Origin of the sequence: Cryobacterium sp. M96 (genome assembly GCF_002929845.1) — a bacterium.
Taxonomy (GTDB): Bacteria; Actinomycetota; Actinomycetes; order Actinomycetales; family Microbacteriaceae; genus Cryobacterium; species Cryobacterium sandaracinum.
The window spans coordinates 1-57,671 of record NZ_PJJS01000048.1 but is presented as its reverse complement, the minus strand read 5'-3'; the positions used below and the strand labels follow the sequence as shown (position 1 = coordinate 57,671).

Annotated in this window: 47 protein-coding genes and 1 tRNA gene (1 of these 48 running past the window's edge); 11 read left to right on the top strand and 37 right to left on the bottom strand. The window is 67.9% G+C overall.

The window, feature by feature from the left end; all coding sequences use genetic code 11:
• From CXY79_RS09210 to CXY79_RS09180, 7 genes are all read right to left on the bottom strand, one after another.
• Positions 1 to 382 carry the beginning of an NAD(P)/FAD-dependent oxidoreductase gene (locus CXY79_RS09210; protein WP_104100836.1) on the bottom strand. It extends 1,151 nt beyond the left edge of the window, so the window shows 382 of its 1,533 coding nt (coding positions 1-382); the start codon lies at positions 380 to 382; its stop codon lies beyond the left edge, outside the window.
• 38 nt (positions 383 to 420) lie between these two features.
• Positions 421 to 1,701 carry a S8 family serine peptidase gene (locus CXY79_RS09205; RefSeq protein WP_369827965.1) on the bottom strand — a complete coding sequence of 427 codons (1,281 nt, stop codon included), beginning with the start codon at positions 1,699 to 1,701 and terminating at the stop codon, positions 421 to 423.
• The gene (locus CXY79_RS09200; protein ID WP_104100835.1) at positions 1,698 to 2,219 is read right to left on the bottom strand and encodes a DUF501 domain-containing protein; all 522 of its coding nucleotides are present in this window, start codon (positions 2,217 to 2,219) and stop codon (positions 1,698 to 1,700) included. The genes CXY79_RS09205 and CXY79_RS09200 overlap by 4 nt, the downstream gene beginning before the upstream one ends.
• Positions 2,216 to 2,692, bottom strand: coding sequence for a septum formation initiator family protein (locus tag CXY79_RS09195; RefSeq protein ID WP_134343481.1), 477 nt, complete (start codon positions 2,690 to 2,692; stop codon positions 2,216 to 2,218). Before CXY79_RS09195 ends, CXY79_RS09200 begins: the two co-directional genes overlap by 4 nt.
• A 124-nt stretch (positions 2,693 to 2,816) precedes the next feature.
• Positions 2,817 to 4,097, bottom strand: a complete 1,281-nt coding sequence (eno, locus tag CXY79_RS09190; RefSeq protein ID WP_104100833.1) for a phosphopyruvate hydratase — start codon at positions 4,095 to 4,097, stop codon at positions 2,817 to 2,819.
• Positions 4,098 to 4,203: 106 nt separating this feature from the next.
• A complete protein-coding gene (gene hisS / locus CXY79_RS09185) occupies positions 4,204 to 5,460 on the bottom strand; it encodes a histidine--tRNA ligase (protein WP_104100832.1) in 1,257 nt (418 codons plus the stop codon).
• A 403-nt stretch (positions 5,461 to 5,863) separates the two neighbouring features.
• Positions 5,864 to 6,619 carry a MazG family protein gene (locus CXY79_RS09180; protein WP_104100831.1) on the bottom strand — a complete coding sequence of 252 codons (756 nt, stop codon included), beginning with the start codon at positions 6,617 to 6,619 and terminating at the stop codon, positions 5,864 to 5,866.
• An 88-nt stretch (positions 6,620 to 6,707) separates the two neighbouring features.
• Here CXY79_RS09180 and CXY79_RS15975 point away from each other — a divergent pair, with 88 nt between their 5' ends.
• Complete coding sequence (locus tag CXY79_RS15975) at positions 6,708 to 6,878, top strand: hypothetical protein (protein WP_158250261.1); 171 nt, start codon at positions 6,708 to 6,710, stop codon at positions 6,876 to 6,878.
• A gap of 183 nt (positions 6,879 to 7,061) precedes the next feature.
• On the opposite strand, the gene mfd is transcribed toward CXY79_RS15975, so the two are convergent.
• The 3 genes from mfd to CXY79_RS09165 are packed head-to-tail and all read right to left on the bottom strand — an operon-like array spanning position 7,062 to position 11,972.
• Positions 7,062 to 10,688 (bottom strand): transcription-repair coupling factor, encoded by a 3,627-nt coding sequence (gene mfd, locus CXY79_RS09175; RefSeq protein ID WP_104100830.1) that lies wholly within the window; start codon positions 10,686 to 10,688, stop codon positions 7,062 to 7,064.
• Positions 10,689 to 10,740: 52 nt separating this feature from the next.
• On the bottom strand, positions 10,741 to 11,322 hold the full coding sequence (pth, locus tag CXY79_RS09170; RefSeq protein ID WP_104100829.1) for an aminoacyl-tRNA hydrolase: 582 nt from the start codon (positions 11,320 to 11,322) through the stop codon (positions 10,741 to 10,743).
• 38 nt (positions 11,323 to 11,360) lie between these two features.
• On the bottom strand, positions 11,361 to 11,972 hold the full coding sequence (locus CXY79_RS09165) for a 50S ribosomal protein L25/general stress protein Ctc (protein ID WP_104100828.1): 612 nt from the start codon (positions 11,970 to 11,972) through the stop codon (positions 11,361 to 11,363).
• 393 nt (positions 11,973 to 12,365) lie between these two features.
• On the opposite strand from CXY79_RS09165, the gene gndA reads away from it, so the two are divergent.
• Together gndA and CXY79_RS09150 are read left to right on the top strand one after the other, a co-directional pair.
• Entirely contained in the window at positions 12,366 to 13,769 is a 1,404-nt protein-coding gene (gndA, locus tag CXY79_RS09160) for an NADP-dependent phosphogluconate dehydrogenase (RefSeq protein WP_233191394.1), read from the top strand.
• A gap of 1,305 nt (positions 13,770 to 15,074) precedes the next feature.
• On the top strand, positions 15,075 to 15,443 hold the full coding sequence (locus CXY79_RS09150; protein WP_104100825.1) for a hypothetical protein: 369 nt from the start codon (positions 15,075 to 15,077) through the stop codon (positions 15,441 to 15,443).
• A gap of 97 nt (positions 15,444 to 15,540) precedes the next feature.
• On the opposite strand, the gene CXY79_RS09145 is transcribed toward CXY79_RS09150, so the two are convergent.
• The 3 genes from CXY79_RS09145 to CXY79_RS09135 all read right to left on the bottom strand — a co-directional run bounded on the left by CXY79_RS09145 (position 15,541) and on the right by CXY79_RS09135 (position 18,077).
• Positions 15,541 to 16,518 carry a ribose-phosphate diphosphokinase gene (locus tag CXY79_RS09145; protein ID WP_104100824.1) on the bottom strand — a complete coding sequence of 326 codons (978 nt, stop codon included), beginning with the start codon at positions 16,516 to 16,518 and terminating at the stop codon, positions 15,541 to 15,543.
• The gene (glmU, locus tag CXY79_RS09140) at positions 16,519 to 17,943 is read right to left on the bottom strand and encodes a bifunctional UDP-N-acetylglucosamine diphosphorylase/glucosamine-1-phosphate N-acetyltransferase GlmU (protein ID WP_104100823.1); all 1,425 of its coding nucleotides are present in this window, start codon (positions 17,941 to 17,943) and stop codon (positions 16,519 to 16,521) included.
• A gap of 62 nt (positions 17,944 to 18,005) precedes the next feature.
• Positions 18,006 to 18,077 (bottom strand) — tRNA-Gln (locus CXY79_RS09135).
• Positions 18,078 to 18,200: 123 nt separating this feature from the next.
• Here CXY79_RS09135 and CXY79_RS09130 point away from each other — a divergent pair.
• Positions 18,201 to 18,692: a MarR family winged helix-turn-helix transcriptional regulator gene (locus tag CXY79_RS09130; RefSeq protein ID WP_104100822.1), complete on the top strand. Its 492-nt coding sequence runs from the start codon at positions 18,201 to 18,203 to the stop codon at positions 18,690 to 18,692.
• 1 nt (position 18,693) lies between these two features.
• Here the strand turns inward: CXY79_RS09130 and CXY79_RS09125 are convergent, their stop codons facing one another.
• From CXY79_RS09125 to rsmI, 21 genes are all read right to left on the bottom strand, one after another.
• Complete coding sequence (locus CXY79_RS09125) at positions 18,694 to 20,214, bottom strand: CYTH and CHAD domain-containing protein (protein WP_104100821.1); 1,521 nt, start codon at positions 20,212 to 20,214, stop codon at positions 18,694 to 18,696.
• An 87-nt stretch (positions 20,215 to 20,301) separates the two neighbouring features.
• On the bottom strand, positions 20,302 to 21,075 hold the full coding sequence (locus tag CXY79_RS09120) for a phosphate ABC transporter ATP-binding protein (protein WP_199186752.1): 774 nt from the start codon (positions 21,073 to 21,075) through the stop codon (positions 20,302 to 20,304).
• Positions 21,076 to 21,299: 224 nt separating this feature from the next.
• On the bottom strand, positions 21,300 to 22,178 hold the full coding sequence (locus tag CXY79_RS09115) for a sortase (RefSeq protein ID WP_104100820.1): 879 nt from the start codon (positions 22,176 to 22,178) through the stop codon (positions 21,300 to 21,302).
• A 50-nt stretch (positions 22,179 to 22,228) separates the two neighbouring features.
• Positions 22,229 to 22,822, bottom strand: a complete 594-nt coding sequence (locus tag CXY79_RS09110; RefSeq protein ID WP_134401716.1) for a hypothetical protein — start codon at positions 22,820 to 22,822, stop codon at positions 22,229 to 22,231.
• Positions 22,823 to 23,032: 210 nt separating this feature from the next.
• The gene (locus CXY79_RS09105; protein ID WP_104100818.1) at positions 23,033 to 23,905 is read right to left on the bottom strand and encodes an LPXTG cell wall anchor domain-containing protein; all 873 of its coding nucleotides are present in this window, start codon (positions 23,903 to 23,905) and stop codon (positions 23,033 to 23,035) included.
• Between the two features lie 29 nt (positions 23,906 to 23,934).
• Entirely contained in the window at positions 23,935 to 25,026 is a 1,092-nt protein-coding gene (locus tag CXY79_RS09100) for a hypothetical protein (RefSeq protein ID WP_104100817.1), read from the bottom strand.
• Positions 25,027 to 25,136: 110 nt separating this feature from the next.
• Positions 25,137 to 27,803 (bottom strand): hypothetical protein, encoded by a 2,667-nt coding sequence (locus tag CXY79_RS09095; RefSeq protein ID WP_104100816.1) that lies wholly within the window; start codon positions 27,801 to 27,803, stop codon positions 25,137 to 25,139.
• The gene (gene pstS / locus CXY79_RS09090) at positions 27,800 to 29,479 is read right to left on the bottom strand and encodes a phosphate ABC transporter substrate-binding protein PstS (RefSeq protein ID WP_233191386.1); all 1,680 of its coding nucleotides are present in this window, start codon (positions 29,477 to 29,479) and stop codon (positions 27,800 to 27,802) included. Before pstS ends, CXY79_RS09095 begins: the two co-directional genes overlap by 4 nt.
• Positions 29,476 to 30,777 carry a phosphate ABC transporter permease PstA gene (gene pstA / locus CXY79_RS09085; protein ID WP_104100815.1) on the bottom strand — a complete coding sequence of 434 codons (1,302 nt, stop codon included), beginning with the start codon at positions 30,775 to 30,777 and terminating at the stop codon, positions 29,476 to 29,478. Before pstA ends, pstS begins: the two co-directional genes overlap by 4 nt.
• Positions 30,777 to 31,817: a phosphate ABC transporter permease subunit PstC gene (pstC, locus tag CXY79_RS09080; protein ID WP_104100814.1), complete on the bottom strand. Its 1,041-nt coding sequence runs from the start codon at positions 31,815 to 31,817 to the stop codon at positions 30,777 to 30,779. Before pstC ends, pstA begins: the two co-directional genes overlap by 1 nt.
• 302 nt (positions 31,818 to 32,119) lie before the next feature.
• Entirely contained in the window at positions 32,120 to 32,923 is an 804-nt protein-coding gene (locus CXY79_RS09075; RefSeq protein ID WP_104100813.1) for a lytic transglycosylase domain-containing protein, read from the bottom strand.
• Entirely contained in the window at positions 32,920 to 33,390 is a 471-nt protein-coding gene (locus tag CXY79_RS09070; protein WP_104100812.1) for a hypothetical protein, read from the bottom strand. The genes CXY79_RS09075 and CXY79_RS09070 overlap by 4 nt, the downstream gene beginning before the upstream one ends.
• A 261-nt stretch (positions 33,391 to 33,651) precedes the next feature.
• On the bottom strand, positions 33,652 to 34,311 hold the full coding sequence (locus CXY79_RS09065) for a methionine ABC transporter permease (RefSeq protein ID WP_104100811.1): 660 nt from the start codon (positions 34,309 to 34,311) through the stop codon (positions 33,652 to 33,654).
• 1 nt (position 34,312) lies between these two features.
• Complete coding sequence (locus tag CXY79_RS09060; RefSeq protein WP_104100810.1) at positions 34,313 to 35,374, bottom strand: methionine ABC transporter ATP-binding protein; 1,062 nt, start codon at positions 35,372 to 35,374, stop codon at positions 34,313 to 34,315.
• 66 nt (positions 35,375 to 35,440) lie between these two features.
• Positions 35,441 to 36,310 carry a MetQ/NlpA family ABC transporter substrate-binding protein gene (locus CXY79_RS09055; protein ID WP_104100809.1) on the bottom strand — a complete coding sequence of 290 codons (870 nt, stop codon included), beginning with the start codon at positions 36,308 to 36,310 and terminating at the stop codon, positions 35,441 to 35,443.
• Positions 36,311 to 36,505: 195 nt separating this feature from the next.
• Entirely contained in the window at positions 36,506 to 38,311 is a 1,806-nt protein-coding gene (locus CXY79_RS09050; RefSeq protein ID WP_104100808.1) for an ABC-F family ATP-binding cassette domain-containing protein, read from the bottom strand.
• A gap of 146 nt (positions 38,312 to 38,457) precedes the next feature.
• The gene (locus tag CXY79_RS09045; protein WP_104100807.1) at positions 38,458 to 39,393 is read right to left on the bottom strand and encodes a 4-(cytidine 5'-diphospho)-2-C-methyl-D-erythritol kinase; all 936 of its coding nucleotides are present in this window, start codon (positions 39,391 to 39,393) and stop codon (positions 38,458 to 38,460) included.
• Between the two features lie 52 nt (positions 39,394 to 39,445).
• Positions 39,446 to 40,246, bottom strand: a complete 801-nt coding sequence (gene rsmA / locus CXY79_RS09040; RefSeq protein ID WP_233191393.1) for a 16S rRNA (adenine(1518)-N(6)/adenine(1519)-N(6))-dimethyltransferase RsmA — start codon at positions 40,244 to 40,246, stop codon at positions 39,446 to 39,448.
• Between the two features lie 236 nt (positions 40,247 to 40,482).
• Positions 40,483 to 41,436: a TatD family hydrolase gene (locus tag CXY79_RS09035; RefSeq protein ID WP_233191385.1), complete on the bottom strand. Its 954-nt coding sequence runs from the start codon at positions 41,434 to 41,436 to the stop codon at positions 40,483 to 40,485.
• Positions 41,429 to 42,991, bottom strand: coding sequence for a methionine--tRNA ligase (gene metG / locus CXY79_RS09030; RefSeq protein ID WP_104100804.1), 1,563 nt, complete (start codon positions 42,989 to 42,991; stop codon positions 41,429 to 41,431). The genes CXY79_RS09035 and metG overlap by 8 nt, the downstream gene beginning before the upstream one ends.
• 243 nt (positions 42,992 to 43,234) lie before the next feature.
• On the bottom strand, positions 43,235 to 44,101 hold the full coding sequence (gene rsmI, locus CXY79_RS09020; protein ID WP_104100887.1) for a 16S rRNA (cytidine(1402)-2'-O)-methyltransferase: 867 nt from the start codon (positions 44,099 to 44,101) through the stop codon (positions 43,235 to 43,237).
• Between the two features lie 39 nt (positions 44,102 to 44,140).
• On the opposite strand from rsmI, the gene CXY79_RS09015 reads away from it, so the two are divergent.
• The 3 genes from CXY79_RS09015 to CXY79_RS09005 all read left to right on the top strand — a co-directional run bounded on the left by CXY79_RS09015 (position 44,141) and on the right by CXY79_RS09005 (position 48,031).
• Positions 44,141 to 45,628, top strand: a complete 1,488-nt coding sequence (locus CXY79_RS09015) for a dolichyl-phosphate-mannose--protein mannosyltransferase (RefSeq protein ID WP_104100802.1) — start codon at positions 44,141 to 44,143, stop codon at positions 45,626 to 45,628.
• Positions 45,629 to 45,810: 182 nt separating this feature from the next.
• A complete protein-coding gene (locus CXY79_RS09010) occupies positions 45,811 to 46,911 on the top strand; it encodes an acyl-CoA desaturase (protein ID WP_104100801.1) in 1,101 nt (366 codons plus the stop codon).
• Between the two features lie 127 nt (positions 46,912 to 47,038).
• Positions 47,039 to 48,031 (top strand): YeiH family protein, encoded by a 993-nt coding sequence (locus CXY79_RS09005; RefSeq protein WP_104100800.1) that lies wholly within the window; start codon positions 47,039 to 47,041, stop codon positions 48,029 to 48,031.
• Positions 48,032 to 48,173: 142 nt separating this feature from the next.
• Here CXY79_RS09005 and CXY79_RS09000 read toward each other — a convergent pair whose 3' ends face one another.
• Complete coding sequence (locus CXY79_RS09000; protein WP_104100799.1) at positions 48,174 to 49,349, bottom strand: FAD-dependent oxidoreductase; 1,176 nt, start codon at positions 49,347 to 49,349, stop codon at positions 48,174 to 48,176.
• Positions 49,350 to 49,470: 121 nt separating this feature from the next.
• On the opposite strand from CXY79_RS09000, the gene CXY79_RS08995 reads away from it, so the two are divergent.
• From CXY79_RS08995 to CXY79_RS08980, 4 genes are all read left to right on the top strand, one after another.
• A complete protein-coding gene (locus tag CXY79_RS08995) occupies positions 49,471 to 50,763 on the top strand; it encodes an O-acetylhomoserine aminocarboxypropyltransferase/cysteine synthase family protein (RefSeq protein WP_104100798.1) in 1,293 nt (430 codons plus the stop codon).
• 134 nt (positions 50,764 to 50,897) lie between these two features.
• Complete coding sequence (locus CXY79_RS08990; protein ID WP_233191392.1) at positions 50,898 to 51,389, top strand: CoA-binding protein; 492 nt, start codon at positions 50,898 to 50,900, stop codon at positions 51,387 to 51,389.
• 42 nt (positions 51,390 to 51,431) lie between these two features.
• On the top strand, positions 51,432 to 52,805 hold the full coding sequence (locus CXY79_RS08985) for an L-serine ammonia-lyase (RefSeq protein ID WP_104100797.1): 1,374 nt from the start codon (positions 51,432 to 51,434) through the stop codon (positions 52,803 to 52,805).
• Positions 52,806 to 52,880: 75 nt separating this feature from the next.
• Positions 52,881 to 53,366: a LysM domain-containing protein gene (locus CXY79_RS08980; RefSeq protein WP_104100796.1), complete on the top strand. Its 486-nt coding sequence runs from the start codon at positions 52,881 to 52,883 to the stop codon at positions 53,364 to 53,366.
• A 415-nt stretch (positions 53,367 to 53,781) separates the two neighbouring features.
• Here CXY79_RS08980 and CXY79_RS08975 read toward each other — a convergent pair whose 3' ends face one another.
• A complete protein-coding gene (locus CXY79_RS08975; RefSeq protein ID WP_104100795.1) occupies positions 53,782 to 54,831 on the bottom strand; it encodes a Gfo/Idh/MocA family oxidoreductase in 1,050 nt (349 codons plus the stop codon).
• Positions 54,832 to 54,870: 39 nt separating this feature from the next.
• Positions 54,871 to 57,390 (bottom strand): RNA helicase, encoded by a 2,520-nt coding sequence (locus tag CXY79_RS08970; protein ID WP_233191384.1) that lies wholly within the window; start codon positions 57,388 to 57,390, stop codon positions 54,871 to 54,873.
• Positions 57,391 to 57,671 lie beyond the last annotated feature (281 nt).

Genomic DNA, 57,671 nt, shown 5'->3' with positions numbered 1-57,671 from the left:
TCAGACCGATGGCCTGGTCCGCGACGCCCGGGATCGGGAACGTGCGCGACACGGCGCCGGCCGTCACCGCGACGACGTCATAGACGAATTCGTAGGGCTCGCCAATGGGCGGGGTGATGGTCGCGGTTTTCGTGGCGTGGTCGATGTGGGTGACCTTGGCCGTCACGACGTTGGTCTTCTTGAGGTGACGACGGTGCGCGACTGCGGCGTGGCGACCCTCGATGGAGCCGGCTGCGACCTCCGGCAGGAACGGCTGGTAGGTCATATACGGCAGAGGGTCGACCATGGTGACCTCGGCCTCGCCGGCGCGAAGCCATTTCTCCAGCTTCCACGCGGTGTAGAACCCGGCGTAGCCGCCACCGACAATAAGAATTTTGGGCACTATGAAAGTCCTCCTACATGATTTGGCTGCACGAAAACTTACCGTTTTGACCGGATTCGCTTGATGTGCCGAGTGGCCCCGGTGCCGAGCAGCGTTACCAGAGTACCAAACCCGACCAGGACGAGGAGCGGCACTGTGACATACGTCAGCGTGAGCGGGCTGGGCAACCATGCCGCGACGACGCTGGGGGCAGGCAACGCCGGGTCTTCCTGCGGCGCGACCGGCACCTGCGTGGCGGTCTGCGGCGTGGGCTCGACCTCGGTGTCCGCCCGCCGGTGTACCCGGATCCACTCCTCCAGCAGGGCGGCCGGTTCCGGGCTCGTGGATGCCGGCACGGCCGCAGTGACCGCCGCCGCGGCATCGATCAGACCGTTGCCGTAGATCGGGCTGGGCACGACCCGCCCGTTCGGGTCGGCAGTTTCGATGACCCGGTTCATCACCTCCGCAGCATCGAGGCGGGGATAGGCGGCGCGCACCAGGGCGACCAGGCCCGACACGATGGGCGCGGCCGCGCTGGTGCCGTTCCACTGCACGTAGCCGCCGCCCGGAACGACGCCCACGAGTTGCTCGCTGGGCGCGGCCACCGAGATCGTGATGCCCTGCGAGGACGCGTCGAAGCTGGCGCCCTTGTTGCGGTCGACACCGGCGACCGTGAGCACCCCAGGGATGGTGGCCGGGGCTCCGACCTCGGTGGTGCCGCTGCCTCGGTTCCCGGCGGCGGCGACGACCACGACGTCGTTCTCGAACGCGTAGAGGAAGGCGTCGTCCCAGCTCGGCGGCCAGTCCAAGGTGTTGCGGGTGAGGGACATGTTGATGACGTCGGCGCCGTTGTCGACGGCCCAGCGGATGCCCTCGGCGATCTGGTCGTCGTTGCTGAGGGTGGCGTCGCTGGTGCCGAAGGCCACCGAGACGGCCAGGAGCGACGCCTCGGGAGCCACTCCCAGCACGCCGGACCCCTCACCCGTGCCGCGTCCGGCCAGCAGGGATGCCACCAGAGTCCCGTGCTCACTGCCTTCTCCGACGGGCGTCTGCCCATTGGCGGAGCCGAGCCCGGAGACATCCGTTCCGCCGACGACCGCACCGGTGAGGTCGGCGACGTCGGCGACACCCGTATCGATGACGGCCACCGTCACGCCCGCGCCACGGGTCGTATTCCAGGCCTGGGTGAATCCGTAGTCATTGAGCCAGTACTCAAGGTCACGCACCTGCGTGTTCTCCGCGAAGGCCGGCGCGGTCGGTGCAACGAAAGCCCCGCCCAGCGCCATGGTCAGGCCCAGGGCGACGCCCGCGCCGATCCGACGCCAGGCGGAGCGGGTCACTCGTCGGCCGTGGTGTAGTCGAGGCACTCGCAGACGGCGGGCGTCCAGGCCGCCCGGCCGAGGGCCAGATCTCCGATCGGGTTCACTCCGGGGCCTGCGGCCAGAGAGTGGGCGGCCAGCGCGTGCAGGCATTTCACGCGTTCAGGCATACCACCGGAGGAGATGCCGACGATTTCCGGAACCGTGCCCAGGATCTCGCGGTCGGCAAGGAAGCCCTCATGCGCACGCCGGTAGCGGGCACGCACCTGCTCGTCATCGGCCAGCAACTGGTTGTACTCGTTCATCACCTGGGTGGCCTCGAGGAACGACAGCGCGGCGGTCGCCGCGGGGTGCGTCAGGTAGTACAGCGTGGGGAAGGGGGTGCCGTCGGCAAGGCGCGGCGCCGTCGCCACCACGGTCGGGGCGCCGCAAACGCAGCGCGCGGCGATGCCCACGACGTTGCGGGCCGGGCGTCCCAGCTGAGCCGAGACGATGGTGATGTCGTCCTCGGTGACCGAATCGAAGGGAGGCCTGGTCATTTCGCGGCCTCGGGAGCCAGACCGGCCGTCATTACGGAGGCGAACATGGAGGAGAGCCAATCGACGTTGGTGGTTTGGATGGTGGGGGTGGCGACCGGTGCGGCCGCGTCGCCCGCGACGGGCAGGGCCAGATCGTTGATCACGAGGAAGCTCACGTCGCCGGGAAGCACATAGGACAGTCGGTCCCTGGCCTGCGTGGTGACGTAGGTGCGGTCGTTCCAGCGTTCCCGCTCACTCTTCAACTCTTCCACGGCGCCCTGCTGGGCCTCGACCGCCGCCGTGAGCGATTCGATCTGCTGGCGCTGGTCGGCGTAGGTGCGGATGCCGGGCGCCAGGACGATCACGGCCATGATCAGGAGGCCCATCATCACCAGGGAAAACCCGGACAGGCGCAGGCCGCGCAGCCAGCGAGCGGCCGCGGTCTCGGTCGGGGGCAGCGCGACGGGCTGTTCTTCGGCGCGTTTCCTGGCCACGGCAACTCCCTTCGTGAATCGCTGGTCGCGGTTGTCCCGCACTGGAACCCTAACCGCAATCGGACAAAAAAATGGAGCTCCCGAAGCCGCGGGGTGAACCCGCGCTCCGAGAGCTCCAGTCGAACTACGCCTTGAAGCGCGGGAAGGCAGAGCGGCCCGCGTACACGGCGGCCTCGCCCAGCTCTTCCTCGATGCGGAGCAGCTGGTTGTACTTCGCGACGCGCTCGCTGCGGGCGGGTGCTCCGGTCTTGATCTGGCCGGCATCCGTCGCAACCGCGAGGTCGGCGATGAAGGTGTCCTCGGTCTCACCGGAGCGGTGCGAGATGACGGCGGTGTATCCGGCGCGCTGCGCGAGGGACACCGCGTCAAGCGTCTCGGTCAGGGTGCCGATCTGGTTGACCTTGACCAGGATGGAGTTCGCGGTGCCGAGGGCCAGGCCCTTGGCAAGGCGCACCGGGTTGGTCACGAAGAGGTCGTCGCCGACGATCTGGACCTTGCCTCCGAGCTCGGCGGTGAGGTGAACGTAGCCGTCCCAGTCGTCTTCCTCGAGCGGGTCTTCGATCGAGACGAGCGGGTAGGCCGCAACGAGCTCGACGTAGTACGCGGACAGCTCCAGGGCGGTGAGTTCCTTGCCCTCGAAGTGGTAGACGCCGTCCTTGTAGAACTCGGAGGCGGCGCAGTCGAGCGCCAGACCGATGTCCTTGCCGGGCGTGTAGCCGGCGTTCTGGATGGCTTCGACGATGAGGTCGAGAGCGGCACGGTTGCTCGGCAGGTTGGGGGCGAATCCACCCTCGTCGCCGAGGCCGGTAGAGAGGCCCTTGGACTTGAGCAGCGCCTTGAGGGCGTGGTAGGTCTCGGTGCCCCAGCGGAGGCCCTCGGCGAAGGACTCGGCTCCGAGTGGGACGACCATGAATTCCTGAATGTCCACGTCGTTGTCGGCGTGGGAGCCTCCGTTGATGATGTTCATCATCGGGACCGGAAGGGTGTGTGCGTTCGGGCCACCGAGGTAGCGGAACAGCGGCAGGCCGGCCGAGGTCGCGGCGGCCTTGGCGACGGCCAGGCTGACGCCGAGGATAGCGTTGGCGCCGACGCGGTGCTTGTTGTCGGTTCCGTCGGTCTCGTTCAGGACGGCGTCGATGATGCGCTGGTCAGCGGCGTCGAGGTCCTCGACTGCCGGGCCGAGCTCGTCGATGACAGCGTCAACGGCCTTGCGGACGCCCTTGCCCAGATAACGTGACTTGTCGCCGTCATGCAGCTCGTAAGCCTCGAACGCACCGGTGGATGCGCCGGACGGAACGGCGGCACGGCTGACCGAACCGTCATCAAGCAATACCTCGACCTCAACGGTCGGGTTGCCTCTGGAGTCAAGAATCTCGCGCGCTACTACTGCCTCAATGAGAGCCACAGCTATCTCCTGTTTCCTATATTTTTTTAATTGTTGGGGTGTTGGTCTGAAGGAATCGAGGAAGACAGCGCCGTGTTCCAATCCCATAACAGTCTAGCGACTGGCCTCAGCCGCCGAGGGGACGGAAATCGAGTTCGCCCGCGCCGGAGGCATCCGCCCCGACGAACGAGTAGCGCCCGTAACCGGCTCCGGCCGCGCGTTCCAGCAGCGCCTTGACGTTCTTGGTGCGCTGTTCGAGGCGCACCCGGAGGCCCTGTTCGACCAGTGTTCGCTTGAGCGCCACGAGCCGGGCCGGGTCTGTTCCCTTGTCGTACACCAGTACGACGGCGTTCTCAGCGGATGCCGCATCCACGCCCAACAGGTCGACGATGCGCTCGAACCCGATCGAGAACCCGCAGGCCGGCACCTCGGTGCCGAGGAAGCGGCCGATCATGCCGTCGTACCGGCCGCCACCGCCGAGGGAGTAGCCGAGATCGGGGTGTGAGATCTCGAAGATGGTGCCGGTGTAGTAGCCCATCCCGCGCACGAGGGTCGGGTCGAACACGAGCCGAACCTCGGGCATCGCGGCGCGCAGCGCGAGCAGGTCGGCGAAGGCGTCCGTGTTGAGCCAGGCCGGCGGCGTCGGCTCGGCGGCCGTCCAGCCGGCATCGGCGATCTGAGTCAGGGTATCGGCCACGCCGTCGGTGGCGATGCCCAGGCCGGCGAGCTCCGTGACAACCCCGTCGACGCCGATCTTGTCGAGTTTGTCGATCACGATCAGCGCGCGTTCGTTCAGCTCGGGAGCCACGCTCCAATGGGCGAGCAGGGCGGTCAGGATGCGGCGGTCGTTGACGCGGATGGAGCACCCGGTCAGGCCGAGGGCGTCGAGCGCGGCGGCGGTCGCGGTGATCAGCTCAATCTCGGCAAGCAGGCCGGACTCGCCGATGATGTCGATGTCGCACTGCACGAACTGCCGGTAGCGGCCCTTCTGCGGACGCTCCGCCCGCCAGACCGGCGCGATCTGGATGGACCGGAACACCGTCGGAAGTTCCGCCCGGTGAGTCGCGTAGAACCGGGCGAGCGGAACGGTGAGGTCGAACCGCAGGCCCAGGTCGGCCAGCCCGAGCAGGTCGCCGGATGCGGCGGCGGCCGCGGCATCCGTCGGCTTCAACCCACGCTTCAGCACGGCGAAGGCGAGTTTCTCGTTGTCGCCGCCGAGCCCGGAGTGCAGTCGGGCCGCGTCTTCCATCACCGGGGTCTCGATCTCGTCGAAGCCGTGCGCCGCGAAGCTTCGCCGGATCACGGCCAGTGCGTGTTCCCGGGACGCCTTGTCGGCGGGGAGGAAGTCGCGCATGCCGCGGGGAGGGGTCACTGGTGTTGCCATAGCCCCAATTGTGTCAGTTCGGGTCGGCCCGTCGATTTCCGCCGGGACGCCCGACACGGTCTCTCATGCGATGTAGTGCAAGATGTCGAAGTGGTTGTCACCGGCGCCCTGGCGATGGTCAAGAGGGTGGACATCCAGGCCACTTCCTCGGCCTGCGCTGTGACCTGCTTCTCCTGGGCCAGCGCCAGGGCGATGCGAAGCAGACGGCGATGGCGATGAACTGCTGCGAGGCATCGAATTCGTCACCGATCTGAGCGGACAGAGGACCATTGACAGATGTCTGGCTCATGGTTGGACTGTTCCGCCACCGCCCTGTCGGCACCGCCGCGTGGCCTCAGCGCAGGCCTTCGCGCAAGCCTCAGCCGCGCAGGCCTCAGCCGCGCAAGCCTCAGCCGGGCAGGCCTCAGCCGGGCAGGCCGATGATGCCGGCGTCGGCAACGTCGCCGGCATCCGTCGTCTCGGCCTCGCGGATCTCGTCCTGCAGACCGCGGAGGGCCGTGCGCAGGGCACGTTCGGAGTCGAGCCCCTGACTCTTGGCCGCAGACACGATGGCCAGCAGCAGCGGGCCGAGCTGGCCCTCGGTCTCGATCGGAAGAGGGAACGCGGCCTCGGTGCCGAGCAGCCCGATCTTCTGGGCTCGGCCGAGCACCTTGTCGGCGAGCGCGAGCGCCGGCATACCCTGCGGGATCCCGTCGAGCACGCTCGTGCGGGAGGGCTTCTCCGCGGCCTTGAAATCGTCCCAAGCGAGGGCCACGTCGTCGGCCGTTTCCAGGTTCAGGTCGCCAAAGACATGCGGATGCCGCCCCACCATTTTCGCGGTCATATGCGCGGCGACATCGTGGATGTCGAAGTCTTCGCCCGCGGTGTGCGCCGCGAGGTCGGCGTGGAAGACCACCTGGTAGAGCACGTCGCCGAGCTCCTCGAGCATCTCGTCGCGGCTGCCCGACTCGATCGCCTCGATCAGCTCGTGCGTCTCTTCGGTCAGGTACTGCACCAGAGACTCGTGGGTCTGCTCTGCGTCCCACGGGCATCCGTCCGGTGCACGCAGGAGAGCCACCACGCGCACGAGTTCGTCGAGATTGGAGGCGGATGCCGAGGCGGATGCCGGGACAGATGCCGGGACGGATGCCGGGACGGTGGGATTCTCTGTAAAGGACACGCGACAACTCTAATCGCCCGGAATTGACGGAGTCTGCGGGGCCTGATCCGTCCCGTGAGGAGCCCCAGCCCCGGTCTATGCCGGCGCCATGATTTTCACGGAGGTGCCGCTGCCAGGCATCGGGATGCGGCGGGAGCTCACGGTGGCCGGCGAGCGCCGGGTAGGCGACCCAGTGTTCATCGTGGGTACCCGGAGCCGTTTGCGGGCCGCCGCCGCGATCCTGCGCCCGATGCCTGGCAGCGGCGCACCGGAGACCTGAGTGGAGTATCCGGCGTCGTACCAATTCGACGGAGATTTTCTCGAAGGAGCGCACTCTAGGTGTGTTTACGTCCGATTTGGACAGAATCTCCGTCGAATTCGTTCGGGACGGAACCGCTGAAAGACGGGTCGGACCCACGGCCACTCGTCAAGCGATCGCGACGGGCCACCCGGCCGCGGCGGGCTACGCGACCGCGACGACGGGACGCGGGAAGAGAGCGTCGAGTAGGTTGCCGGCCCAGGCGATCAGCGCCGCATCCCCAAGCGGTTCCCCGTTGATGCGCGGCATGGGCACGGTCAGCGCACCGTTCTGGGTGAAGTAGCGCGACCCGGGGTACATGCGCTGCAGGCGCACCTGCATCGAGTCGGCGAGGTTCGCCGGCGACACGCGCAGGTTCGAACCCATCGCGACGACCTCGCCGAGACTGGCCTGCTGGGCCAGCCACCGCAGCCGGGAGACCAGGATGAGGTTCTGCACCGGCTGGGGCGGCTCGCCGTAGCGATCGGTAAGTTCGTCGAGGACCAGGTCGATCTGGTCCTTCGCGGCCGTCGGCGAGCTTGCGGCGGACAGCTTCTGGTAGGCCTCGAGGCGCAACCGCTCGCTGTCGACGTAGTCTTCGGGGATGTGGGCGTCGACGGGCAGTTCGAGCCGCAGCTCCGTCTGGCCCTCCGCGACGTCGCCGCGGAAGGCGCTCACGGCCTCGCCGATCATGCGCAGGTAAAGGTCGAAGCCGACCCCGGCGATGTGCCCGGCCTGCTCGCCGCCGAGCAGGTTGCCCGCGCCGCGGATTTCGAGGTCCTTCAACGCCACCTGCATGCCTGCGCCCAGTTCGTTGTTCGCGGCGATGGTCGACAGCCGGTCGTGGGCGATCTCAGTCAACGGTTTGTTCTCGTCGTAGAGGAAATAGGCGTAGGCGCGCTCCCGGCCGCGGCCGACCCTCCCCCGCAGCTGATGCAACTGGCTGAGCCCGAACTTGTCGGCGCGGTCGATAATGATCGTGTTCGCGTTGGCGATGTCCAGGCCGGTTTCGATGATCGTCGTCGAGACCAGCACATCGAATTTGCGCTCCCAGAAGTCCACGACGACCTGTTCCAGCTGTGCCTCCGGCAACTGGCCGTGCGCCACGGCGATCCGTGCCTCCGGCACGAGCTCGGCCAGCTTCGCGGCCACCCGGTTGATGCTGGACACCCGGTTGTGCACGACGAAGATCTGGCCCTCCCGCAGCAGCTCCCGCCGGATGGCCGCGGCCACCTGGCGGTCGGAGTACGGTCCGACGAAGGTGAGGATCGGGTGCCGGTCCTCCGGCGGGGTGGCCAGGGTGGACATCTCCCGGATGCCGGTGACCGCCATCTCCAGCGTGCGCGGGATGGGCGTGGCGCTCATCGCGAGGATATCCACGTTGGTCTTGAGCTTCTTCAGCGCATCCTTGTGCTCCACGCCGAAGCGCTGCTCTTCGTCGATGATCACGAGGCCCAGGTCCTTGAACACGATGGAGTCCGACAGCAGCCGGTGGGTGCCGATCACGAGGTCGACGGTGCCGTCGAGCATGCCCGCCATAGTTTCGCGGGATTCCTTCTCGGTCTGGAATCGACTGAGCGCGCGCAGGTGCACCGGGAATCCGGCGAAGCGCTCCTGGAACGTCTCCATGTGCTGGCGCACGAGCAGGGTCGTCGGCACCAGCATGACGACCTGCTTGCCGTCCTGGATCGCCTTGAAGGCGGCGCGCACGGCCACCTCGGTCTTGCCGAACCCGACGTCGCCGGAGAGCAGCCGGTCCATCGGGATGGGCCGTTCCATGTCGGCCTTGACCTCGTCGATGGTGGTGAGCTGGTCGGGCGTCTCGGCGAACGGGAACGCCTCCTCCAACTCGCGCTGCCAGGGGGTGTCCGGCCCGAACGCGTGGCCCTTGCTGGCCATCCGTGCGGAGTAGAGCTTGACGAGTTCAACGGCGATGTCCCGCACGGCACGACGCGCCTTGGTCTTCGCGGCCGACCAATCGCTGCCGCCCATTTTGCTGAGCGTCGGCGCCTCCCCGCCGACGTAGCGGCTGACCAGGTCGAGCTGGTCGGTGGGCACGTAGAGCTTGTCACCCGGGTGCCCGCGCTTCGACGGCGCGTATTCGAGCACGAGGTATTCACGCTTGGTCTTGACCGGGTTGCGCCCGCCGCTGGAGACCTCACGCTGGGTGAGCTCGATGAACCGGCCGATGCCGTGGGTCTGGTGCACGACGTGGTCGCCGGCCTTCAGCTGCAGCGGGTCGACGACGTTCTTGCGCCGGCTGGCCAGCTTCTTCACCTGGCGCGCGTCGTAGCCCACGGTGCGGCCGTAGAATTCGGACTCGCTGACCAGGGAGAATTTCGTCTCCGGCAGTTCGAAACCGTGGTCGACGGATGCTTTCAGCAGGTAGGCGATACCGGCCTCGGGTCGGCTCGGCCATTCCGTGACGATCCGGGCGGGCAGCTCCCGCTCGGCCAGAACGTCGGCGGCGCGTTCGACCAGCCCGGCACCCTGGGCGACGATGCCGACGGTCCAGCCGGCCTTCAGCCGCTCGGCCAGGTGACCGACGGCGCCCTCGACGCTGCCTTGGAAGCTCGGCACGGCGTCGCCCTCGACCCGCACCGTGAGCAGGTCGTCGAGTTCCCGGTGCTCGGGCAGCACCGGGGCATCCGTCGGCGCCGCCTGGAAGGAGCTCAGGGTCCACCACACGTGCGCGGACGCCGGGGCGCCGGGCGCACTGAACTGCACGGCCTCCCGCAGCCGCCCGAGGGTGAGGAAGTCGCCCGACTCCAGGTCGATCGGCGCCTCGGCGCCCGCGGTCGCGGCGCTCCACGCCGCGCCCAGGAACTCCCGGTTGGTCTCGGCCAGGCTGATCGCCCGGGATGCGACGCGCTCGGGCGAGATGACGGCGACGGCCGCCTCCGCGGGCAGATAGTGGGTGATCGGCACGAGCCGGTCGACGAGAGCAGGTGCGAGGCTCTCCATGCCCTCGACCGGGATGCCCTCGGCGATCTTCGCGAGCAGGCCGGACAGGCTCGGGAACTCGTGCTGCATCTCACGGGCCCGCTGCCGAACGGCGGGACTGAGCAGCAGCTCGCGGCTCGGCGGCAGGCTCACCGAGTCGACCGGGGCAGGAAAGGAGCGCTGGTCCGAGACCGAGAACGCGCGGATCTGCTCGACCTCGTCCCCGAAGAACTCCACCCGGAAAGGGTGCGGGGCGATCGACGGGAAGACGTCGAGGATGCCGCCGCGCACCGCGAACTCACCGCGCCGCGTGACCATGTCCACCCGGGCATAGGCAACGTTGACGAGCTCACGTGCGATGGCGGAGAGGTCGTGACCACGTTGGCCGGCGACCAGGTCGATCGGCTCGTAGTCGGTGAGGTTGTCGGCCACAGGCTGCAGCGCGGCGCGCACGGAGGCGATGACGATCAGGGGGCGTCGGGCGACCGGGGCGCTCTCCTCCCACTCGCGCATCCGTCGCAGGGCGAAGAGGCGCTTGCCGACGATTTCGGCGCTGGGGCTGAGCCGCTCATGCGGCAGCGTCTCCCAGGCCGGGAAATCGATGATCTCGGCGTCGGCGGCGAAGCAGGCAAGGTTCTCGTGCAGCGATTCCGACTCCCGCCCGGTGGCGGTGATCAGCAGCAGGGCCGGGGCCTTGCCCAGCCGGGTGCGCTGCTCGAGCAGGGCGGCGAGCAGCGGGGCGCGAAGCCCCTCGGTGAGAGAGAAATCGACGTTCCGGTTCGCGAAGGCGAGGGCATTGTCGAATGTGGAGGCGCGCGAAAGTGTGGCAATTAAGCCCTGGAGAGTCACCGGAGCATTCTACGCAACCCAGCTGACAGCCAACCCGGGCGATCAAGGGGAATCAGGGGGCGTGGAACTTCTGCTGTGCGGCGGCGACGCCCTCGGCTGCGATGAGTTCGATCGCGTCGGCGGCATCCGTCAACAGGTTGGGCAAAGCCGAACGTTCCGGGGACGTGAAGTCGTGCAGCACGAAGTCCGCGGCCGGCTGCCGGCCAGGCGGGCGCCCGATGCCGACGCGGATGCGGATGAACTCGTTCGTACCCGCTGCGGCGATGATGTCGCGCAGGCCGTTGTGGCCGCCGTGGCCGCCGCCGACCTTGATCTTCATCGTGTCGAACGGGAGGTCAAGGTCGTCGTGGATGACGATCAGGTGCGCGGGCTCCAGCGAGTAGAAGCGAAGCAGCGCGGCCACCGGCCCGCCGGACACGTTCATGAACGTGTTCGGCTTGGCCAGCACCAGTTTCGGCCCCCCGGGGAAACTGCGCCCCTCGGCGACCGACGAATTCGTTTTGTGGTTCCTGAAAGCCGCCGACAGGCGGTCGGCGAGCACGGCAGCCACCATGTGGCCGACATTGTGTCGGTTACCGGCGTAGTCGGGCCCGGGGTTGCCGAGCCCGACTACGAGCCAAAGATTGTCGTCCAGGGGAATCCTCCGCTTACGACGAAACCAGAAGGGGATGACTACTCGGCGGGAGCGGCCTCGGCGTCGCCCTCGGCGACCTCGGCCTCTTCTTCCTCTTCCTCTTCTTCCTCGGCCGGCAGGTGCACGAACGCGACGACGGCGTCTTCGTCGGAGATGAGCGTGGCGCCCGTGGGGAGCACGACGTCCTTCGCGCGGATCTGGTCGCCGTCTTCGAGGCCCTCGATGGAGACCGGAAGGTTCTGCGGGATGCTGGTGGCCTCGACCTCGAGCAGGAGGGTCTTGGTGTCCAGGTCGGCGATGGTGCCGGGGGCCGACTCGCCGTTCAGGTGCACGGAAACCTCGACCTGAACCTTCTCACCCTTTCGGATGACGATCAGGTCGAGGTGCTCGATGATCTGGAGGAACGGGTCCTTCTGGACGTCCTTGACCAGGGTCAGGTGGCTCTTGCCGTCGATGTCCAGCTCGAGGACTGCGTTCGCGCGGCGCAGCAGCAGGCCGATCTGGTGCGCGGGGAGCGCGACGTGAACCGGGGTGGTGCCGTGGCCGTACATGACGGCGGGGATCTTGCCCAGCACGCGCAGCTTGCGGGCAGCACCCTTGCCGAACTTCACGCGCAGGTCGGCGACAATCTTGTTGGTGGCGTCAGCCATGGTGTTTCTCCTTGCGGACCGCTACGGCCCAGATCTGGTTTGCGGACGATGCCCGCAAAGGTGGGTACTGGTTCATTTTTCAACTCGAACGCGTGTCAGCGTGAGGAAAGGCCGTGAAGCATTCCGCCGCGTCGATAACGGATGCCGCACCCTCGGTTTCCCGGCGGGCGGCAGCCCTCGCCGAAGTTCAACTCGTAAGTCTAGCGGAGGCGACGGCGCGCGGCGAACGCGCGCAGCGGCATCCGTCACCGGCACCGCCCGCGTCACTCCACGTCACGGCCATGGGCCGAGCGACTAGCCTTGAAGGAGTTCTGAGAACAGATAGCTGAAGGAGCAAACGTGGCCGAAACCGGCGCAGCACAGGCAAACATTGGCGTAGTGGGACTGGCGGTGATGGGCTCGAACCTCGCCCGCAACCTGGCCAGCCGTGCGGGCAACACCGTGGCGGTGTTCAACCGCTCCCCCGAGCGCACCCGCCTGCTCACGACCGAGCACCCCGAGGCCGGCTTCGTCGCCTCAGAGACCATCGAGGAGTTCGTGGCGTCGCTGCAGAAGCCGCGTACCGCGATCATCATGGTGCAGGCCGGTGCGGGCACGGATGCCGTGATCAGCCGACTGACCACCCTGTTCGAGCCCGGCGACATCATCGTGGACGGTGGCAACGCCGACTTCCAGGACACCATCCGCCGCGAGAAAGAGGTGCGCGCCACGGGCGTGAACTTCGTCGGGGCCGGCATCTCCGGCGGCGAAGAGGGTGCCCTCAAGGGCCCCAGCATTATGCCCGGCGGCTCGGTGGAGGCCTACAAGACCCTCGGCCCGATCCTCGAATCGATCGCAGCCGTCGTCGACGGCGTCCCCTGCGTCACTCACATCGGCACGGATGGCGCCGGTCACTTCGTCAAGATGATCCACAACGGCATCGAATACGCCGACATGCAGCTCATCGCGGAGGCCTACGACCTGCTCCGCAAGGTGACCGGGCACTCCCCCGCCGCCATCGCCGATGTGTTCACCGAGTGGAACGAGGGTGACCTCGAGAGCTACCTGATCGAGATCACCGCCGAGGTGCTGCGCCAGGTCGACGCCAAGACCGGCCTGCCATTCATCGATGTCGTGCTCGACGAGGCCGGCTCGAAGGGCACCGGCGTGTGGACCGTGCAGAACGCGCTCGACCTGGGCGTGCCCGTCGGCGGCATCGCCGAGGCCGTCTTCGCCCGCGCCGTGTCCAGCCATCCGGAGCAGCGCGTCCCCGTGCGCGCCGCCATCACCGCGCGCCCGGAAATCGCCGTCGTCGGCCACACCTTCCAAGACGACGTGCGCCAGGCGCTCTACGCGTCGAAAGTCGTTGCCTATGCCCAGGGCTTTGACGCGATCATCGCCGGTGCGAAGAAGTACGGCTGGACCGTGGACAAGGGCGCCATCGCCACGATCTGGCGCGGCGGCTGCATCATCCGGGCCCAGTTCCTGAACCGCATCGTCGACGCCTACGCCAACGACCCGTCGATCGCCTCCCTGCTCGCCGACCCGTACTTCGCCCAGGCCGTCGCCGACGGCGAGTCGGCGTGGCGCCGCGTGGTCTCGACGGCGGCACTGTCGGGCATCCCGGTTCCCGGCTTCGCGTCGGCGCTCAGCTACTTCGACTCGCTCGCGAGTGAACGGCTCCCCGCCGCACTCGTGCAGGGCCAGCGCGACTTCTTCGGCGCGCACACCTATAAGCGCGTCGACATGCCCGGAACCTTCCATACCCTGTGGTCGGGGGACCGCAGCGAGATCGAGACCGAGGGCTCCTCGCTCTAGAGCCGCTCCTCCGGTGGCGCAACTGTTGCCGGAGCGGACGAGTGTTGCCCGCACACCGGCAACAGTTGTCCGCTCCGGCAACAGTTTTATGCGCTGGCAACACCTGTGTGTCAGCCGGCAGATTATCGGAGGACCGGGAGGCCTGCGGTCGTGAGGATGCGCAAGAGCGACCCGCGCTGGCGCACATCGGAGGGCCCCAGCGGGCCATGCGATTGCCTTCCGAGCGGAGGTCATCCTCGCGCACCTTCTCCCGGGTGACCGCCTCCCCGGGCGTGAGTCCCCGGAGATACTCCGCCTTCAGGTATTTGCCCTGCCCGTCGAACTCCCCGATCAGACGATAGGCCGGCCACTCGAAGTCGGTGAAGTAGAAGCCGCCGCGAGGGTTGCGATGGCACGTCTGCAGCAGGGGATCGGGGAAGCCCAGCTCGAAGATCGCCACACGACTGAGCGATTCACCCGGGTTGTCCGCATTGGGCCGTCCGAAGCGGATGGCCCGTTCCGCCTTCACCCACCCCCGGGGCGACACCGACTCCTGGAGTTTCTCGCGCAGCACCTCGTCCGTCAGGAAGACCTCCGGGGATGCACTTCGCGGATTGAGGGCATGATCGATCGCGACGACGGCTGTGGCGAAACTCCTGGTGCGCGCCAGGTCGAGCAGGGTGCGCGCGGGACTGGTCACGAGCATCCCGTCGATGTCGACGATGTCACCGTCGGGAACGTCGATGCGGTGGACCGTCACGCCATTCTTGCTCCGCGCCCGGGACTGCGGTGGTGCGAGCACGTGCACCGTGCTCGGCCAGGCCTCGGCCAGGGGAATCCCCCACACGGCCGCCGCCGATTGATGGCTGATCAGAGGGTCGCGCATTCGCGTGGCGACGACCGCGCGGATCTCGGCGAGGTGCCTCTGTCGCGGTGGGAGCGGCCCCCAGTGTTCCGTCGTGGTGAAGACACCGCGGCGTAGCCGTAGTGCACTCCTCCCGAACTGCGCCTCGCGCCGAAAGTGCCGGTCGTCTGACTCTGTGGCGGCGGCCCCGCCCGAGAGGTACAGCCCGGTGTGCTCGTCGATTCGCGCGTCAGCCATCTGCCGAGGTTCGCGGTGTGAGGCGGGTGCGGTGCCGCTCCCCCGTGTTCCGTGGGGCCCGCGCGGCCCGGGGAGCCTGGGGAGGGGTGGCCGCGTCGCTCCCGGCGGAACAAACGTTGCCGCAGCGGACGACTGTTGCCCGCACACCGGCAACAGTCGTCCGCTGGGGCAACTGTTGGGGAGGTTCAGCACGAAGCAGCCTTGTTTGCGATACTGGGAGCCTGATGACGAGCGACGACCACCCCGAACTCTCCGGTTACGAGCCGCTGGATGCCGGCCGGCCCCTGCGCAGTCCGCGCACCCTCCTGATCATGCGCATCGTCGTCGTGCTCGGGCTCGTGGCGCTGATCGTGCCCGGCATCCTAACGAGCGTGCAGGTGGCGACGACCACGGCCGCCAATGCGTGCAGCGTGGCCACGGCTCGGTACTATCCGGGCGCCGTCGACTTCGACGCCCGCTTCGAGCTGAACGGTCCGGGCGGCTTCGGCTGGCAGTGCTACGCGATCGATCTGAACGAGCGCGAGACATATGTCGTGCCGCTCGGCATCATTCCCTCGGCGCCCCGGGCGCCCAGCACCGAGATGCCGGCGTAGACCCGGTCCCGATCAGGACTGAGCCCCGACAGACTGGTGGCCGGTCACCGACATCAGTCGACGACCGGCCGGGGTTCGCTGTGCGAAGGGCCCGCGGCTATGCGGCGCCCTCGAACATCGAGGTGACGGAACCCTCGTCGAAGACCTCGTGGATGGCCCGTGCCAGAAGCGGCGCGATCGGCAGTACGGTGAGCGTGGGGAAGCGCTTCTCCTCGGGGATCGGCAGGGTGTCGGTGACGACGACCTCGGAGATCGCGGGATTCTGCAGCAGCTCCAGCGCCGGGTGGCTGAACACGGCGTGGGTGGCGGCGACGACGACGCCGATCGCGCCGGCGGCGCGCAGGGCCTCGGCGGCGAGAACGATTGTGCGGCCGGTGTCGATCATGTCGTCGACGATCAGGCAGACGCGACCCTCGACCTGGCCGACGATCTCGTGCACGGAGACCCGGTTGGCGACCTTCGGGTCGCGACGCTTATGGATGATGGCCAGCGGGGCGCCGAGCTTGTCGCTCCAGATGTCGGCGACGCGCACGCGGCCCATGTCGGGCGAGACGACAGTCAGGGTGGCCGGGTCGAGCTTCTCCTTGAAGTGCTCGAGCAGCACGGGCATGGCGAAGAGGTGGTCGACGGGGCCGTCGAAGAAGCCCTGTATCTGGGCGGCGTGCAGGTCGACGGCCATGATCCGGTCGGCTCCGGCGACCTTGAACAGGTCGGCGATCAGCCGGGCCGAGATCGGCTCGCGGCCGCGGCCCTTCTTGTCCTGGCGGGCGTAAGGGTAGAACGGCGCCACGACCGTGATGCGCTTGGCGGAGGCCCGCTTGAGCGCGTCGACCATGATCAGCTGTTCCATCAGCCACTCGTTGATCGGGTCGGTGTGCGACTGGATCACGAAGGTGTCCGAGCCGCGCACGCTCTCATCGAATCGCGCGTAGATCTCGCCGTTCGCGAAGGTGCGTGCGTCGGTGTGAACGAGTTCGGTACCAAGTTCCGTGGCGATGTCCAGTGCCAGTTGCGGGTGTGCTCGCCCCGAAACCAATACAAGTCGCTTTTCGCCGCTGGTCTTGATTCCAGACACCTAGTCTCCACTCTTTGCCGCAGCCGCCGCCGCATCGGTTCCTGGGCGGTTGGTCTGTACCCAGCCGTCCATATTGCGTTGTGGGGCCACGGTGAGGCCCAAGGCCCCGGCCGGCACGTCCTTACGGACGATTGTTCCGGCACCCGTGTACGCCCCGTCCCCAATCCTAATCGGCGCGACGAACACGTTGTGCGACCCGGTGCGCACGTGGGACCCGATCTCACTGTGGTTCTTGGTCACACCGTCGTAGTTAGCGAAGATCGTGCCGGCCCCGATGTTCGATCCGACTCCCACGGTCGCGTCGCCGACGTAGCTGAGGTGCGGCACTTTGCTACCCACGCCGATGGTCGCGTTCTTGGTCTCGACAAAGGTACCGATCTTGCCGTCAGCGCCCAGATTCGTGCCCGGGCGCAGATAGGCGAACGGACCGACGGATGCGCCGGCGCCGATGACCGCGAGCGTCGCATCCGTGCGCTTCACCACCGCGTTCTCGCCGATTTCACAATCGAGGAGGGTGGTGTCCGGGCCGATCACGGCACCGGTCTCGATCACGGTCGAACCGAGGATCTGCGTGCCCGGCCGGATGATGACATCCGGAGCCAGCTTCGCCTTGAGGTCGATCCAGGTGGTGGCAGGATCCTGCACGGTCACGCCGGCCAGCTGCCAGCCGTAGACGATGAGGCCGTTCAGCTGGCGCGCGGTCTCGCTGAGCTGGGACCGGTCGTTGATGCCGGCCACCAGCCAGGCGTCGGCGACCGGCACGGCCCGCACTTCGGCCCCGGCCTGGCGCAGCAGCCCGACCACGTCGGTGAGGTACTTCTCTCCCTGCGCGTTCTCGGTGGTGACGTTGGCCAGCTGCTCGCGCAACTCGGCTACGCGGAAGACGTAGACCCCGGCGTTCGTCTCGGAGATGGCACGTTCCTCGGCCGTCGCATCCTTCTGCTCGACAATGCGGTCGAAGGCGCCCTCTTCGGAGCGCACGATGCGGCCATAGCCGGTGGCGTCTTCCGGAAAGGAAGAGAGCACGGTGGCCGAGACGTCCCGGTCGCGGTGCGCGGCGACGAAACTGGCCAGCGTGGCCGCGTTGAGCAGCGGCACGTCGCCGCTGACCACGAGCACGTCGCCCTCGAAGTCATCGGGGAGAGCGGTGATGGCCTGCTCCACGGCCCGTCCGGTGCCGGGCAGCTCGTCCTGGTCGACGATCAGGCTCTCGGGCAGGTCCTTGCCGACGAGGGCGGCCAGCTGGTCGCGCTCGTGGCGCACCACGGTGACGACATGTGCCGCTTCGAGGGCGCGGGATGTCGCCAGCACATGGCTGAGAATGGGCAGACCGGCCAACTCGTGCAGCAGTTTCGGAGTGCTTGATTTCATGCGGGTGCCCTGGCCGGCGGCCAGCACGACGATTGCGAGTCGGGAATCAGTCACGGGGTTTCCTCTAGCTTCGGTGGAGCCGCCCGGGGAAGACCGGATGGTGACGCCATGCAGTGCTCCGCCGCCAGGACTCGAACCTAGACCTAACAGCTCCAAAGGCTGTCGTGCTGCCATTACACCACGGCGGAATTCGTCGACCGCGGGTCGACCAACGGTGACAAGTCTGCCAGATATCGCGCCGATAGCGCGCCCCGGCGCTCCTGGGACGCGCTCCTGCGCCGGTTGGCGTGCCCGAGCGGGATAATAGACGGATGCCCGCACATGACGAAGTCGACCGGATCGTTGACGCCTGGCTGCGCGAACGGCCCGACCTCGACTTCGCACCGCTTCAGGTGCTGTCGCGCGTGGCCCGTCTGTCCAAGCACCTGGACCGCGCCCGCCGCACCGCGTTCTCCCGCTCAGAGTTGGACTCCTGGGAGTTCGACGTGCTCTCGGCGCTGCGCCGCGCGGGGGCACCCTACGAGCTGAGCCCGAAGGCCCTGCTGCAGCAGACGCTGGTCTCCAGCGGCACGATGACCAACCGGATCGACCGGCTCGTCGAGCGCGGGCTGGTCACCCGGCGCACGGACCCCAATGACGGACGCGGCATTTTCGTGGGGATGAACCCGGCCGGGCTCACCCGGGTGGATGCCGCCATCACCCGGCTGGTCGACGCCGAGGCCGAATTGCTCGCCATGCTGTCGCCGAGCGAGCAGGCCGGTCTCGCGACCCTGCTGCGCAAGCTCAGCCTCGGCTTCGACTGAGTTATTTCGCGATCGAGGCCTTGGGAAAGTCCCGCCAGGTGCGGAAGAAACGCGCCTCCACGGCGGCGGCCCCGTTCTGTTCCACGGCGTGCAGCCGACCGTAGCTGAAGGCGTTCTCACCCTGCAGGTACGCGGCCATGCCGAGCCGGAGCAGCTTCTCCCGGGCGACGACGCTGTCCTGATGGTCGCCGAGGGTGTCCTGCACCTGCCGGGCCGCGGCCACGAGCCGCACCGCTCGGCTGCGCCGCAGCGGCGTGGCCGTCTCGGCCGCGTAGCGCAGCTGCTTGGCCCGTTTGCGCGCCTCGTGCAGCGCCTCGTCGCGCACAGCGCCCGACGGGGTGCCTTGCGCCAGGAAAACGGATGCGCGCAGCCGCTTCCAGTCCGCGCGGATCAGTTCGGGGATGACGATGCTCGCGGGCTTGTCCGCCGGAGGGAGCAGCGGCGGGGCGGCCAGCACGGCGTCGAGTGTGTCGAGCAGCCGGAAGTACCGCTCGGAGTCGAGGGCGGCGAGGGTCTGGCTGCAGGCACCCCGGATGACCGCCGCGAAATGTTCGTCGATGCGCTCCGTCAGCGGACCCACGACGAGTTCGGCCAGTTCCTGCCCGAGCCGGTGGGCGAGGCGCTGCCGGATCACCTCCGCGTCCCGGGCGGCGCCGAGCGAGCCGGCCAGCCAGCGCAGCTCGTTGCGGAGAGGCCCGGTGACCGCGGTGTCCAGACAGTCCCGGTAAGTGGACAGGACCGAGCGCAGGCGGCGGGTGGCCACGCGCATCCGGTGCACGCCGTCCACGTCGTTCTCTCGGACCCGGGCATCCTGAGTGCCGATCGCCCGCACCTGTTCGTGCACGTACTTCAGCAGCACGGCACCGGCGGAGCTCTTGCGGGTCGGCCGAGGTACTGGGACCGTGACGAAGGGCGGCAGAGCGTCGCCGAGGGCGCGGGCAAGTTTGGACGGGGTTCCGGATGGCTCCACGCCGACCGACGCGAGCCGCACCTGGGCGGCGTCGAGCAGGTCGCGGGAGCCGTGCACGAGCTCGACCTCCCATTCCCGCCAGGTCTGGCTGAGCGGCTCCGGCGCGAGCCGGTCGGCCTGCACCTCGTCGTCGCACACCTCGGCGAGCACCTGGTCGTCCTCGCCGACGAGTTCGTGCACCGTGCGTCGGGTGCGCAGCCGCACCACGGGCACCAGTGTGCGGCCGCGGAGCACCGCGCGCACAAGGTTGAGGATGGCCTCCGGGATGTGCTCCGGGTGCTCGCCCAGCGGCTCCCGAATCTCGCGACGCTCGTCAACGGCGACCGGGAGCTTGAGGTGCCAGCCGGCGTCGACTCCCCCGGTGCGGCGGCGCAGGGTCAGCCGCCGGCTGGCGAGGACCAAGTCGATGCTGTCGTAGTAGAGGGCATCGAGGTGGTGCTCGACGGGCGGCTCCACGTGGGTGACGCCCGGCAGGTCGTGCAGGGGCGGCAGCGTCGTCGCCGGGTTGACGTCGAAAGTGCGCTCGATCTCGGCATAGCCAGCGGAAGTCATGCTTCAGTGTAATTCGGCCAGGCGGCCCGGAGGGGAAAAGCTGACCCCCAGTTTCCGGCCGGTTCTCAGATCCCAGGCCGCCGATCGTTACCCGAACCGGCCGTTGACGTAGTCCGCGGTGCGCGGGTCGATCGGGTTGCCGAACATGGCGTCGGTGGGTCCGTGTTCCACGATCCCGCCGGGCGTGCCCTGAGCGGCGAGGAAGAAGGCGCAGTTCTGCGAGACGCGCTGCGCCTGCTGCATGTTGTGGGTCACGATCACGATGGTCACCTCCCGGGCGAGTTCGAGCATGGTCTCCTCGATCACCCGCGTCGACGTGGGGTCGAGGGCCGAGCACGGTTCGTCCATGAGCAGGATGCGCGGAGTCACCGCCAGGGATCGGGCGATGCACAGGCGTTGCTGCTGGCCGCCGGAGAGCCCGCCGCCCGGCTCCCGAAGACGGTCCCGCACTTCCTTCCACAGGCCGGCCTTGGTCAGGCAGCTCTCCACGAGGTAGTCCTTCTCGTCGTTCGAGGCACGCTGGCCGGTGAGGGTGAGGCCTGCGATGACGTTGTCGTAGATCGACATCGCCGGGAAGGGGTTGGGCTTCTGGAAGACCATCCCGATGTGTTTGCGGGCGTCGACGAGCTTGAGTTCCGGGTCATAGATGTCTACGCCGTCGAGGAGCACCTCTCCGGCCAGGCTTGCGGAGGGAACGAGCTCATGCATCCGGTTCAGGATGCGCAGGAACGTCGACTTGCCGCAGCCCGACGGCCCGATCAGCGAGGTGATGACGCCCGCGGGCATCACGAGGTTGACCCGGTCGAGAACCTGACGCTCGCCGAACCAGGCGGAAACGTTGCGGCCTTCGAGGGTGGCCAGTGGGGCGAGGTCCCCCACAGCCGCGTGGCCCGGGGCTTCCGGGGACAGGTCCTGGCCGGCCGGGCGTTTGCGCCACGGCACGGACAGGCGACTCGTCAGGGTCGGCACGGCGGATCGAGCCGGCGGGCGCAGCCTGCTCTCTCGCCGCCGTGGCGCCTTCTGTAGCGGCAGCACCTGCGTCGCGTCAGCGTTGATCATTTCGTCGTTCATGGACTCCATCGTTTCTACAGCAGGTTCGGAAGCAGGCGCACCACCTGGTCGGCCACGAACAGGCCGCCCACGGTGACGACGGGGAGGAAAACCGTCCAGGTTTTGCGGAGGCCGACGCGTCGATAGGCCCACACGGCGGCAAGCTCGACCAGCAGCAGGAACTGCAAGGCGAACACAAGCGCCCACACCGTTCTGGTGTCAGTGGCGAGCTCCCGGTCGACGGCAGGCAGGGTCACGAATGTGGTCGCTCGGACGCCCGCCGGTTTCGTTTCCGAAACGAGCTCAGCATCCACCCGGGCGATCCCGCTCGGCACAAACGCGGGGCCGCGAGCCGTCACGAGGATCAGGCGGCTCTTCCCCGCGCCGAGGGGAGCCGGCATGGGGTCACCCGCGTACCGAACGCCGAGAACGGAGAATTCCTGACGGCCCTGCCCGGTGATGACGGTGAACTGCTGCCCCGGTCGTAACTCCTGCAGTCGGGCGAAAGGGCCGCCGTAGGCAGCGGCGCGGCCCATGATGACGCTGTAGCCGGCCTGGCCCGGCAACACGGTATCGCGGCGGTGGCCCGGTCCGGCACGCAGGGTACCGGAGTCGGTTCCTTCGACGACCACCTCGTGCACCCCGATCGAGGGAATGTCGATCAGCGCCACTGGGGCTCCGGCCTCGAGCAGAACCTGCTCCACGGTGCCCTCGCTGACCGGGGCCGTGCCCTGAGCGAGCTCTGCTCGCAGCGAGTTCGTCAGCTGCTGCTGCGAGACGAAGTGCTGCACTTGGCCGAAAATCGTGAGGTTGGCGAGAAAGCCGAAGATGAGCACGGCAACGATCGTGAGCGTGGTGCGGATGGCCTGCTCGCGTGCGCTCAGCACCACGAATGGGCGCGGGGGCACGGGCATGCGCCGCGGCGGCGTTGGCAGCTTCGGTCGCCGGAGCGTTGTGGCAACCGTCACGATGTGACCGGCCCGTAGCCGAGTGCGAGGTCGGGCAGTGGGCGTCGCGACCGGCGGAGCCGAAGCAACTGGCGCACCGCCAGGACGAGCGCTGCCAGGAGCACGAGCATCGCCGTGAGGAACCACGGCAGGATGAGCGTGAACGAGTCGCGGGTCAGCGACCAGAGAGCCGTGCCAGCGATGTCCACGGGCGGAGTCATCGTCACGTGGCCTCGGAAGAAGGTCCACTGGCCGACATCTTCAAAGGTTGCCCTCATGGTGCGTGTCTCCCCCGGTGCGAGGTTGGCAACCTCGACCGTGTCGAGCGTCTGGACGGGCAGGTTGATCGCATTGTCGAGCCAGAACCGGAGGCTCGAGGTGATCGGGGCGGTGCTGACGTTCTTCATCGTGAACTCCAGGGTCAGGTCCCCACCTTCCGGCCCGATCTGCGGAGCGGGTAGCACGGTGAGCCCGCTGACATAGAAGAAATCGTGGATGTTCGTCGGCTCCCCGCTCATACCGCTAGGCCCATTCGTGGCAGCCTCGGCGCTCGCGGGGGTCGCGGTGAGCCCGGCAAGCCCGCAAATCAAGGACATTGCGATGAGGGTCACGGCCGTCAGGCGGGGCGGGGCAGTGGATGTGAGCACAATCAAGTTAGTCCATTCCAGGTTTCGGCATGCTGGACGCAGAGCAAACGACGGGGAAACGCGATCTCGCCCGCGAGCACCAATGCATCGACTCAACAGACGCATAGACGCCGACGAACGCCCGAAGGCCACGGGACAACTCGTCCCGTGGCCTTCGGACGTACGGTGTGCTGCCTACTTGTCAGCGCGGCGGAAGCGACGCGCGATAATCACGCCGGCCCCGGCCGCGAGGGCGAGCATGCCCGAAGCCAGCAGCGGAAGGGTGTTGGCGGTTCCGGTCGACGCGAGCTCCTTGTCGGCCTTCGTCGCTGCGGCAACGCGCTCTGACGAGCCAGACGCCGGGTTGCCCGACGAGCCGGAGTTGAGGCCCGGCGTCACAGCAGGAACCGCAGCCGGCGTCGCGGTCGGCGTCGGCGTCACAGTCGGCGTCGGCGTCGCGGTCGGCGTCGAAGTCGCGGTCGGCGTCGGAGTCGGAGTCGGAGTCGGCGTCGGCGTCACCGGCACATCGGCCTGCGGCAGGAACGTGAAGGCGCCGGTGACCGGAACGACGCTGATCGTACGGTAGAAGGCGGCGGTCACTGTGACACCAGAGTTCATCGTGCACGCGAGGCCCAGGCTGTAGTTGCCGCCGGCGTTCCTGGCCGCAGTCTGGGAGTTATTGATGAGCGAGATCGGCGCGAGGGTCGGGTTGAGCACGTTGCGTGTCGCTCCGTTGAACGCGAGGGGCGCGTACGCCTTCCAGGTGAGGACGGTGTTTTCGGTTCCGGGGGTGGCCAGGAAGGCGAAGATATTCGTTGAGTTCGCCGGGCAGGTGAACTCGCCGTTGATGTCGCCCTGAGTGGAGGAGCCGAAGAGGTCCTCCTTCCAGCCCCAGACGTAGCCGTCCGACTTCTGGACGGCATCCGTGTCGTACATGTAGACGGGAGCGGCAGAACCATTCGTCTGCGTTGCGGCTGTCGCGGCACTCGCCGCGGCCGTGGCTCCGGCGACCAGAGCGAGCGAAACGACGCCGGCGGCGACGAGACACGACTTCTTGTTGATCTTCATTTATTTACAGTCCTGTTCTTGGGCGGAGGTCACTTGGAGATTCGAACGGCGGTGGTGGTCGAGGGTGCGAGAATGCCGAATTTTTTCTTCAACGAACCGGCTTTGGCGGCAAAAGTCGTCTGGGAGTTCGTCAGGCTGGCGCTTTTTGTCGGATCGAGCAGGTCGGCCAGAGTCGAGTCATATGCGGCATTCGTCGGGTCAACTCGTGCGTACTGAACAACGAGGTACGTGTCGCGTCCCCAACGAGAGTCGGCGTAGTAGGCGGCCACCGGGGCCATCGAGGTGCCGGTGCCTGTCACGGGGGTGGTGCCTGCGACCAGGGAGCCCAGGACCGTGGTGTCCTTCTTCTTGGGGAAGCTCGCACCAGTGTTCATGGCGACCCAGCGGGACACCGACATAGGCGCGACAGTGTTGATACCCAGGTCAGAGGCGTCGTGCTCCTGACCCACGGTGACACACGAACCCAGGGTCGAATCCGTGACGCCGATTTTGGACATGAAGTCCTTGCGCGTTCCGGAACCGGCCTGCGGGATGACCGGTGTGACCTTCACTCCGCCGAGGGTGGTGACGCTGCAGGTGTAAAGACTCGTCATGGTCGCGGTGTCGATGGTACCGATGCCGGCTGCCGTCGAAGCGCTGTCATACGCGTAGGCGATCGCGTCGCGACCGAAAGGCACCTGGATCAGGCTACCTGCCGGGTCGACCGTGCCTGATCCGGACGAACGGGCGATGTCGATCTGCCCCGTGATGACGACGCCCGCGGGCGCGCCGACGGTTCCGGACGTGTACGGGGCGCCGTCAATGGAACGGAGAAGGGCCGTGCGCCCGTCGCTTGAGCCATTCGGGCGACCGAAACGCACACCGGAGGACTTCGTCGTGATGAACGGGGTGCCGGTCGCGTCGAACGAGCCGATGCTGTTTCCGTTGGCTGTCGAACGAACCGACGCGCCCGAAAGGCCCGAACCGTTGGCCAGGGCGCTGACGACGTCCTCGAGGGTGTCGGAGCCGACGATGGAGTAGCTGTTCGAGACGGGCTCGGCGTTAGCCGGGCTGACGATGACAAGGCCGGAGATGGCCACGCCGACAGTTGCGCAGAGCGCAAGAGCCTTCTTGGTGTTCACTGGGGTGCCTTTCGTGGGTGATGCAGGAGACGGATCCGGATGGGTCCCTCTTGTCTCAGCGCTACGGTCCGAAGCGGGGAACCCGCGCGAAGCGTCACGTTGGGCGCGCATCAGGATCGTCTCCGAACGCGCGAAATAAAGGGGACGCCGCAGGCGGCGAGCAGGCCGGAGAGCAGCCCGGCCGGCACCGCCGCGCGTACCGGTCCCATGACCGGGTCCGCGGGCGTCGGTCTCGCCACCAAGGGGTCGACGACGGTGCCCGTCGCGGCCGGGTCGACCGCGGCGTCGGCCACCACCGGCGCGGCTTGAGCCTGGAACTCTGCCGGACCGTAGGTTGACGGGGTCGGCACATAGGCCGGCCTGTCGACCGCAGGGGCAGTCTCGGGCATGGCCATTGCTACGACCGGGCTGCCGCCCTGTTCGATTGCGGTCGCGGCGGCGAGCGCCTGGTCCACCCAGCTCTTCGGGAGCGGGGTGTAGCCGCGCGGCAGCTGCCCGATCTCCGTCCCAGGTACCTGGCCTGCCACCACCGCGTACCGGATCAGGTTGGCGTAGATGGCCCTCTGGGCGGCATCCGTTTGCAGCGGATTCAACGCGGCATAGACCGGCATCGTCATTGGGTACGCTGTGGCGGCAGCCTTGGCGCTTGGGTTCGCCGGGTCGTATTCGAGCACCTTGGGGTTTGTGCTGGTCGGCACCATGGCGGCGGAGGCCGCGAGCATGGACTCCGGCGATGGCGCCACGAACGAGCCCGCTGAGTTCTGCAATGACGCCGTCACCGTTTGGTAGCGAGCGGCCGCGGCTGCGGTGGTGACGCCAAGCACGCGCTGGTTGCCCACCAGGCTGCGCACGCTCTTGCCGAACTTCGGCGGGACGCTGGTGGGGTTCCAGTCGCCGAGCTCCTGCCCGTCGCCGCGCAGGGTGAGATACGCGCCGCTCTCGAAGTCGCTGGTGTAGGGGCGCCAGGTGACCAGGCTCACTGCCGTTGTTCCGGTGCCGGCAGCGGCCGCGGGCCGCTCCAGTGGATCAGCCTTCGGAAAATTCGTGCGGGGAATCGTCATGGCCGTCCCGGACGGGTTGACAGCGGCATTGGTGGACGACCAGGGGTTGACTTTCATTCCCCACGTGTCGGGCGTTCCGTTCAGGAAATCGACGGCGGCGGGGTCGGAAAGGACGTAACGCCACAGTTGCTGGGCCTCGTCGGATCTCCCGGAGGGAAGGAGCATGTCTCCCAGGGACGGCCCGGTCAGGTCCTGGTACTTCCACTCATCGTCGTTGACCGCCAGAAAATCGGGGTCGACCATGAGGTTGCGCGCGTTCGCGCCAGGGTTCGCGGAGTCGGTGTAGCCGAAGAACTTGAGGGAGTCCGACGTGGCCGGCGCCCCGGAAGGCAGTGAGTCGAGATACGAATTAGTGAGGAGCTTGGCGACCAGGCGAGGCGTGAGGTTCAGTGACGTGAACGCCTCGGTATTCCTGGCCTTGTATTCCTGGGGAACTGCGCCAACCGGTTTCACCCGGCGGTCGATGGAGAACGAAACTGCGACGCCGCTGAGGGCGATCGGTGCGTATGCGACGGGATCGACCCTGTCGGTTTGCAGGGGACGTGAGGTGAGAGCCAGCGGGCTGGGTGTCGTGAGGCTCGCCGCGGCAAGCGCGTCCTCCTCGTTGCCGATGCTGAGCGCGAAAGAGGAACCCGCCGCACCGGTGCACACTTTGGGTTGCCATGACCCGATCGCCGCGGCGACCAGTTCGCTTCCGGAGAGCTGCTTCTCGGCCGAGCCGATGGCGCAGCGCTGGCCGATGGGCTTGAAGTCCAGCTTGACGGCCACACTGTGCTTCCAGGAGTCCCACAGCAGGCCGGACTTGGTGATGTAGGACTCCCCCGCGTCGCTTTTTCCGCGCGGGATGACCACGAGCCAGCAGGATTTTCCGGAGATAGAGCCGTCCGCGGCGGTCACGGGTGTGCCACAGCCCAGGCCCGGGGACTGCATCGCGGTCTGCACCTCGAATTTGACGGAGCCGTCGCCACTGTCGCTCGATCCGGCCCAGGGCACCTCATTCGTCGTGTACTGGGTGTAAAACTCGTTGGTGGCCAGGTCAACGCCGGAGATGCCGTCGGGCAATGTGACCCCGGTGTCGGACGGCGAACCGGTGGCCTTCTGCACGAGGCCCGTCAGGGGATCCACGACATGATGCGTGAGAACGTTGGCCGAGTCGGCGAACACCGACGAGATCGAACCGCCCGTGGATGCGCGGTAGGGAATCGCGGTGAACGCCGGAATGGTGAACCCGTTGGCGGGAGATGTGTACTGCGCGTCCTGCCGGGCCACCTGGTCCTGGCTGACCGCGGTGTCGCGGGTGGACGCGGCCTTGCCAGGGAAGCCGCCGTACTGGCAGGTCGTGCGATCCGGGCGGCTGGAATCCGTCGGGTCGTCTCCCCAGCACTGCGCGATCTGGAGGAAGTCCTGACCTCCCGAACTGCCATCGGGCCGCTCGGACTTCTTGCCTCCGCTCCAGTTGACGACGATCCCCTGGGAAACGAGGTCCTCGGTTTGGGACACGGTGACCTTGAGGTCGGGGAAGGGGGCGGTGGCGACGTCCGGGTCGTAGCCCCTCGACGCGACCGTGACCGCGGTCGACGTGTCAGCGGATGCTGCAGAGGGAACCAGGGAGCCGAGCGCGGCGACACCCACGCCGACCAGCAGACCGACGACGATTCCGCTGGCGCCGGCGCGGGCCCAGAGCGCGTTCTTCGGGGCGAACGTGACGCGCTTCACTTGGTTCCTGCCTTCGCGACACGCGGTTTGAACCGGCCGGCGAGCACCGGCGGCAGCACGGCTGCGGCCAGCAGGAGAAGCCCGGCGACGAGCATGATCGATTGCTGGGCGCCCCACCCGCCTTCCGCCAACGTGAACGGTGCGGCGATGGCCGTGCCGACCACGCCGGTTGCCGTGGCGCCGACCGTGGACACGAGGGCGCCGTTCTCGTCGTACACGGGCGAGGCCACCGCGCCTGATGCCGCATCCGTTCCGCCTTGCGCCACCGCACCTGTTCCCCCGGACCCTGCCGGCGAAGCCGTTCCCCCGGCAGTTGTCGCGGCGGCTGAGCCGGCCGCGCCACCACCCGATCCGCTACCGGACACGGCCGTGTCTGCCAGCGCCCCGGCCGTGCCGGTGGTGCACTGGTTGGCCCCCATCTTGTCGCAGGCGGCCGGCTGGAGAGCCGTGGTGGCCAGCAGGTTGCTTGACGGGGAGTCACCTGGTTTGAATGTCGGGTTGTTGCATTTGTTGATGTCGACGCCGCTGGCATCGGCGCCTGGCACTCGCTTGATCTGGTCGAAGCCGGCCAGCACAAGGTTCATCGGCAGAGGCGAGTAGCCCAGGGCTTCGGCCTGCTGCTGCCCCTCGCAGAGCATGTAATGTGCGAAGGTACCGAGGGTCAGGCCCTTTTTGGCGGTGAAGACGCCGCCGACTTCGGTCGGCACGATCATGTAGGAGTAGCTCGCGAGTGGGTAGGTGCGGGGGTCCGCGTTGTTGTACACGCCGTCCAGGATCTGGGTGAGGTAGGTAGGCCCGGGTGTGGTGTTGATGGATGCCTTCAGCAGTGCGACGGCCACGGAATTGGCCGTGGGTTCCGTGTAGTAACCCGCGGCGTTGAGCACCTTGGCGACGGGGAAACCGGAGTTCTTGGCGTAGGAGTACTCCACGTAGGTGATCGCACCCTCGCCGTAGTCCTGGCTCACGTAGCCGGCGACGCCTGAGGATCCGCTTTGCGCCTTGGCGTTGCCGTAGGTGGGGAACTGCGAGGTGAGGCCGCAGGGGGCAGACCGGCCGACCTTCGTGCAGAAGGAATTCCAGAGGGCCGGGTGCTGCTTGGACATCCAGAGTGTGAATTGCGCCGTGGAGCCGGAGCCGTCCGAGCGAACGACGGGCACGATACCCTTGTCGGGCATGGCCAGCCCGGGGTTGTCGGTCGCGATGGCAGGGTCGTTCCACTTCGTGATGGCGCCGGTGAAGATCTTGGTGATGACCTCTCCGCTGAGCCGAAGGTTTGTGACTCGCTTGCCGCCGATTTTCAGGTTGTACATGAAGGACGTGCCACCAGCCACGATGGGCATGTAGGCGTAACCGCGGGCAGGCACCTCAGGGGCCGAACCGTCCTCCGGGGCGGTCTGGAACGGGATCTCGCTGACGGCGAAGTCCACGTTGCCCGCGACGAAGTCACGGCGCCCGGCCGATGAGCCGACTCCGGAGTAGTTCACCGTCATCGCGTAGTTATTGGCAACATTCTTGCGCCACTGGTCCAGGGCGTTCTGCGACCAGGTCGAGCCGGTACCGGTGATTAGGTCGTAACTCGCTGCCTGGGCAGCTGGCGCCGTGAAAACGCTCAGCAGCACAACGACGAGCGCGAATAAGGCTCGGACTGTGCGAATCTGTCGGGTTTGCGGCGTCACGAGGACGTCTCCTTCGTGGTGAGGTCGGTAGGTGAACTGGTCGGCCGGAGCATTGAATTGGTTCCGGTGATCCCCGGACCGAGGTCACCCCGTACGCTCATCCGTTGCAGGTCCCGCTCCGATGCGGCGTCGACGCGCAGTCGCCGCCGACGGGACAACTGGCCGGGACCGGTGCCGCCAATGAGTCGAGCAAGGGCGAAGAGGGTGAGCACCAGGAGGATCAGGATGGCGGCCGTGCCGAAACCTCGGGCGATCATGGTGGGCTCAGGAGACTTGACGAAGTCGAAGACCTGCAGCGGGAGGGAGATCATCGGGCCGGCGAAGGGGTTCAGGTTGGTCACCGCGGTGACACCCGAGGTGAGCAACACTGGGCTGGTCTCGCCGATGCCGCGGGCTGTGCCCAGGATCACGGCCGTTGCCAGTCCGGGCCGGGCGGTCGGCAGCACGACATACCAGATGGTGGCCCAGCGGGTGGAACCGAGGGCATAGGCGGCCTCCCGCAGGTTGCCGGCGACCAGGCGAATCACGATATCCGAGGCCCGGATGACGATCGGGAGCATCATGACGGTGATCGCCATGGCCGCGGCGAAGCCTGACCGCTGGTGCGTGATCAGCACGATGATCGCCGAGTAGACGAACAGGCCGGCCACGATGGACGGCAGCGCGGTCATCGCATCCGAAATGGTGCGCACGAACCTCGCGAATCGGCCACCGACCTCGTTCAGGAACAGGGCGGTCGTGATGCCGAGCGGAATCGTGACCGCCAGCGCCATCGAAATCTGCATGAGCGTGCCCAGGATCGCGTGCACGATACCGCCCAGGTCGAGGCCGTCGAGGGGTCCGGCCAATTCCATGCTCTGGATGAAGAAGTTGAGATGAGGCAGGGCTTCCTGCCCGCGTATCAGAGTGAACGCCACGACGAAGACCAGGGCGCCGAAGAGCACCACACCGGCGCTTGATAGCAGCACCGCCATCACGCGGTCCTTGACCTCCTGCGCGTCGCTCGTGAAGCTTACGAGCAGGGCGTAGAAGCCAAGGAACGCCAGATACGCCACGAGCGCCCAGCCCACGCCGCCGGAAAGCGGAGTGATCCAGCCGAAGAGGAGCACCGCGACGGCGATTCCGGCTGCGGCGGCACCGAGAACGTTGAACCGGTCGTCGAGCCGGGCGCCGCGCACCCGGCGTCGCGGTCCGATCGGGGTGCCGTCGTAGGCCGGGATCGTCGTGGTGTGGGTGTCGTTCGTCGTGCAGGTGCTGGTCGCGGCGTGCGTGATGTTGGGTGCGTGCGTGATCGTCATCAGTCGCTCTCCGCCCCGGATCGAGACCGTGCCACGATCGACGAGGCCGTGAAGTTGATCACGAGGGTGATCAGGAACAGTACGAGTCCGGCTGCCATCAGCGCGGAGAGGCCGAATGAGCTGGATTCGCCGTAGCGGAGGGCGATGAGCGCGGAGACGGAGTTGGTGCCGGTCTTCAGCACCTCCCAGTTGATCGTGAAGATCGGCGAAATGATCATGTAGACGGCGATGGTCTCACCGAGAGCACGGCCGAGGCCGAGCATGGTGCCGCCGATGATGCCGCCACGACCGAAGGGCAGCACGACCGCACGGATCATGCCCCAGCGCGTCGACCCGAGCGCGAAGGCGGCCTCGCGCTCGCCGATCGGCGCCTGGGAGAAGGCCTCGCGCATGACCGACGTCTGGGTCGGGACCACCATGAGGCCGACGACAATGCCGGCGATGAACGCCGAGGAGGTGAACGCGCTGGCCTCGGTGAGCGCTTGCCCACTGGCGTCCGCCACCCGGAACAGCGGGATCCAACCGAAGTAGCTGGAGATCCAGGTGGCGACCGGGATCACGTTGGCCTGCAGGAAGAAGACGCCCCAGAGGCCGAAGACCACGCTCGGCACGGCGGCCATCAGGTCGACGAGCGTGACGAGCGTGGAGCGCATCCGGCCCTGGGCGACCTCGGAGATGAGCAGGGCCGTGCCGAGGGCGAGCGGCACGGCGACGCACATCGCGATCACCGCGATCGTGATGGTGCCGAACAAGACGGATGCGATGCCGAATTTCTGCGACTCCGGCGACCAGTCCTGCTCGACCAGAAAGCTGAACCCGGCGACGCCGAGGGCCTCCGAGGCACGCAACGCCAGGAACACGCCCACGGCGAGCATGATCGCCACGGTGATGCAGCCGGCGAAGAAGGCCACCGAACGGAACACCGAGTCCGAGACCGAGGGACGCGCTGTCAGTAAGCGGCGCGGGGACGAGTCCGGGTTCGCCGGATCGACCGTTGGCGGCTCGATCGCAGGCGCGTCGAAGAGGGTCGAAAACGACATGGGTGTCCTTGCACATTCGGGTGTGGGGAGCGGAACGAACGCGGAGGTAGCACGTCCGAGACACATGTTTGGGGCGCTTGGTTAACACTGAGCGTCGATTTGTCCAGCTAGAGGTGGACGCGTAGTGGAGAGTTGAGCGCGCGGGATTGCACCCGGTGCAGGACCGGGGGCCCCGAAGAGGGCGCCCGCACGTGGGCGCGCATCACGGCGGCAGCCGAGTCACGGGAGAACGGCGGCCGCGCGGTGAGCGCGAAGTGGCGTGCGCCACCGAGCGGTTTAGCTCACTACGTTTATATACGGCGTCACCGCGCGCCCGCCACCGCGGCGTAGGTATTCGCGGTCGCGGCAACGGTGTTCACATAGGATTCGACGTGGTTGTACGCGAACACGGCGGCGCGCCAGCGATCGGGCCGGGACAGCTCGCCGTAGTGGCAGAGGTAGCGGCCGGCGGCGAGGGCGGCATCGTCGATTTGTTGCGGGTCGTCGACGCCGTCCCCGTTGCCGTCGGCGCCCCATCGCTGCCAGGTTGCCGGAATGAATTGCAGGGGCCCGACCGCGCGGTCCCATTCGGTGCTGCCGTCCCAGACTCCGCGATCGGTGTCGCTCATCGCGGCGAAAGCGCTGCCATCGAGTGCGGGGCCGAAGATGCCCGGGCGGGCGGCGCCATCCGCTCCGAGTGCCGAACCGTCGTGGCTGCCGTGACCGGATTCGACGTTGCCGAGGGCGGCCAGGGTACTCCAACCGAGGTGGCAGCCCGGTTGTTCGGCCGCCAGGGCCAGGGACGCCCCTGCATAGCCGAGCAGGGCGCGCACTGGGATGCCGGCCGCTTGGGCGACGCGGGTGGCCCAGGCAGGGTCGGCGAGCGCCGCATTGCCATCAATCGGAGGCGTAACCGTCGGCAGGGCAAGCGTGGCGGGCGCTGGTTCGGCCGCGGGCAGCGATCGGGCAACCTCTGGCGGCACGGTGGTGATGACCGCCGACGCGGCCGGTGCGAGACTCGCCCGCACGCCCTCGGGTGCCTGGAAACCGGGTACCAGCCAGCCGACCACGGAGAGGCCGGCAACCGTGGCGATCATGGGGGTTCCGCGGTGCTTGCGCACGGTCACCAGGACAGGGCCCGTTCCTCGTCGGTGAGTACCCGGTTGCCGCGCTGCCCGGCCTCCGTGGCATGACGGGCGTCCGCACCGACGAGCGCGCTGTGGAAAGCCTCAATGGTTCCAGCCGAGGCCTCGCGGCTGGTCGACGCCGCGCCATACCAGCGCCCTGCAGTCATCACGACTACATCACCGACGCTGATCACCCTCCCGTGTGTGCCGGCCTTGGGACCCGTGACAACCGTGGCGACCATCGAATCGCACTGGCCCTTGAGTTCGAGGACGTGGGCTCGCGCGCTGGAGAACGTTGCGTAGACGGAGGAGCTACGGCCGAGCTCGCGCCGGTTCGAGGCGAGCAGTCGCCAGATACCGGAGTGCCGCGGCGCTCCCGTGAGCAAGGGACCGGCGCGGTGCCCGTCACGCACGGCGACCGCCCTCACGGGAGTGCCGACATTCTGCACGCTCTCACGGAAAGCCACCCATCCATGCAATCGGGGGTCGGCGGCGGATTCAAACGCCGAGAAGACGATGCTCGGGCTCGGCGACAAGATGACTCCCTGGGCAAGGATGATGCAGCGCAGGGGCCACTGTGACGTGTAAGCGGCTCGAATAGGCCGACCCCGCGTGTACTGTCCAGCCCACGAATGTCCGGTCCGGGAGCATCACCTGAACCGGAGGTGAACGAGGGATGTCCGGCGCTGAAAGAACGCGCGAAAGATGTCCCGCACTCGGGGGTCGTCTTACCGGCGGAATGCCTTCCGGGCCAGCCAGTTTCCGAGGAACTGCACCAGCTGCACAAGCACAATGATCAGCAGCACGGCCGCCCAGGTCACCACGGGATTGAACTGGCGGTAACCGTAGAGCAGCGCGAAGTTTCCGAGGCCGCCGCCGCCGACGTAGCCGGCTACCGCCGACATGTCCACGAGCGCCACGAAGATGAAGGTGTAGCCGAGGATGAGCGGGCCGAGCGCCTCGGGCAGCAGCACCGTGAAGATGATCCGGATCGGCCCGGCCCCCACGCTGCGGGCCGCCTCGATCACACCGGGCGTCACCGTGAGGAGGTTCTGCTCCACGATGCGCCCCATGGCAAAGGATGCCGCGAGCGAGATCGTGAAGATAATCGCCGCGTTGCCGATGCCGGTTCCCACCACGGTCCGGGCCAGCGGCTGGGCGGCGGCAAGGAAGATGATGAACGGGATCGGCCGCACGATGTTCACCAACAGGTTCAACACCACGAAGACCCCGCGGTTCTCGAGGATGCTGCCGGCGCGGGTCAGATACAGGCCGAGGCCCACGAGCAGGCCGCCGATCCCGCCGAAGAAGAGCGTGAGGCCGACGATGTAGAGGGTCTCCCCCGCGGCGATCCAGAGTTCGGGCAACAGGTCGATCAGGCTGTCCATCTCAGCGCACCTCGGTCACGGTCGTGAGGGTTCGCACCCGGTCGAGCGCGGCGTCGATGGCGGCGTCGGCCGCGGCATCCGTCGCCCCCGGCGTGGCCAGTGCCAGCGTCAGGTGTCCGAACGACCGGCCCTGGATCTCGTTGATGCCGCCGTAGACGACCTCGAAGGTGACGCCGGCGGAAACGAACTCGCCGAACACGCGGGCCTGATCGACGCTGCTGTCGCGGAACGCCAGCGTGACGAGGCGGCCCGGGTGACGCCGCCGCAGCACGGCGAGTTCCGACGAAGAAGGGAGACCCTTGACAACAGTCGAGACGAACCGGGCGGAGGCCGCCTGCTGCGGGTTCGAGAACACGTCGAACACGTCGCCGCGCTCGATCACCCGGCCCTGGTCCATCACGGCGACCTTCGTCGCCAGGGTCTGGATGACATCCATCTCGTGCGTGATCACGATAATGGTGACCCCGAATTCCTTATTCACCCGCCCGAGCAGGTCCAGAACCTCGGAGGTGGTCTCCGGGTCGAGGGCGCTGGTGGCCTCGTCGGCGAGCAGGATGCCCGGCTGGCTGGCTAAGGCCCGTGCGATGCCCACGCGCTGCTTCTGACCGCCGGAGAGCTGGTCGGGATAGGCGCCCGCCTTGTCGCCGAGCCCGACGAAGTCGAGCATCTCGGCGACCCGGGCCCGGCGCGTCTCCTTCGATTGTCCGGCCACCTCGAGCGGGTAGGCGACGTTCGCCGCGACGGAGCGTGACCCCAGAAGGTTGAACTGCTGGAAGATCATCCCGATGCCCAGCCGCACCGGGCGCAGCTCCCGCTCGGGCAGGCGGGCGATGTCGGTGCCGTTGATCAGGATCTCGCCCGACGTCGACCGTTCGAGAGCGTTCACAAGCCGCACCAGGGTGCTCTTGCCTGCCCCCGAATAACCGATGATGCCGTAGACATCCCCGGCGTCGATCGTGAGGCTGACCTTGTCGATGGCGACGACCTCGGCCCCGCCCCGGGTCGTGGGCAGGTACACCTTGCTCACGTCACGCAGTTCGACAACGGGGGTGGGGGCAGGCATGGGACGTCCTTACTGACTGGCGTGGCGCCGGACTGTGCGGCTGTGCTGGGCTGAGGTCGGGCGGCGCTACCTCTGGGCTATGGTGTCCTTCTCGACCGTGGCGAGGGAGGCCTCGAGGTCGGCGACCGGGGTCTTGACCATCACCGCGGAACCGGCGGACACGTCGATCACGCCATCCTGAACGGCCTTCGTGGTCTGGTAGATTTCGACCAGCTTCTGGTAGGTGGCGTTGTCCTTGTCCTTTGCGCGGGCCGCGAAAACGTTCACGTACGGGAGCGCGTTGGGGTCGGCGGGGTCGTCCTGGGCGAGGGCATCCTCAACCTTCAAACCGGCCTTCTCGACGAAGTCGTTGTTGATGATCGCGGCGGCGACGTCGGGAAGCGACGTGGCGGTGAGCGAGGCCTCGAGCGCGGTCACGGTGACCTTGGACTTTTTCTTATCGATATCGTCGAGGGTCGAGTAGATGCTGCCACCGTCGGAGAGCGTAATCAGCTTCGCCGACTGCAGTACGAGCAACGCGCGAGCCAGGTTGCTGGCATCGTTCGGCACAGCGACGGTGTCGCCCTTCTTGATTTTGCTGACGTCGTCATACTGGGTCGAGTACAGGGCGAGCGGGTAGATCGCGGTGGCGCCGACCGGCGCGAGGTCTTCTTTGCCGGCCACGTTGTACTCGGCGAGGTAGACGATGTGCTGGAACTGGTTCAGGTCGAGCTCGCCGGCAGACAGGGCCGGGTTCGGCTGCCCGAACTCGGTGAAGTCGACGATGTCGACGGTGATGCCGGCATCCGCCGCGGCTTCCTCGTAGACGGCCCAGTATGGGTCGCTGGCGCCGACGACGCCGATCTTCACGGTCTCGTCGGCGGCCGCACCGGAGCAACCGGCGAGCAGGGCGACGAGCGGTACGACCGCGAGAGCGGCGAGCAGTTTCTTGTTCACGATGGGGTTCCCCTTGTTGGCTTCGGTGCCGTCTGAACGGCGGTGGGTGCCGGCGCGATTTCGGGCACAGAGGAACCACGGGACAAAGAGGGGTGGGAGTCTGTGCCGCTGCGTCGCGAGGCACGTTCCAAGGCTAACGGGAGATGCTGCGCCGCGTGCGCGCCAACGTCACACGCGGTCACAGCATCTGCGACTTCAGCCCTCGATCAACTCAGAGAGTTCGATCCAGCGGGTTTCGAAGCCGGCGATGGCGGACTCGAGCGTCTGCAATTCGGTGCTGAGCACGCCGAGGCCGTCGAAGTCGGACTGGTCGTGCACGGCGAGGCTCTCGTGCAGGGCCGCGATCCGCGCGTTCTGCTTGGCGACCTTGCGATCGATGGAGGCGAGTTCCTTCTGCGCGTTGCGGAGGTCGGCGCCACCGATGGCGAGCTTGCGCGCCGCCTTCCCGCCGGAGGTGTTCGCCGCGTTCGCCTCGGCGGGCTTGTCAATGCCGCTCGTCTGCTTCTTGCGCATCTCGAGGTACTGGTCCACACCGCCGGGAAGGTGGCGGAAGCCGCCCTCGGTGACCGCGTACTGGTTGTCGGTGACGCGCTCGATCAGGTACCGGTCGTGCGAGACCACGAGGAGGGTGCCGGGAAAGGAGTCGAGCAGGTCTTCCATGGCCGCGAGCATGTCGGTGTCCAGGTCGTTGGTGGGCTCGTCGAGGATCAGCACATTGGGCTCGTCGAGCACGATCAGCAGCAGCTGCAGGCGGCGCTTCTGGCCACCGGAGAGATCCTTGACCTGGGTGGTCAGCTGGGCGCTCATGAAACCCATGCGCTCGAGCATCTGGCCGGGCGTGATTTCCTTGCCGCCGGCCATGTACGACGTCTTCTGACGGCCGATGACCTCGCTGACGCGGTCGTTCTGGATGTCGTCGAGTTCGAACAGCTGCTGGGTGAGCACGGCGACCTTGATGGTCTTGCCGCGCTTGACGGTGCCCGTGGTGGGCAGAAGTGTGCCGGCCACCAGGTTCAGGAGCGTGCTTTTGCCGGCGCCGTTGACGCCCATGATGCCGGTGCGCTCGCCCGGTGCGATGCGCCAGGTGATGTCGTTCAGCACGGTCTTCTCGCCGAACTTCACGCCGATGTCGATCAGGTCGACGACATCCTTGCCCAGGCGCTGCATGGCCATCGACTGCATCGACACGGTGTCGCGGGGCGGCGGCTCGTTCTCGATCAGCTCGTTCGCGGCGTCGATGCGGAACTTGGGCTTCGCGGTGCGGGCGGGGGCTCCGCGCCGCAGCCAGGCCAGTTCCTTCTTCATCAGGTTCTGGCGCTTGGATTCGGAGGCCGCGCTCATCCGGTCGCGTTCGACGCGCTGCAGGATGTAGGCGGCGTAGCCACCCTCGAACGGTTCGATCAGGCGGTCGTGCACCTCCCAGGTCATGTTGCAGACCTCGTCGAGGAACCACCGGTCGTGGGTGACGACCACCAGGCCGCCGGAGTTCGTGGCCCAGCGGGTCTTCAGGTGACCGGCGAGCCAGGAGATGCCCTCCACGTCGAGGTGGTTGGTGGGCTCGTCGAGGAAGATGACGTCGTGGTCACCGATCAGCACAGAGGCCAGAGCCACCCGGCGACGCTGGCCACCGGAGAGGTCGTCGACAAGGGCGTCCCAGGGGATGTCCCGCACGAGTCCCGCAATCACGTCGCGCACCTTGGCGTCGCCCGCCCAGACGTGCTCGTCGATGCCGCCGACGATGGTGTGGCCCACGGTCTGGCCCGAAGCGAGGTCGTCGGACTGGTCGAGCATGCCGATGGTGACGCCGCGCCGGCGCGTGACGCGGCCCGCGTCGGGTTCCATCCGGCCGGCGAGCAGGCGCATCAGGGTGGACTTGCCGTCGCCGTTGCGGCCGACGACGCCGATCCGGTCGCCTTCGTTGAGACCGGCGGTGACGCTGTCAAAAATAACGCGGGTGGGAAATTCAAGGTGCAGGGACTCGGCCCCGAGCAAATGTGCCATAGCTTTCGAGTTTAGCTGGCGCGGCTGAGAGGCCCGCGCGCCCCGGTTTCGCACCCGGTGGCCTGACTGTTGCCGAATCGGACATCTGTTGCCGGCACACCGGCAACAGATGTCCGACCGGGCCACAGTTGCGGCAAAACGGGGGGCTAGTCGTGGATGATCCGGGCCCCGTGCACCGGCCCGGTGGCGCGCACCACGCGCAGCCGGGACGCGCTCAGCGCGACCTGCAGTTCGAGGGCGCTGTCGGCATCAGCGACCAGGAAGGCCACGGTCGGGCCGGAGCCGGAGAGCAGGCCGGCCAGGGCGCCGTTCGCCTCGCCCAACTCGAGCACCTTGCCCAGGCCGGGGGCTAGGTGCAGCGCGGGGGCCTGCAGGTCGTTGTGCAGCGCCTCGGCCAGCATCCGCGGGTCGCCGGCCCGAAGCGCCTGCAGCACGTTGGTGTCGACGGAGGGCTGGATCTGGGCTGGGAAGATGTCCTGGGCGTGGCGTTCGCGGTGGCGGTCGAGCTCGTTGTAGACGCCGGGGGTCGAGAGGCCGAAGTCGGCGAGGGCGAGCACCCAGTGGAACTGCCCCTTGGCCAGGGCTGGGCTGAGCTGGTCGCCGCGCCCGGTGCCGATGGCGGTGCCGCCGGTGAAGGCGAACGGGACGTCAGCGCCGAGGGTCGCGGCGATCTCGATGAGGTCGTCGCGGGTGGCGTCGGTTCCCCACAGGGTGTCGCAAGCGAGGAGGGTGGCCGCGGCATCCGCCGACCCACCACCCATGCCGCCGGCGATGGGCACGTTCTTCTCGATCGAGAGGCGCACTCCCCCGCGATAGCCGGCCTTGCGGGCCAGGGCGCGCGCGGCCTTGATGGCGAGGTTGCTGCCGTCGACGGCGAGACCCGAGGCATCTATGGTGCCGGTGAACACGACCGAGAAGTCGTCGGCCGGCCAAGCGCGCACGTCTTCGAACAGTGACACGGCCTGGTAGGCGGTGGCCACCTCGTGGTACCCGTCTTCGAGGACCGCACCGACCTTGAGGCAAACGTTGATCTTGCCGGGCGCCCGCGCATGCACCACGGGGGAAGGGGCCGGGTTGGTCATGTGACTAACCTAGCCCAGCCGCACACTCGCGACTGCCCCGCGGCGGCACGCGTCAGTGTGCGGCGAGCTGGGCGCGGGCGATCGCCAGGAAGTCCTCGACCGTGAGCTGCTCGCCGCGCTCGGTAGGGTCGATTCCGGCGTGCGTCATTATCTCGGTGGCACTCGATGGGTCACCGAGAACGGAGGACAACGACTGGCGCAGCATTTTGCGGCGCTGCTGGAACGCGGCATCGACGAGGGCGAAGGTGGCGCGGCGCAATTCCTCGGATTCGAGCGGCCGGGCGCGTCGTTCGAAGGCGATCAGGATCGAATCGACGCCGGGAACCGGCCAGAACACCTGGCGGCTGACCTTGCCGGCGGTGCGGAATGCCCCGTACCAGGCGGCCTTGACGCTCGGGCTGCCGTAGACCTTGCTACCGGATGGCGCCGCGAGGCGCTCCCCCACTTCGGCCTGCACCATGACCACTCCGGCCCGGATGGAGGCAAAGTGCTCCAGCAGGTAGAGCAGCACCGGCACCGACACGTTATACGGCAGGTTCGCCACGAGGCGGCTCGGGTCGCCGGGCAGTTCCATGATCTTGAGCGCGTCGTTGCGGATGACGGTGAGCGGCGCGCCGGGATGCATCAGCTCGACCGTCAGCGGCAGCTGCTCGGCGAGCCGGTCATCGATCTCCACGGCCACGACGGTCGCGCCGGTCTCGAGCAGCCCCAGCGTGAGGGATCCCAGCCCGGGGCCCACCTCCAGCACAGTGTCGCCGGGTGAGACGGTTGCGACCCTGACGATGCGGCGCACGGTGTTGCCGTCGATGACGAAGTTCTGGCCGAGCTTCTTGGTGGGGTTGACGCCCAGCATCTCGGCCAGGTCGCGGATCTCGGCGGGGCCGAGGAGGGACCGTGCGCCGGGAGCGGCGGCTGGAGCAGCAGCGGGTGCTGCAGCGGGATCCGCGGGCTCGGCATCCGTTTCGAGAGCGGATGCCGGCTCCGGCACGGCGGCCGGCGCGGCATGCCGGCCGCCGGTGACTTCGTCGCTGACGGGTCGGGTGCCGGCCTCGGGTTCGTCTCCGGGAGCGTAGCCGTGGCGGGGCGGGGTCATGCGAGGCCTCCGACCCAGCTCGTGTCGGGCTCTGGCTCGGTGACCGTCACCGGTTCGGCGTCCCACCGCCCGTAGACGAGTTCGGTGTTGGACGAAATCTGGGTGGCGAGAATGGTGGCCTCCGTTTCTAGGTGGTCGGCCATGACGCGCAGGGTGTGCGGCAGCAGGTACGGCGCGTTCGGGCGGCCGCGGAAGGGTGCGGGGGTGAGGAACGGGGCATCCGTCTCGACCAGCAGCAGCCGGCGCGGCACCGCGGCCAGGGCCTCCCGCAGATTCTGGGCGTTCTTGAAGGTCACGGTTCCCGCGAACGAGAGGTACCAGCCGTTGTCGGCGAGGATGCGGGCCATCTCGACGTCGCCGGAGAAGCAGTGGAAGACGGTGCGATCGGGCGCGCCGACCCGCAGCAGGGTCTCGATCACCGCGGCGTGGGCGTCGCGGTCGTGGATCTGCAGCGCGAGGCCGTTCTGCTTGGCGATGTCGATGTGCGCCTCGAAGGAGCGGAGCTGGCTGGCGTGTCCTTCGGGGCCGGTGCGGAAAAAGTCCAGTCCGGTCTCTCCGATGGCGACCACGCGCGGGCGCGTCGCCAGCTCGGCGATCTCAGCCAGGGCGTCGTCGAGGGTGCCGGCGGCCTCGTAGACCGGGGCCTCGTTGGGGTGGATGGCGACGGCCGCGAGCATGCGCGGCTCCCGGGCGGCCATCGCGGCCGACCAGCGCGAGGTCTCCAGGTCGCCGCCGACCTGGATGACGCCGCGCACGCCGACGCTGGACGCGCGGTCGAGCTGCTCGGCCACGCTGAGCGACTGCTCACCGTCGGCGATCTCCAAGTGGGTGTGGTTGTCGTAGACCGGCACGACGAGCGGGTCGGGCAGCGGCGGGTAGCTCAGGTCCCGGCCGGCACCTTTTTCGCGCTGGCGCACGGGGCCGGCTTCGGGCCCGGGCTCGTCAGCCAACCGTGGCCTCGATGCGCGGGAAAAGCGCCTCGAGCGGGGAGACCCGCGGGCCGCCGGTCCACTCCCAGGCCCGGTCGATGCGCTGGTCGGTGACCAGGCCGATGCCGCCGAGGGCGGTCCAGAGCTTCGCCGTGGCCTGCGGTACGACCGGCGAGAGCAGCACGGCGAGCGTGCCCAGTCCGCGCACGGCGGTGACCAGCACGGCTTCGAGTCGGTCCCGGTCGGCCGGGTCCTTCGCGAGCGACCACGGCTCCTGGGCGGTGATGTAGCCGTTGAGCTCGTCGACCAGTTCCCAAATCGCGGCGATGGCGTCGTGGATGGCGAGGTGTCCGATGGCCAGTGTGGCGGCATCCGTCACCCGCTTCTCGGTGCCGCGAATGAGCTCGTCGGCCTCACTGAAGTCGCCGGCGACGGGGATCTCGCCGTCGCAATAGCGCACGACCATGGCGATCACGCGGGAGGCGAGGTTGCCGAAGCCGTTGGCCAGCTCGGACTGGTACCGGGCGGACAGGTCTTCCCAGGAGAAGGAGCCGTCCTGGCCGAAGCTGATCGCGCGCATGAAGTAATAGCGGAAGGCGTCGGAGCCGAACGTATCCGTGATCTGGTTTGGGGCGATGCCGGTGAGCTTGGACTTGCTCATCTTCTCGCCGCCCACGAGCAACCAGCCGTGGCCGAAGACCTGCCGAGGCACCTCGATGCCCGCGGCGAGGAGCATTGCAGGCCAGATGACGGCGTGGAAACGCAAAATATCTTTGCCCACGACGTGCGTCGCCGGCCAGAGGCGGCTGAACTTCTCGTCGTCGTGGCCGTAGCCGGCGGCGGTGATGTAGTTGAGCAGGGCGTCAAACCAGACGTAGACGACGTGGCTGTCGTCCCAGGGCACCTTGATGCCCCAGTCGAAACTGGAGCGGGAGATCGACAGGTCGCTGAGGCCCTGCTTGACGAAGGATATGACCTCGTTGCGCGCCGACGCGGGCTGTACGAAGTTCGGGTTCTCCTCGTACAGGGCGAGGAGCTGGTCGGCGAACGTGCTCATCCGAAAGAAGTAGTTCTTCTCGTGCAGCAGCTCGCAGGGGATGGAGTGGATGGCGCAGACCTGCTGCCCGGCGTACTCGCCGACCCCATCGATGAGGTCGCTCGGCTGCTTGTACTCCTCGCAGCCGACGCAGTAGAAGCCCTCGTACTCGCCGGTGTAGATGTGGCCGGAGTCGTAGAGGTGCTGCAGGAACTTCTGCGCGTTCACTTCGTGGCGCACATCAGTGGTGCGGATGAAGTCGTCGTTTCGGATGTCGACCGTCTTCAACAGCGGCTTCCAGGCGGTTTCGACCAGACGGTCGGCCCACTCCTTCGGCGTGACGCCGTTGGCGGTCGCGGTGCGCAGGATCTTCTGCCCGTGCTCGTCCGTTCCGGTGAGCAGCCAGGCATCCTCGCCGGACTGCCGGTGCCAGCGTGCGAGCACGTCGGCAGCCACCTCGGTATAGGCGTGCCCGATGTGGGGGACATCATTCACGTAGAAAATGGGCGTGGTGATGTAAAAAGATAAGCCGTCGGACATGCTCTCATCCTATTAGGAGCAGCGGATGACGCTGGCCGTGTTACTTTGTGCCGCGATCGTCGTGGTGCGTAGGCCGAAGTCCGGCGGCAGCACCTGCCGCGCGGCCGGGCCCGGGTCCGGTTCGGGGCGTCCCGGAGGGCGAGGGACTCCCGCACGTCCGGGCCGTGCACCTTTTGGTGCGGGTAGTCCACGGGATCTGCTGAGCACGATCGCGCCGTCGTGCCCCCCGGCCGCGAACTCCTGTCAGGGCAGAGGCAGAGCCTGGAAGTCCGCGCGGGCCGCGGCGGGCTTGCCCGTCTTGCGCTCCAGCGCCGCCTCGTAGAGGGCGCGCTTGCCGAGCCCGGTGGCGGCGGACACGTCGGCGGCCGCATCCTTGAGACGGATGCCCGACTCCACCAGCGCGAGCACCTCGACCACCCCGGTCTCCAGATCCAGCACGCGTGCCTCCGCCCCGGCGACCACAATGGCGATCTCGCCCTTGACCCCGCCGGCGGCCCACTCAGCCAGCTCGGTCGCTGTACCGCGCTTCACTTCCTCGTAAAATTTGGTCAGCTCACGGCAGACCACGACGCGGCGCCCGGCCCCGAACACCGCAGCCAGATCGGTGAGGGAGGCCGCCAGCCGGTTGGGCGATTCGAAAAAAACCATTGTGCGCCGCTCCGCGGCCACCTCGCGGAGGGCCGAAACCCGGTCGCCGTGCTTGCGGGGCAGGAACCCCTCGAAGGTGAACCGGTCCGTCGGCAGCCCGGACACGGCGAGCGCGGCGAGCACGGCCGACGGCCCGGGCAACACCGACACGACGACGCCGGCCGCCACCGCGGCATCCACCAGGTGGAAACCCGGGTCGGATACCGTCGGCATCCCTGCGTCGCTGAGCACCAGGATGTCGGTGTCGCGGGCGAGTTCGACGAGTTCGGCCGCCTTGCCGCGCTCGTTGTGGTCGTGCAGGCTGATCAGCCGCGGGCGGTTCTCGATGCCCAGGGCCTTGAGCAGGTGCACGGTGACCCGGGTGTCCTCGGCGGCGATAATCGTCATCGTGCCGAGCGCCTCGATCAGACGCTTTGACGCGTCGCCCAGGTTTCCGATCGGGGTGGCAGCCAGGAGGATCATGGTCCCAGTCTCGCAGCCACGGATCACTACGATGGTCACGTGTTCGTGACAAGCCGCGTTTTCTTCTGGGCCGGGCCGCTGGCGGTGACCCTGCTCGCGGCGGTGCTGCGACTCTGGAATCTCGGCGTGCCGCACGGGCTGGTGTTCGACGAAACCTTCTATGTGAAAGACGCCTGGACTCTCAACAACCTCGGCTACGAGTCGACCTGGCCCGAGGGGGCGGACGCCCTCTTCGCCGCCGGGCAGACCGATGTCTTCCTGTCCGACCCGTCGTTCGTGGTGCATCCGCCGCTCGGCAAGTGGCTGATCGCACTGGGTATGGCTGTCGTCGGCCCCGAACACAGCTGGGGCTGGCGGATCGCCACCGCCCTGATCGGTGTGCTGGCGGTCGTGCTGCTGATGTTGATCGCGAAGAAGCTGTTCGGGTCGACCGTGCTGGCCGTGATCGCCGGGTTCCTTTTCGCCATCGACGGCAACGCCATCGTGATGTCGCGCGTGGCCCTGCTGGACAACTCCGTGATGTTCTTCGCCCTTCTCGGGTTTGGCGCTGTGCTGCTCGACCGGGACCGGCACGCCACCAGGCTGTCTGCCCGCCTGGTTCAGGCGCGTGAGGCCGGGCGGGAGCCGGGCTGGGGGCCGACCCTGTGGCGGCGGCCCTGGCTGCTCGCGGCCGGCCTTGCCTTCGGGCTCGCCTGCAGCGTCAAGTGGTCGGGCATCTACTTCCTCGCCGCCTTCGGCGTCTACCTTGTTCTCGTCGACGCCCTCGCCCGGCGCCGCGCCGGGCTCCCGTTTTGGTTCAGCGCCGCCGTGCTCAAGCAGGCACCGGCGACCTTCCTGCTGATCGTGCCGGTGGCCGTCGCCACCTACCTGGCCTCCTGGACCGGCTGGTTCGTCACCCGGGGAGGCTACTACCGCGACTGGGCCACTACGCCGGATGCCGCGTGGACCGGCACCCTCGCCTGGATTCCCGACTCGGTGCAAAGCTTCTGGCACTACCAGGTGGCGGCTTACACCTATCACGTCGGACTCTCCACGCCGCATCCGTATCAGGCGAACCCGTTGACCTGGCTGTTCATGAGCCGCCCGACAAGCATGTACTACCGCGGCTCCGCTCTGGGCGAGAACGGATGCGACGTCGCCACCTGCTCCGAGGCGATCACCGGCATTGCGAATCCGATGATCTGGTGGGCGGCCACGGCGGCGGCCTTCTACCTGGTGTATCGCCTGGCGCGCTATCGCGAGTGGCAGGTCGGCCTGATCCTGATGGGGCTGGTCGCCGGCTACCTGCCCTGGCTGATGTACCTGAACCGCACGGTCTTCCAGTTCTACACGATCGCGTTCGAGCCCTACCTGCTCCTCGGCCTCACTTTCGTGATCGGCGTCCTGCTCCCCCGGGCAGGCTGGGTCGTGCTGGGCTTCCTGGTGGCGGCCGCGCTCCTCAGCGCGTATTTCTACCCGCTTTGGACGGGCATCCAGACCCCGTTTACGTTCTGGCAACTGCACATCTGGCTTCCCAGCTGGCGCTGACTTTCACGTGCTTTTCCGGGAAACCGGAAGCCACTTATATGCCTCTGTGGGCATATGCCGACTGGGAAAGCGGTGTGAAAGCACCCGTTTCCAAGGGGTCCGGCCCATAGAATATGGATATCTGTTTTACGAGTGTCTGCTCCATCATCGACTGAGAAGTCCGGATACAAACCAAAGGCCTCATGTCGGAAGCTGTTGCCTCACCCACGGTGCGCATTGTCAAGACCCGCCCGGGTGGCGATTCGAAAAACCCCACCACCGAGTATTCATCGCTGCTGCACACCGTGCGCAACCTTGGCCTTCTGAAGCGCGCCACCGGTTTCTACTGGTTCGTCTTCTCCATGCTCGTGCTCGCCACCCTGGGAACCGGGACCGCGTTCGTGCTGCTCGGCGACAGCTGGTACCAGCTCATCGTCGCGGGCGTGCTCGGCATCATCCTCACCCAGTACGCGTTCCTCGCCCACGAGGCGTCGCACCGCCAAGTGTTCGAGGGCGGTCGCGCGAATGACCGCGCCGGGCGCATCCTCGCCAACCTGTTCGTCGGCATCAGCTACGCCTGGTGGATGAACAAGCACAGTCGTCACCACGCCAATCCGAACGTCATCGGCAAGGACCCGGACATCGCCCCCGACTTCATCGTCTTTCGGGAAGAGGACGCAGCGAAGGTCAGCTGGCTCGGCTCGTTCGTCACGCGCAAGCAGGGCTATCTCTTCTTCCCGCTCCTGATGGCCGAGGGGTTCAACCTGCACGTGCAGGGTTTCAAAACCGTCTTCGGCAAGAAGAAGGTCGACAAGCGCTGGCTCGAGATCAGTATGCTGACCACCCGCATCGTGCTCTATGTCGCCGCGATTTTCTACTTCCTCCCCGTCGGCATGGCGTTCGCGTTCATCGGCGTGCAGCTGGCCGTCTTCGGTGTCTACATGGGGGCGTCCTTCGCGCCGAACCACAAGGGCATGCCGCAGCTCCCCCACGAGAGCAAAGTGGACTTTCTCCGCCGCCAGGTGCTCACCTCCCGCAACATCCGCGGCGGCACGTTCATGGACACGTTCATGGGCGGGCTCAACTATCAGGTCGAGCACCACCTGTTCCCGAACATGGCTCGTCCGCACCTGCGCAAGGCCCAGGAGATCACCAAGGAATACTGCAAGACGCACAACATCCTTTACACGGAGACGTCGCTCTTCGAGTCCTACGGCATCGTCATCGCTTACCTGAACAAGGTCGGGCTCGGCGCCCGCGACCCGTTCGACTGCCCGATGGTCGCCCGGTTCCACCACCGGTAGATCGGCTGCAGCACTCCGACGAGCCGTGAGCAAAGCCCCTGTCCCCGTGCGGGAGAGGGGCTTTTCTCACGGGTCGGCGACCGGTACCAGGCCCGCCGCGGGCAAAGATGGCCGTAAACTCGGTGCAATGTGGCTGCCCGGTGTGCTGGTCGCGGCTGCGGCCGCGCTGCTCGCCGGAATCGTCCACGCGCTCCTCCCTGCCCTGCCGCTGCTCACGCTCGCTGTCGCCTTCGGAATCGTCGCCGGTAATCTCCCGGTCGCCCACCGTGCGTTGACGGGAGTCCTTTCCAAGGGCCTGAAGCTCGCGGCCACCCGGTTCATGCGCATCGGCATCGTGCTGCTCGGCCTGAAGCTGAGCCTGGTGGACATCCTGGGCTTGGGCTGGGTGACCATCATGACCACCGTCCTGATCGTGCTGCTCACCTTCGTCGGCACCTACTGGCTCGGGCGCGCGGTTCGCCTGCCCGGCCGCCAGCCGATCCTGATCGCCACCGGCTTCTCCATCTGCGGGGCGTCCGCGATCGGCGCGATGAGCGGGGTGGTCAAGGCGAAGGATGTCGACACCGCCACCCCGATCGCCCTGGTCACACTCTGCGGCACGCTGGCCATCGCGGTTCTGCCGGTGCTGTGGCATCCGCTCGGTCTGACCGATCTGCAGTTCGGGCACTGGGTCGGCGCCGGCGTGCACGACGTCGGCCAGGTCGTCGCGACCGCGCAGATCGCCGGGCCCGCCGCGCTAGCCGTGGCCGTCGTCGTGAAGCTCACCCGGGTGCTGCTACTCGCGCCGATCGTCGCCGTCATCGCCGTCGGCGAGCGCCGCCGCGAGACGCGCGTCGCCACGGTGACGGATGCCCCCGTGTCCCGCCCGCCGCTCGTGCCCCTGTTCGTGGCCGGTTTCCTGGCCGCCGTTCTCGTGCGCACGTTCGCCCCGCTGCCGGACGCCGTGCTGGCCGGCGCGGACACCGTGCAGACCTACCTGCTCGCGGCCGCGCTCTTCGGGCTCGGCGCCGCCGTGAACCTCGGTTCCATCCTGCGCACCGGAGGCAGGGCCCTCCTCGTGGGTCTGACCTCCTGGACGCTGATCGCCACCCTCGCCCTCGCCGCCGTGCAGCTGCCCTGAGCCGGTGTCAGCGGCTCCGTCCCGAACGAATTCGACGGAGATTTGGCCCGAATCGCACCCAATCAGGCCGAAAACGCACTTTCAGAGCAGGAGAGCCAGAATCTCCGTCGAATTGGTTCGACGCCGAACAGCGACGTGGCGCTCAACGGCGGGAGAGCCAGCCCCCGGCCGCGGCGTTCGGCGCCCGGTTCAGGGCGAACCGCGGCGGAGCGGCTGCGGTGCCCGTGGTCAGGTCGGCGAGGATTCGCCCGACCGTCGGCGTGAACTTGAAGCCGTGGCCGCTAAAGCCGGCCCCCACGATCACGGGGCCCACCCGGTCGAGCACGAAGTCCTCGTCGGCCGTGGTCGTGTAGGTGCAACTGACCGGTTCGAGCGTGTCGGGGTCGGCGCCGGGCAGCCATTCGCGCACATAGCGCGCCAGGGCAGCCAGCTGAACGGGCTCGGGTTGGAAGCTGCGCGCATCCGGGTCGGTGCCGGGACCCACGCCGTGCCAGCCGGCTTTGATCCCCTGGCCGGGCGTGTACATGCCGTAGACCGGCGAGTACCAGTATCCGTAGCGCGGGTCGGACCAGGCGGGCGCATGGTTGAAGCCGGGCCACTCGGTCTCGGCGTGTGCGGCGGCGGCCGGGGAGGCGTCGCGCAAGGCGAAGTGCGCCGGCTGCTCCTGCGTCACCGTGAGGCGCGGCATCGGGATCACCCCGGCCAGCAGTGCGCTGGTCCACGCGCCGACCGTGACGACGGCGCGGCGGGCGATGATCGTGCCGGCCTCGTGGGTCACCCGCACCCGGTCATCGCCCTGCACTTCCAGGCGCTGCACGCGGATGCTGTGCCGCACGTCGGCCCCGGCGGTGGCCGCGGCGGTCTGCAGGGCGGTCACCGCGGCGTCCGCGTTCACCCGGCCGGCGTCGGGGGCGAACAGCACCCGGCCGTCGAAGCGGATGCCCGGCCAGCGTTCGGCTGCGGCCTCCGGGGCGAGGAACTCGGCGCACAGGCCCACCCGGGCCAGCATTGCCGCCACTCGGTCGAACGACGGATTCGCCCCGTGATTGACGACGCCGACCTGACGCAGGAGTGTGCTCTGCGTCTCTGCTTCCAGCTCGCGCCAGAGCGACAGCGCCTCGGCAAGCATCGCCACGTAGGTCGGTTCGGCGTAGGCGGTGTTGAAATTGCGGGAGGCGCCGTGCGAGGCGCCGTTGAGGTGCCCGGGCGTGAACCGCTCCAGCACGGTGACCGGCCGGCCCCGCCGCGCCATCTGCCAGGCCGTCGCCGACCCCATTGCCCCGCCGCCGATGACGACCGTCTCCACGCGCTCTTCCATGCCCTTATCCTGCCCGACCGGGCGGCAGGCGCGGGCACCGGGGCGGCCGCAAGTCGGCATCCGTTTCGCACTGTTACGCCCTTGTCCCGAACCCCCCGCCGATCATCGCTAACGTAAGGTCATGGCAGATCGCGAGTACGGTTTCAAGACCCGGGCAATCCACGCAGGCAACATCCCCGACGCCGTGACCGGCGCGCGGGCCCTGCCGATCTACCAGACCAGCGCGTTCGTCTTCGATGACGCGTTGGATGCCGCCGCCCGCTTCGCCCTGCAGAAGTACGGCAACGTCTACTCCCGCCTCTCGAACCCGACCGTGGCGGCCTTCGAGGAGCGCGTGGCCAGCCTCGAGGGCGGGCTGGGCGCCGTCGCCACCGCCAGCGGCCTGTCCGCGCAGTACATCACCTTCGCCAGCCTCGCCGGCTCGGGAGACCACATCGTCTCCAGTGCCAACCTCTACGGCGGCTCGATCACCCAGCTCGACGTGACGCTGCGCCGGTTCGGGGTCGAGACGACGTTCGTGCGCAGCGCCGACGCGGCCGACTACGCCGCCGCGATCACCGAGAAAACCAAGCTGATCTTCGCCGAGACGGTGGCCAACCCGTCCGGCGAGGTCGCCGACATCGAGGGACTCGCCGCCGTCGCCCACGCGGCCGGGATCCCCCTGGTGATCGACTCGACTATCGCCACGCCCTACCTGACCCGGCCGATCGAGTGGGGCGCCGACATCGTGATCCACTCCGCCACCAAGTTCCTCGGCGGGCACGGCACCACCCTCGGCGGCGTCGTCGTCGAGAGCGGACGCTTCGACTGGCACAGCGACAAGTTCCCGCTCTTCGGCGAGCCGGTGCCCAGCTACGGCGGTCTCGAGTGGGCCGGCAACTTCGGCGAGTACGCGTTCCTCACCCGCCTGCGCGCCGAGCAGCTGCGCGACATCGGCCCGGCCCTCTCCCCGCACTCCGCGTTTCTCCTCGCCCAGGGCGTCGAGACGCTGCCGTTCCGCATGCAGGCGCACGTGGACAACGCGCGCGCGGTGGCCGAGTGGCTCGACGCCGATCCCCGGATCGAGTACGTCAACTGGGCCGGGCTGCCGGCCCACCCGCACTACGACCGCGGCCTCAAATACCTGCCGCAGGGCCCCGGATCGGTCTTCAGCTTCGGAGTGAAGGGCGGCCGCGACGCCGGGCGCACCTTCATCGAATCGGTCGACCTGGCCAGCCACCTCGCCAACATCGGCGACGCCAAGACCCTGGTCATCCACCCGGCCTCCACCACCCATGCGCAGCTGAACGAGACCCAGCTCGTCGACGCCGGCGTGTTGCCCGGCCTGGTCCGCATCAGCGTGGGCATCGAAGACGTCGAGGACATCATCTACGACCTCGACCAGGCCCTTGGCCGGATTGCGGGGACCAAATGAGCGAGCACCACGTGAACATCGACGCCACCCCCGACAGCGACGTCGCAACGGTCACGGATGCCGCCGCGCGCGACACCGTGCACCTCGCCAATGGGCTCAGCTGCTCAGTGCCCACCGGTTCCCCCCTCGCGAAGCTGCTGAAATCCCGGCGCACCTGGGTGGGTCCCGACGCCAAGGCCCGGCTGAAGATCCTGCGGACGGCGAAGTCGATCGCCATCGTCGGCGCGTCGCCGAATCCGGCCCGCTCCAGTTATTTCGTGGGTACCTACCTGCAGCAGTCGAGCGACTACCGGGTCTACTTCGTCAACCCGAACGCGAAGACGATCCTCGGTGAGACGGCCTACCCGGACCTCGCGTCGCTGCCCGAGGTGCCCGACATCGTCGACGTGTTCCGTCGCGCCAACGACATCCCGGCCGTGATCGACGAGGTGCTCGCAATCGGGGCGCCCACCGTCTGGGTGCAGCTGGGCATCTGGAACCAAGAGGCCGCCGAATACGGCGAATCGAAGGGGCTCACCGTGGTGATGGACCGCTGCATCAAGATCGAGCACGCCCGGTTCCACGGAGGGCTGCACCTCCTCGGGTTCGACACCGGCCAGATCACGGCGCGCAAAACCATCCGCTGATCCGTCCCCGGGGCGCAACCCCGGCACGGTTACGATGGTCGGATGACTGCGTATGTGTCGGCACTCGACCTCTTCTCCATCGGCATCGGCCCCTCCAGCTCCCACACGGTGGGCCCGATGCGGGCGGCGCTCACCTTCGCCGACCACCTGCGCGATGCCGGTCTGCTCGCCGACGTGGCCCGAATCGGCTGCTCGCTCTACGGCTCGCTCGGCTCGACCGGACTCGGCCACGGCACGCCCGACGCAGTCCTGGCCGGCCTCTCCGGGCTCCGCCCCGAGACCTGCGACCCGGATGACGTGCGCTCCGCCTGGTCCGGCTTGGCCGACGACGCCGTGCTGATGCTCGGCGGCAGCCATGCCATCCCCGTGCGAAAGGACGACGTGTCCTTCGAGGCGCGCACCCGGCTGCCCGGCCACCCCAACGCGCTGACCCTCACGGCCTGGGGGCACGACGCCGTCCCCCTGCTCGAGGAGACCTGGTACTCGATCGGCGGCGGCTTCATTCGGCGCGACGGCGACCCGATCGGCCCATGCAGGGCCGTGCCACAGCCGCGGCAGTACTCCTCCAGCGCCGAACTCCTCGCCCTCTGCGACCTTCACGCCGTCGCAATCTGCGACATCGCCCGCGCCAACGAGGAGACGATCCACGGGGCCGAGGCGCTCGACGTCGGCCTCGACGCGATTTGGAACGCCATGAGCGACTGCGTGGAGTCAGGACTCGAGGCCACCGGCACCCTCCCCGGCGGCCTTCAGGTCAAGCGCCGCGCGGCGGCCGTGCGCATGCAGCTAGAGGAATATGACCGGCTGCCGTCGCGTGAACGCGACACCTCGACCGAATGGCTGCATGCATTCGCCCTCGCCGTCAACGAGGAGAACGCCTCCGGCGGCCGCGTGGTCACCGCCCCCACGAACGGCGCGGCCGGCATCATCCCCGCGGTCGGCCACTACTACCTGCGCTTCGTGCCCGGGGCGGATGCCGCGGGAATCCGTCGCTATCTGCTCACCGCCGTCGCCATCGGTTCGCTCGTAAAGGCCAACGCCTCCATCTCCGGGGCGGAGGGCGGCTGCCAGGCCGAGGTCGGCTCCGCTTGCGCCATGGCGTCCGGCGCACTCTGCGCCGTTCTTGGCGGCACGCCGCGGCAGGTGGAGAACGCGGCCGAGATCGCGATGGAGCACCACCTGGGCCTCACCTGCGACCCCGTCGGCGGGCTCGTGCAGGTGCCGTGCATCGAGCGCAACGCCATCGCCGCGTCGACCGCCGTGTCGGCGGCCCGGCTGGCCCTGCACGGCGACGGCACGCACCTCGTCTCCCTCGACGCCGTGATCGAAACCATGCGCCAGACCGGCCTGGACATGTCGACCAAGTACAAGGAGACCAGTGAGGGTGGCCTCGCCGTCAACGTGATCGAGTGCTGACATCGCCACTCGCGCCCTAAGCTGGACGCATCCGCTCGGGGGCACGAACGGAACTTTCTGCGAGGGGGACATCCGATGAATTCTGCGCGACCGACAACCACTCCTGTCTGGGCGCGGGTCGCTCTGGCCGCCATACTGCTGCTCCCGCTCGGCCTCACCGGGTGCGCCGGCGCCCCCGCTCCGGTGGTCACCGCGACGGTTACCCTCACGCCGACGCCCACTGCGACTCCCACCCCCACGCCGACCCCTGAGCCCGAGGCCCCGGTTGTGCCGAATCCGACTATCACGCCCAACGCCGAGGCCGTGCCCGTGGAGCCGCTGCCCGAGGGCCCGGCCGTCGACCTTGGCGCCAGTACGGGGGCCACCGGCGCCCCGGTCACCGATGGTGCGGGCGCCCCGACCAGCTACTCCGTGCTGGAGGGCGACGACTTCTTCGCCATCGCGCAGCGCTTCGACCTACCGGTGCAGCAGCTGTTGCGCATGAATCCGTCGGTATCGGGTCTGGGTGAGAATATCTACATCCGGGACGTGATCAACCTCGACTGGACCACCACTGGGTAGCGCGCTCAGGTGGTACATTCCCAGCTTCTCGATATGGCTCCGGTAGCCCGCTCGTCAAGGTGGTGACACGCCTCGAACGTCGGGGCGGCACGGCAGTGGGGTTCCCACAATTCTCCGGGCCGAGACCGACGCGGAAACGGACGCTCCAGATGGCACCGCCATCCACGCGGGAGAGCATTCTCGCGGGACGGTCGGGCCGTCCCTTCAACAACTCCGTTGCGAACGAATTCGACGGAGATTGTGGCCGAATCGCACCCAGTCACGCCGAAAACGCACTTTTACAGCAGGATCTCCGTCGAATTGGTTCGACACCGAGCACGGCCCTCCCTAAGCGATGGACAGCGTCCACGCGGTGGAGTCGGCCCCGTCCGTCCGTCCGGGTGCGCCGCAACGGCGGGGCCGGGACGCACGTGCCTTAGTGCGTCAGCAGGTTGATGCGCTCGATCAGGGTGATCGTGCGCAGCGACTCCCGCGGGTCGACCGGGATCGGAGCCCCACGCAGGATCGCGTCGGCCAGACCGGTGTAGAACGCCGCATAGTTGCCGCGCTCGGTCGGCACCCGGGTCAGCGCGCCGTCCCGTCCGAGCACGCCCCAGGCGGACTCCGGGTCGACGCCGAAACCCGGGTCGGTCGGTCGGGCACCCGCCGCGAGGGCGGTCTCCTGGCCGTCGAGGCCCCACTTGGTGTAGCCCGCCTCGGAGCCGAGGACGTGGAAGCGCGGGCCGACCTGGGCGGCGATCCCGTTCATCCACAGGTGCGAGCGCACCCCCGACCCGTGGTGCAGCGCCACGAAGGTGTCATCGTCGGCGACCCCACCCGGGCGTCGAATGAGGGTCTCCGCGTAGACGTCGTCGACCGGGCCGAACAGTTGCAGGGCCTGGTCGATCAGGTGGGCGCCGAGGTCGAAGAGCACCCCGCCGCCCTGTTGGATGGTCGCGCCGACCTTCCACGATTTGGTCTGCTCCGGCTTCCACCATTCGAACCGGGACTCGAACCGGCGCACATCGCCGAGCGCCCCCGCTTCGATTACGCCACGCAGGGTGAGGAAGTCGCCGTCCCAGCGCCGGTTCTGGAACACGGTGAGCGGCAGGCCGAGGCTCACGGCCTTCTCGATCAGGCCGCGGCCTTCCCGGGCCGTCACCGCGAAGGGCTTGTCGACGACCACGGCGAGCCCGGCGTCGAGGGCGGCGTGGGCGAGTTCGACGTGCGTGCCCGACGGTGAGCCGATCACGACCAGGTCCAGGTCGTCCGCGGCGGCGAACAGGTCCTCGGCGGTCGACATCAGGCGCACCCCCGGGTGACGCTCACCGGCCTGCTCGCGCCGCACGGGGTCGCGGGTGACGATCAGGTCGAGCGAGAACTCGGGGTTCGCGCCGAGGAGCGGGCTGTGGAACACGCGTCCGGACGTGCCGAACCCGATCAGTCCGGTGCGGATTGGGGCGACGGATGCTGGCGACTGCGTCATGCTCCCACGGTACTCCCGGTGCGGCTTCCGCCCGGCCCGCTACAGCCGGTCGACGCCGGTGACGCGCACGACGGCGGCGCCCAGCTCGTCGGAGTCGGCCAGGTCGACCGTGGCACTGATGCCCCAGTCGTGGTCCCCCGCCGGGTCGTCGAATATCTGCCGCACGGTCCAGACGGATGCGCCCTCGTCGAAGATGATCAGGTCTGCGCTGCGCGCATTCGCCCCGGTCAGCAGCTCGTCGTGCAGGGCGAAATAGCCGTCCATGGCATCGACCCAGGCATCCGTGTGGAAACCGTGTTCCCGGTCAAGCTCGCCCAGGGCGTCATAGTTCTCGAGCGCGGCCAGCTGCACCCGGCGGAAGAGCTCGTTGCGCACCAGGATGCGGAACGCGCGCGCATTGGTGGTCAGGCGGCGGGGCGCGGGCGGCAGCACCGACTGCGCAGCATCCGAGTGCACGGCAAGGTCCGGGTGGATGAGTTCCTCCCACTCGTCGAGCAGGCTCGAGTCGACCTGGCGCACCAGCTCGCCCAGCCACTCGATCAGGTCGAGCAGGTCTTCCGTCTTGGCGTCGTCGGGGATGGTTTGCCGGGCGGCCCGGTACGCATCCGAGAGATAGCGGAGAACGACGCCCTCGCTGCGGGCGAGCTTGTAGAAGGCCACGAACTCACCGAAGGACATGGCCCGCTCGTACATGTCCCGCACGACCGTCTTCGGGCTGAGCTCGAAGTCGGCGATCCACGGCTGGGATTCCTTGTAGGTGGTGAAGGTGACGTGCAGCAACTCCTCGAGCGGCTTCGGCCAGGTGATCTCCTCGAGCAGCGCCATCCGCTCGTCGTATTCGATGCCCTCGCGTTTCATGGCGTTCACGGCCTCGCCGCGGGCCGCGAACTGCTGGCCCATCAGCACCGGGCGCGGGTTGTCGAGGGTGGCCTCGACGATGGAGATCATGTCGAGGGCGTAGTGGCCGCTGCCGGGGCCGGCCACATCGGGGTCGGCGTCGAGCAGGTCGAACGCGGCGAGCGCGAACGGCGACAGTGGCTGGTTGAGGGCGAAGTTGGGCTGCAGGTCGACGGTGAGACGGATGTCCCCGGCCGCGCTTTGCTCCACGATCCCTGCCGCGCGCAGGGTCTTGTAGATCCCGAGGGCACGCCGGGCGTGCGCGAGCTGGCGATTCCAGGGTTCGTGGTTGTCGAAGATCAGGTCGTGGACGTGGGTGAACGCGTCACCGCCGCGCCCGATGACATTGATCAGCATCGCCGCGGTCATCTGCATGCTCGAGTGCATCGTTTCCGGCTCGGCCGCCACGAGCCGCTGGAACGAGGGCTCACCCCAGGACACGAAACCCTCGGGCGCCTTCTTGCGGATGATCTTGCGCTTCTTCTTGGGGTCGTCGCCGGCCTTCTCGATGGCCTTGAGGTTATCGGTTTCGTGGTCGGGCGCCTGGATGACGACGGTGCCGGCCGTGTCGTAGCCGGCCCGGCCCGCGCGGCCAGCGATCTGGTGGAATTCGCGGGCGTTGAGCTGGCGCATCTTGACGCCATCGTACTTGGTGAGTGCGGTGAAGAGCACGGTGCGGATCGGCACGTTGATGCCCACGCCGAGGGTATCGGTGCCGCAGATGACGCGGAGCAGGCCGCGCTGAGCAAGCTGCTCCACCAGGCGGCGGTACTTGGGCAGCATGCCGGCGTGGTGCACGCCAATGCCCATCCGGATCAGCCGGGACAGGGTCTTGCCGAAGCTCGTGGTGAAGCGGAACTCGCCGATCAGCTCCGCGATCGCCTCCTTCTGTTCCTTGGTGGCGACCTTGACGCTGCTGAGGGCCTGAGCCCGTTCGAGCGCGGCCGCCTGGGCGAAGTGCACGATGTAGATCGGAGCCTGCCCGGTCTTCAGTAGCTCCTCCACCGTTTCATGCACGGGCGTGGTCTCGTAGTAGTAGTGCAGCGGCACCGGGCGCTCCACGCCCGTGACGACCGCGGTGGTCCGACGGGTGCGGCGCGAGAGGTCGTCGGCGATGAACGTGACGTCGCCGAGGGTCGCCGACATGAGGATGAACTGCACCCCGGGCAGGAGCAGCAGCGGCACCTGCCAGGCCCAGCCGCGGTCGGGGTCGCCGTAGAAGTGGAACTCGTCCATCACGACCTGGTCCACAGGAGTGTCCTCACCGTTTCTCAGGGCGAGGTTGGCCAGGATCTCCGCCGTGCAGCAGATGATCGGGGCGTCGGAGTTGACCGAGGAATCCCCCGTCATCATGCCCACGTTCTCGGCGCCGAAGATCTCCACCAGCGCGAAGAACTTTTCGCTGACGAGGGCCTTGATCGGCGCCGTGTAGAAGGTGCGCTTGCCGGCCGAGAGCGCGGCGAAGTGCGCACCGACGGCGACCAGGGACTTACCGGTGCCGGTCGGGGTGCTGAGGATCAGGTTCGCCCCGGAGACGATCTCGATCAGGGCCTCTTCCTGCGCGGGATACAGGGACAGACCCTGCTCCCCCGCCCACGTTTCGAAGGCCTCGAACAGCACATCCGGATCGGTGACATGCGGGAGGGCGGTGAGAGTTGCCATGATCCTTCGATCCTGCCCTATTCCACTGGGCATCCGCTCCGCGCCCGGCGGCCGGGTCGGAACCGAGCATGGTCTCTCCTCCGGCTGAGCGTGAACACGGGGACGATATGCCCGATCACCGCGGCCGTCACGGGCCGTTGCGGAGGACTCACAGGCCGCAAATCTAAGCTGGCGACATGGCCAGCCGCGACGTTTCCTCGTCCTCATTTCCGACGCCGCCGACGCCTCCCGCGCCCGGGCCGCCGGCCCGATCGGCCCCGGCAAGGCTCGGGCGGCCCGCG

Excerpts from the sequence above, each read along its gene's own strand:
- rsmA (WP_233191393.1), bottom strand. The coding sequence starts at position 40,246 with ATGCTGGGCGTCAACCCCACCAAGAAGCTCGGCCAGAACTTCGTCATC.
- CXY79_RS08980 (WP_104100796.1), top strand. The coding sequence starts at position 52,881 with ATGAATTCTGCGCGACCGACAACCACTCCTGTCTGGGCGCGGGTCGCT.
- pstA (WP_104100815.1), bottom strand. The coding sequence starts at position 30,777 with ATGACGATCACGCACGCACCCAACATCACGCACGCCGCGACCAGCACC.
- CXY79_RS09050 (WP_104100808.1), bottom strand. The coding sequence starts at position 38,311 with ATGGCACATTTGCTCGGGGCCGAGTCCCTGCACCTTGAATTTCCCACC.
- CXY79_RS09200 (WP_104100835.1), bottom strand. The coding sequence starts at position 2,219 with ATGACCAGGCCTCCCTTCGATTCGGTCACCGAGGACGACATCACCATC.
- CXY79_RS09000 (WP_104100799.1), bottom strand. The coding sequence starts at position 49,349 with ATGGAAGAGCGCGTGGAGACGGTCGTCATCGGCGGCGGGGCAATGGGG.
- gndA (WP_233191394.1), top strand. The coding sequence starts at position 12,366 with ATGGGCTCGAACCTCGCCCGCAACCTGGCCAGCCGTGCGGGCAACACC.
- CXY79_RS09150 (WP_104100825.1), top strand. The coding sequence starts at position 15,075 with ATGACGAGCGACGACCACCCCGAACTCTCCGGTTACGAGCCGCTGGAT.
- metG (WP_104100804.1), bottom strand. The coding sequence starts at position 42,991 with ATGTCCGACGGCTTATCTTTTTACATCACCACGCCCATTTTCTACGTG.
- CXY79_RS15975 (WP_158250261.1), top strand. The coding sequence starts at position 6,708 with ATGATTTTCACGGAGGTGCCGCTGCCAGGCATCGGGATGCGGCGGGAG.
- CXY79_RS08970 (WP_233191384.1), bottom strand. The coding sequence starts at position 57,390 with ATGGCAACTCTCACCGCCCTCCCGCATGTCACCGATCCGGATGTGCTG.
- pstC (WP_104100814.1), bottom strand. The coding sequence starts at position 31,817 with ATGTCGTTTTCGACCCTCTTCGACGCGCCTGCGATCGAGCCGCCAACG.
- rsmI (WP_104100887.1), bottom strand. The coding sequence starts at position 44,101 with ATGATCCTCCTGGCTGCCACCCCGATCGGAAACCTGGGCGACGCGTCA.
- CXY79_RS09105 (WP_104100818.1), bottom strand. The coding sequence starts at position 23,905 with ATGAAGATCAACAAGAAGTCGTGTCTCGTCGCCGCCGGCGTCGTTTCG.
- CXY79_RS09165 (WP_104100828.1), bottom strand. The coding sequence starts at position 11,972 with ATGGCTGACGCCACCAACAAGATTGTCGCCGACCTGCGCGTGAAGTTC.
- CXY79_RS09010 (WP_104100801.1), top strand. The coding sequence starts at position 45,811 with ATGTCGGAAGCTGTTGCCTCACCCACGGTGCGCATTGTCAAGACCCGC.
- CXY79_RS09130 (WP_104100822.1), top strand. The coding sequence starts at position 18,201 with ATGCCCGCACATGACGAAGTCGACCGGATCGTTGACGCCTGGCTGCGC.
- CXY79_RS08985 (WP_104100797.1), top strand. The coding sequence starts at position 51,432 with ATGACTGCGTATGTGTCGGCACTCGACCTCTTCTCCATCGGCATCGGC.
- CXY79_RS09045 (WP_104100807.1), bottom strand. The coding sequence starts at position 39,393 with ATGACCAACCCGGCCCCTTCCCCCGTGGTGCATGCGCGGGCGCCCGGC.
- CXY79_RS09005 (WP_104100800.1), top strand. The coding sequence starts at position 47,039 with ATGTGGCTGCCCGGTGTGCTGGTCGCGGCTGCGGCCGCGCTGCTCGCC.
- CXY79_RS09115 (WP_104100820.1), bottom strand. The coding sequence starts at position 22,178 with ATGCCCGTGCCCCCGCGCCCATTCGTGGTGCTGAGCGCACGCGAGCAG.
- CXY79_RS08995 (WP_104100798.1), top strand. The coding sequence starts at position 49,471 with ATGGCAGATCGCGAGTACGGTTTCAAGACCCGGGCAATCCACGCAGGC.
- CXY79_RS08975 (WP_104100795.1), bottom strand. The coding sequence starts at position 54,831 with ATGACGCAGTCGCCAGCATCCGTCGCCCCAATCCGCACCGGACTGATC.
- CXY79_RS09060 (WP_104100810.1), bottom strand. The coding sequence starts at position 35,374 with ATGCCTGCCCCCACCCCCGTTGTCGAACTGCGTGACGTGAGCAAGGTG.
- hisS (WP_104100832.1), bottom strand. The coding sequence starts at position 5,460 with ATGGCAACACCAGTGACCCCTCCCCGCGGCATGCGCGACTTCCTCCCC.
- CXY79_RS09125 (WP_104100821.1), bottom strand. The coding sequence starts at position 20,214 with ATGACTTCCGCTGGCTATGCCGAGATCGAGCGCACTTTCGACGTCAAC.
- CXY79_RS09065 (WP_104100811.1), bottom strand. The coding sequence starts at position 34,311 with ATGGACAGCCTGATCGACCTGTTGCCCGAACTCTGGATCGCCGCGGGG.